The organism is Pelagihabitans pacificus (assembly GCF_009371985.2).
In the GTDB taxonomy this organism is placed as follows: Bacteria; Bacteroidota; Bacteroidia; order Flavobacteriales; family Flavobacteriaceae; genus Pelagihabitans; species Pelagihabitans pacificus.
Window position 1 is genome coordinate 576715 of sequence record NZ_VIKU02000002.1, and the last position, 55743, is coordinate 632457.

A 55743-nucleotide genomic window follows, 5' to 3' on the forward strand; every position below is an offset into this window, starting at 1 on the left:
CGTCTTACCATAGGTATCACTGATCATTTTCAAGGCCTTATAGGCTACCGAAGTGGTCCCATCCCGAAAATGGGTTTCATTACGAATTCTCTTATGGGTTTTAAAGACTGTCTGCATGGCACGTTCCAACAAAGAACCTTGAAGATCTAAGGAGATTGCCCTGTTGTACGCTTTTTTAATCTGGTATATGATTTCAGCATCGCCCTTCACTTTGGAGACCAACCCGGAAGATACATCCAATAGATGGCCAGCGGATATTTCCGTCGTATCACTTGTCTCAAAAAATCGATGGTAACCAGATGTGTTCTTCCCCAAAAGCAAGGGTATTAGAAAATTGAGAAGCGACGTTGAAGAGGTAGTATCCGATTCAAAATAAAGCTCGGTCCTGTTGCAGGTAACAAGGAGAAGTAGCCCTGTTATATCGGGAAAAGTTGTAACCAATTGCTTGATTACCTCTACCTTGTAATTATCGGCAATATAGAATTTCTCCCGATTCCTTATAGAGGCGGTTTTATGGGAAATACTTAAATATCGCAATTCATTGGCCATGTTGAATACTTTTAAGTCAGGGTTCAATTTCTTCGACAAGAGTGGGCACATCCAGACGCAGGTGCAGGTCACTTATCCTAGGTCTCCTATTCTTCCATGGTTCTCATATAATTTACAATAAGCCATCTATCTTCATCGTCGGGCATCTTTTTGGTATATTCGGGCATGTCATTTCTTCCGAAAGAGGTCTTGTAAAACAATTCCCCGTCTGTTTGGGCTTGGAATTCGGAAGATGAAAAATCGCCCAAATCCCCTTTTTGATCTGCCGCTTTAGGACCATCCCCATAACCTTCTTTGCCGTGACAAGATTTGCAATGCTTGCTATACAACGATTTTCCAATGTTCAGATCTACCGAAGGGTCCGTCGGATTTTTCATATTCACGTATTTTTCCGGTACCACCCATTCTTCCTGCACATTTCGGGTAAATGAAAAGTAGCTAAGGGCTAGTAAGCCTATAATCGCGGTTGTTGATATTGCTTTCATTTAAATTAGGATTTAGTTATTCTATATAAATTTCGAATTAGATACAGAATGGGGCCCCAGGTCACTAGTACCAAAAAGAGGGTAAAAAGTAAAATAAACAGAGGCGTTTTGCCTCTTGGACCCCAGAGAGTATTTTCGTTAAACGTCGATTCTTCGATAATGGGAACGCCAAAAGGGGCAACACGGATGTCCTTCACAGTGCCATAATCATCACTGTCGCTTAGTACCACTTCCAAAGTAAGATTGCCATCCCTTCCTGGGATTCCTTCCTCAACTGGAACTATGACAGTGCCATTTTCATCGGTATAATTAAATTCTTCACCAATTGGCAAAGGGTGTATCAAACGTTTTACCTGAACTTTTAGCGGAATTTCCGCAATTGGCAAGTCGGTAATGGCCTCTGTCAAGGTGGCCTCGATATAGTTGACGCTGTCTTTCGTAGCCAGTTTGGTGGTAATGTTCGCATCCTTGAAGTTTATGGTCTTCGATGCCCGTTTAAACCTGTCATTACCCTCAAAGGCGATTCCGATGGTGTAGGTATTTGTTGAATCTGCCCGTATACGATCTAAGGACGGCAATATATAGCTACTTTTTCCACCTGCATCGGTAGCAGTATTGCCTAAGAAAAATTCTTCATCCTCGAATTCATAGTAAACTTTCAAATCGATATGGGGAACATTGGTCATTTGTTTGTCAATTCTGGAGATAGCCTTTATATCAAGATATCCTTGTCCGTTCATGACCTTCACGTAGTCCAGTGTGAGGCGAACGCTATTTTTTTTGGCACTTTGCCCATGCAAAACAGCAAAATTTAATGGAAGAACAAACACAGCCAAAAAGATGAACAACACGGTATGTATGCTTTTTGTATGCTTCATGGTTTCGCTTCTTGAAAGGTTCCCACAATGGATTGTTCCTCTGCCGTACGTTGTATAGGGATGGCAGGTAAATATCGGATAAGTACCGTAATTATTAATAGGGCCATGGCCAAGGTTGCCAAGGTAATCGCCCATTCGTGCACACTAGGAAAATAGGAATGCCAAGATTCAGGAACCCCTTGAATCGGTAAAATGGGTTCCAACAAGGTAGGGGTTATGATTATATAGCGTTTCCACCACGATGCGATCACTACGATGGAGCCCACTAAGAACATTGGCAATGGTTTTCTTCCTTCCTTGAACAGTAATACCACCGTAGGCAAGACAAGCCCTACCACGGTTACCAACCAAAACAGAGGGGCATACTGCCCCGTGAACAAGGTGGTCAAATGGGCATCTTCCGCTTTTTTGGCCGTGATAGCTGGAATCAAGTATTCATTGACATTGAAATAAATATAAATCAAACAGGCCAAAACCAATAATTTTCCCATCTTGTCAAAATGGTAGTCGGTGATGTAATCCTCCAATTTTCTTGCCCATCGTACCACATAGATAACCGTGATCAAGGCTCCCACCCCGGCAACAAAGGCCCCTGAAATAAAATAAGGGGCAAAATTAGTACTATCCCAACCTGTTCGATAGGTAGTGGAAAACAGCCAGGCATCGACAGTTTGCAAAAGGATACCAGCAAGAAAAATCAATGCGGCCACCACCCTTATCGATTTCGCCTGGAGCGCTCTCTGAGCATCACTGCCGGTCCACTTGAGGGACAATCGGCCATACCATTTGCTAAGTTTGGGCTTTGTCACTTCAAAATATTTTTGAAGTATGGCGAAATCGGGAAGCAACGGAAAATAAAGCAATAATAAACTGATTACCAAAAAGGTAGGTATAATAATTACGTCCCAGGTAATGGGAGACTGCAATCGGGCGTGTATGATCAAATTCAACAACCTATCGGGTCTGGCCATATCGATCATAATGGTAATACCCGCCATGGTTATGCAGGCTACCGTAATAATTTCCGCAATCCTGACCAACGGTGTTCGCCATGCTTTTCTGGTCAATCGTAAAAATGCGACCGTGGCGGAACCCACAAAACTTGTGGCCACAAAAAATACAAAATTGGAAATATATATACCCCAAAGGGCGTAATCGCGCATATTGGTTACTACCTGTCCTTTTATAAGCTGATCAATGTAGGCGATAACTCCCAGGATAATGATCAGGATCAAAAAGATAATCCACGCAGCCCCAATTTTTCCATATTTCCTTGGAGCCAAATCGTCTACCATGTCATCATAGTTTTTCATGTCTATTCCGGTTTTTCAACAGATTGAAATTCCATGAAGTTTTCCATACCATCCTCGAACTCTACCAACCTGTCTACTGGCGGTAAATAGTACACGCTAGGTTCAGTACCCAATCCTTCCAGTAAACGATAGCCAGACTTCTCTTTCAAAAGTCCGCTTAAACGTACGGTTTCCTCCCCGTTGGTTACGGTGTCTTCGTATTTATCCCCAAAATAAAATACACCGTTGGGGCATGCTGTGACACAATGCGGAAGTTCCCCGTTTTTGACCATGTGCGGACAAAAATCACATTTATCCACGGTTCCCTTGAGACTTGGCATGCCCGCGTGTTCCGGAGTTGGTTCGTGGCCTAGCACATCCATATTCAACGTAATTTCCTGACCGGGTTCGCCCCAGTTAAAAACCCTCGTTGAATAAGGACAGGCGGCCATACAGAACCGGCAACCGATGCAGCGCTCGTTATCGATAAGAACAAGCCCATCTTTTCTCTTGAAAGTAGCATCAACCGGGCAAACGGTCACGCATGCTGGCCTATCGCAGTGCTGACAGGTAGTCGGCATCCAATACGGAGCGGTATCTTCGGATTCCTGCATTTGATAGACCTTGAGCCAAGCATTCTCCCCCGTGATATAATGTGCTTTGTTACAGGCTCTTTGGCAACTCAATGCGTTCTTACATTTGGCCAAATCGACCACCATCACAAACTTTCTATTCGGAATACCCTCCCGAACATCATAATCCATTTGATGGTCATGGGAAGAAACTACCTCGACCACTTCGGACGAATCGACCTGAATCAAGCTACCATCAGTTGTCATCAACTCCATTGTGTCACCCGAGGGCGATTCCGACTTGGCATTTAGCTTGCTGGATAATTTGGACAATCCAATGCCACCAACGAGCCCTGCCAGACCAATTTTTAGCCCCTTGTCCAAAAAACCTCGTCTCGACTTCTTACTATTAGCTGCCATATTCAGAGCGATTTATAGTGAATCATTTTCCTTTCCCAGCCAACGCAGGAAGGTAGTATTGGAAATGTTCTTCTTAACGATCTTGGATTTCCTCACAGTGCTTGTCTTTACCTTCACCGTGGTGCCATCCGGTCTCAAAAGGGTCTCATAAATATCTTCCTCAGGCCCTACCCCACTGTGTTGGCCAGAACGGCCAAACCCTAAAAAGGGGATAAGCAACGTGCTTCCAATAAATGGCAGTATACCCCTCCGTGAAATAGTTTTCTTTCTGTTCGGTTTTTTGTTCATGCTAACCACGTTATTGGTATTAAAAATTATAAAGTCTGGTAATATTAAAACCGATGGCGAAATCACCGTCAAAAAAATCGTTCCGGTTGAATATGATATTCCTTTGTGGGACAATACTCTGATAACTTGAAATGAATAACTGGAAGGCATGGGACGAGGTCCTAAACTCCACCCCCAGGCTTACTCCTGGCTTTGGATCGGTGAAGCCGGTCAAGGGATCGTAATCTGTATTGGATCCTTCCAGATAATGTACGAATGGCTGGGTGTAATCGACCAAAATGGCCGTCTGCGGACTCACTTTATAACGCCCTCCCAACGATAACGATACCACATCGTTCGGCATACGTTGTGGAACGAGATTATAGTGCGAAACGCTCCCAGCTGCCTGTATCGAAAGATTCGGATTCATTCGACGCGAAACAATCAATTGATGAAAGAAAGAGTAACGATGCTGGTCAACTAGAAAATTTTCCTTTCCCCTGGCATCAATGGTGAAATTTCCAAAATAGGTAACATTTACGGGTATCCTGTTCGAACGGGTTTGTTTAAGAATACCCAGTTTCCAGTTAAAATCTTGTAAGCGATCGAACTTTGTAGTACCAAAACCTACGGTAAGTCTTTCATGCAAGCCATAGGAAAACCCTATTCGAATATTGGACGGGGCCCAAATACCGATCAGATCGTTATTCCCCCCGTTGACAAGTCCGAATCTATGCCCCATCTGTACCTCGAGGGTCTTCTTGGGATTAAGGATATCTGTGGGCATTTCAATGATGTACGAACTTTCAAAAGCAGGACGCTGCGGTTTGTCTACTATTGAATCTTTTACCGATTCCGGTTCGGCTTCCTGTGGTAGAAGTATCAAAGGGAACAACAGGAAAAAAACATATCCGAAATTTAATTTTTTCATAATATAGTGTCTCACAGGTTAGTTATTTTCCGCGCCCCGGTCGATCCAGCCCCTTATCAAGGCGATTTCATCGTTAGTCAATACAAAGCCAGCGTCGATTGGATGGTTGTTCCCAGGTAATTTTTGAAAAAGCTCACTTCCCTCCGCATCCCCTGGTATCACGTAGTCGGGTACCAGTTGGTTGAAAGCGTTACCGATCCTTAGATCGGGATTGGCAATGGAACCGTTATGACACAGGGTACAGTCTTTGCCGCTTTGTGAAAATAGGGGCTCTATATCTGTCCGAAACGAAATTTCTTGATCATCCGGAATTTCTACCTCTTCCTCCGGAAATTCAATATCCTGATCATAGTAGCATGATAAATTGAATGAAATTAGGCTACCGATTAGAAGCAACTGGATTGACTTCTTCATTTTATTGGTATTATAAGATGCATCTCCGAGGTTCATTTTTAATTGACTTTAGTACCCGAAATTATACCCATCAATAGTTATGGCATGTGAAAGACCCAAGATGATGACGCTTTTACTTAAAAAGGACATCATGAGGAATCGTTATCTAATCTTGTAAGGCTTCAATAGAGTTTTTAAGCAATGCCTTTGCGTATTCGGGGTTGTGAGTTCCACCACTGTTATCTTCCCATAGGGTTTTATAATTCCAAATTGCCTGGGCATCTTTTACCGGAACTACAAGAGGATTTGAGTTACTGGCGTTATTAATTCCATCTCCTCCTAAAACAGCAACACTACCTGATGCAGAAATTGAAATATAATTTTTTGCTAGTAATAAATTTTCCAATGTAGAAAAGTCAGAGGCAAATCCATCGACCTCAGGTGGGGCTCCATTGGGGTGACAGGCAACACAAGCCTCGGCGGTCGGTAGCCAGGAATGAGCCCCATCTTCCATAGTAGTAGATGGTCCCATATGGCAGGCAACGCAGGAAGAACCGGTTCTATGGGTGGCTGAACCTACGCCTGGATAGGCAGCCGAACCTGCTACATTGGCACCCATGATACCCTCTAGCATCGTGGATTGCGGTCCGTGGTGCGGCCCAAATCGGAAACTGGTAATCGTATACTCTCCAGTACCTCCTGGAATTTCATAACTATTTCTAGGCTGATGGCAAGTAATACAATTATTGCTTGAACCGCCAAAATCGATTACAGTGGTCTCGTCGATTACCAGGGTAACAGGATCAATGTTTCTCAGTGCGTAATCAAATCCATCGTTTTCGAAGTCAAAAGTATTGTGGGTATCATGACAGGTGGCACAGGTTATGGGAGAAATGTTCGGATAAGGATTTATGGTATCATACACAATGGAATCGCCTAAAGCATAGGCCAATTCGAGTGTATATGGCTTCACCGCACCAGTGGTGACGTAATCTACATAGCCTTCCGTTCCGTGACATTGTGCGCAATTGGCACTGGCGCCCCTTGCAAAGGTCCCTCCTGTTGCATGCGCCGATAATGAAAAGGATGCAGCGATGGCATCCCTAGTAACATCGTTATGGCACGTGATACATGAAGCCGTACCATCAATCCCATCCACACCGTCGATTCCGTCGATACCATCTTGCCCGGCCGGACCGGGAATAGGTTCAGGAATTTCGAGGTCACTGGTACAATGAATGAGGAAAAAACCTGAGGCGAGCAGCATCAAGATGCCGGGAAACTTGGAATTTTTCATAGGTGTAATGGTTTAAAGTCCGTTGATCGTGACTAAAACTACCAATACAACAAGATTCAAAATATGATATTTATCATACCTTTAATTTTTTTTTATATTATATAAGAGACTGGGAATTACCTAACCAGCACTTCATATGCCACCTGTTTCGGAGATATAGAAAATTCCATAAATGCATTTTTGACCTTTCAAGGATTTGAAATTATCCCATTTTCAGCAAGATGTTTTACCAGCTGGTTACAGAAAAATTAAGGAGCGATATCCTGCTTCGGATATCGCTCCTTGACTTGATTTTCACTTCTTAAAGGGTGGCAATTCGCAGTCGACTAATTTGTGCCGAAAGTATAACTCACACCGACCATCATCATCGAAGTGGTCATATCGTATGATACCTCACTTCCAGGGATGGCTCCGTAAGGAGGAAAGTTTTGAATAAACTGTGGGTTCAATATGGGACCGGAAGTAGCGTCCCCACTGGAACCATAGTGGTAAACGGCATCCAAGGATAGTTGATCGGTAGCTTCGTAGCTTAAGCCAAACTGAAACGCATTCTTGATAATAGCGGTAGCGGGAATATTGAAGAAGGCTACATCGCTGTTGATGGGGTTGGAGCTATAAGTATAGCCAACCCGTAAGGGCAGTTTGGTTACCCCCTTGTATTGAACACCTGCAGAAATGATATTGATATTCTCCCAACCAAATCCTTGTACCGAAGCGGTAGATGTCCAACCCGTAGTGGAGAACCCATCGGTATTTTCATAATCTACCAAACGGTAATCCAAAGCCAAATCCACATCACCGAGGGAATAGCCGAGGCCTAGGGAATAAATAGCAGGATAATCCATATTGAAGCTATTGGAACCGGTCGAATTGTCTAAATAGGTATTGTCGAACTCAAAATCCCCAAAGGCTTGCGTAGATTTATATGACGCCCCGGCCTTGAACCCGGTTCCTGAATCGAAGAAAACCCCCAATTGCGCCCCAAATCCAATGGCGGAAGCCTTATCGGCGGAAGGATATCCGGCAGCCGTAGGGTTCGCGGTCGGATTGGGCATTAGCTCCAAAGTGGCATAATTAAAAGTGGGCTCCACACCGATTGAGAATTTATCGGAAAGCTCATACGCCCAGGTAAAACCGACTTGCAGTAAGATATAATCCGATTCGATACGGCCAAAACCGCCCATGGTCTGAGGCATATTGATCGGGTTGGTGTTACTTTCGGGGAAAGTAACCCCGAAACCACTAATCCCGAAGGCCGAGGCCCCAAAAGTGTGTTTGCTGTCTTCCCTACCCCAGACCATTGCCAAATTGGGTAATGGGGAAACTCCCCTATCGTCTTCGGTAACTCCACTGAAGACATTACCCGTAGGCTGGCCAGTGGTATCGAATTCCGGTACGGTGGAACTTAGTTCAGGTGAGGAAAAGAAAAGTCCGATATCAAACTTTACGATTTTATCATCGAAAGCAGAAATAGCAGCCGGGTTCCAATGCAAGGCTCCAGAAATATCCAGCGGCTGGCCTGTGGCCGCACCCCCCATTGACATATTTACGGAACCCACCCCCTGCATGATATGACCCGCCTGCGAAAATGCCACAGTCGAGAAGATCAAGGCGCATAATCTTAAAAGATTTTTTTTCATAATAGTAGTTATTTTAGTTAATTTTTATTCTCTTTTCAAACATCCTTAATACCTGATACCTTTTGAACGGTGACTTAAGAAATGGTACATTACAAGAACACTAAATTAACTGAATATCAATTTATTAGCTATGATTATTATCATAGACAAAAAATTTGTTTGTGTAATTTTTTTGCTCGTCCGATACCGATGATCATGTTGGTTTCATCCAACAAAAAAGGAGGGACAAACGTCCCTCCTTACAACCAGAATCATCAATCAAAAAACCTATACATTCTTACCCTTCATCATCTTATTCCAATATAGATAAGGGAGTCCGTATTTTTTTAACATCCACAATCGCCAATGCTCCTTGGCGCTATTGAACACCAACAGGCGTTTTAGTTTTGGATCGGGAATAAAGTTGTTCTTGTAGTCGAATTCAGCAAGGACCATTTTCCCGTAACCGGTGACCAACGGACAGGATGAATACCCATTGTATGATTTATTGCTTGCCTCTTGGTGCTTCAATAAACGCATTAGATTGTCTACAACGATCGGTACCTGTTTCCGGATTGCCGCTCCGGTTTTTGCCGTAGGCAAGGCGGCAACATCCCCTAGCCCAAATATATTGGGATATTTGTTGTGTTGCATTGAGTGGTGGTCAACATCGAGCCACCCGGCATCGTTTACCAGAACAGACTCTTTAACAAATTTGGGAGCTGTCTGCGGAGGTGCCAAATGCAACATGTCGAACGGAATCTGGATGACCGCATCCCCCGTCATCGTTTCCCCCAATTCATTATCTGCATTGATAACGCACTGGTTCTCATCGGGAGCGGTATGATTGAAGAATACAATTTTTTTGTCGACATCAATCTTGTAGGGGGCATAGAACGGTTTAAAATGAATGCCATAACGGTCTATTACCCGTGTTAAGGTTTCCTTGACTTGTTTTACTCCGAATATGACCGAGCCCGGGGTGGCAAAAATCACGTTGGTCTTATCCTTCAGTCCGTGTTTCCCGAAATAATCTGCGGCGAGGTAGGCAGTCTTTTGGGGGGCACCACCACATTTAATTGGAGTTGTCGGCTGCGTAAAAAGGGCATTGCCCCCTTTAAAATTTTTAATGGTTTCCCACGTATGTCGGGGATCGGTGTAGTTACTACAGGCAATCCCTTTTTCCATGGCCTCTGGCAAGCCTTCGATTAGGGTGGGGTCCATGATTAACCCTGGGGCTACCACCAAATAATCATACGAGAAGGTTCCGCTCCGCTTGGTGGAAACAGCATTATTCCCTGGGTCAAAACCTTCCGCATAATCCTTTATCCAAGTAACACCTTTGGGTATTAAACCTGACATAGGTTTGGCAGTCTTGTCATAGTCGTAGGTACCCGCCCCTACCAAAGTCCAGGCAGGTTGGTAATAATGGGTGTCCGCAGGTTCTATGAGTCCGATATCAAGTTTGCCGTTCTTTTTCAATAATTGGGTGGCGGTCATGATACCAGCCGTTCCCCCTCCGATAATCAGAATTTGATGATGTGATTTCATTTTTGCCAAATTTTAGGAATTTCCTAAAAATAAATACCTTTTATCAGCTATACTGTAACATTGGTTACATACATTGAGGTGTATAATGTATTATTTTAGAAGACTAAATACTTTGAACAGTTACCAATGAAAAGACGAAACTTTGTTAAAAGTACCCTATTGGGGTCGATGACCACCGCATTGGGAATCGATATTGCATTTGGCGCGGTAATGCCGGAAGGTTACACTCCCCTTGCGCTGCAAGATCCCGATCCGTTCAAGATGTTCGATAAGGATCCCCAAATGGTGGTCTTGAACGATAAGCCATGGAATATGGAAGCCCAAGCGCACCTGCTGGACGATAAGATTACGCCCAACAAATATATGTTCATCCGAAACAATGGTAAAATTCCGGAGACCATTGACGTAGACAATTGGACGCTCGGCTTTGATGGGGAATCCGTAAAACAACAAAAGACCTATACGCTGAATGAACTAAAAACAAACTTCAAGCAGTATACGTATCAGCTTACTTTGGAATGTGGGGGAAATGGGAGGAGTGAGTTCGACCCGCCCGCCAAAGGAAACCAATGGACCATCGGCGCCGTATCCTGTGCCACGTGGACGGGAGTACGGCTAAAGGATGTGTTGGAAGACGTCGGGATCAAGGATAATGCCGTTTACATCGGCTACCACGCCGCCGATACCCATTTGAGTGGCGACCCCTCGAAAGAGCCCATTTCAAGGGGAGTACCAATCGCCAAAGCCTTACAGGACGAAACCCTGATCGCGTTCAAAATGAATGGAAAAGACATTCCATTGGCCCATGGGTATCCGTTGCGCTTGATAGTAGGAGGATGGCCGGCCTCGGCCTCCGGAAAATGGTTAAATCGGATTAGCATTCGAAACAAAGTGCATGACGGACCTAAAATGACGGGTACTGCCTATCGCGTGCCCTGTAAGCCAGTAGCACCTGGGGAAAAGGTGAAGGATGAAGACATGTGCATCATTGAATCGATGCCCGTAAAGTCTTTGATTACCTATCCCAAATCCGGTGCAACCATCAAAAAAGGAAGTTCCTTCAACATTCGAGGTCATGCTTGGGCCGGGGAATTGGAAGTTTCCAAGGTAGAATACTCCATCGACTTTGGCAGCACTTGGAAAACATGCCAATTGGAAGCACCGGCCAATAGATTGGCGTGGCAACATTTCAAGGCTAGCATAGAATTCCCTCAACAGGGATACTACGAGGTTTGGGCCAGGGCAACCGATAGCAATAATATTGCCCAGCCGATGCTGCTACCGGGATGGAATCCCAAAGGATATCTGAACAATGCCTGTCACCGAATCGCTGTAAAAGTTAGCTAATGGAAAATCAGGATAAGCTTAAGGAAAGTATTCGGCAGATACGTCTTTTGATGTCGACCATCTTTATCATATTTATAGCCATCACCGGGATTTTGGTATATCTGTTGATCGATCCCAGTCTTTCTGCCTTTCAATCAAGCACACCTGAAGAAACCTATGCCGCAGTTCCTGGGACGACTATTGAAGAGGAAGATGATTTTGACAAAATTGAAAACGGGATACACCTCCGTACAGGATTTGTAGAAGGCGACGGTTTAATGCTGGTAGTCAATAATTGTACCAACTGCCATTCTGCCAAACTGGTCACACAAAATAGGATGTCAAAAGAACGCTGGGTCGCCACCATCCGTTGGATGCAGGAAACCCAAAATCTATGGGACCTAGGAAAAAATGAGGAGGCCATTGTGAACTACCTCGCCACCTACTATGCCCCTACGGCCAAAGGGAGACGGCAAAACTTGTCCAATATCGAATGGTATGACCTGGAAAATTAGTCTTATGATCGTGCTTCTGCTGTTTCTTGGTTCCTGCAAAAATGACCGGAACAGGCATACCGATACCGAATCGGCAGTAGTGCAAGATTATCTAACTAGTGAATGTTTGCTGGAGGCCGATGTCCTTTTGTCGAACCCCAAAGGCCTTGACGTAAAGTTCATTGATTTTAGGAAACGCGAAGATTACCAAAAAAGTCATCTGCCCGGTGCTATCAATATATGGCGCAACGATATTGAGGACAGCATGTACCCCTATAGAGGAATGATGGCTTCGAAGAATACCATCGAAGCCTTGTTTTCAGAACTGGGCATTCAAAACACCGATACCTTGATTGTTTATGACAATCACAGTGGTTCCGATGCCGCCCGTCTTTGGTGGGTTCTACAAAACTACGATTTCGGAGCGGTAAAGCTCTTGAACGGAGGCATTACCGCTTGGATTTCTGCAGGAGGGGAAGTAACGGATGAAATCAGCGAGTTTCCTTCATCGAAGTTTACGTTGCCAGCGCATAGTAGTATGAAGTATCTGATTGGATTGGAGGGACTAAAACAAGAACTCGTTAAAAAGAATCCTCCGCTTTTATTGGATGTCCGTACTCATGATGAATACACCGGAAAACGACAGAAATCGGGGGCCTCGCGCGCGGGCCGTATCCCGAACAGCCAATGGATCGATTGGGCCCATGCCATTGACTACCATGGGTCCGGTAAGTTTCGTTCCACCAAAGAGTTGGAAGCCCTGTATGGACAATTGGGAATCTCTAAAGAGGATCCCATAATTACCTATTGCCATACCGGGGTGCGATCGGCCCATACCACCTTTGTGCTCACCGAATTACTGGGATATACAAAGGTCAAAAATTACGATGGTTCATGGACCGAATGGAGTTATTTTGAAGATCTACCCATTGGAAAAGATAGTATAACCTTAACTTTGCAATAGCTATGGAAAATTATATAGATGCCTTTGTTAATGCCTTTTTAGGAAGTGTGCAATGGACCTGGAAGTCCATCATTTTTGAAGTGCCCTGGTATACCAATTACTTTTGGGGTCTCATCGCCATTTCGTTGGTCGTGTGGTTATTGGAAATTCTGTTTCCTTGGCGCAAGGATCAATCTATCTTCCGAAGGGACTTTTGGTTGGATGCCTTCTACATGTTCTTTAATTTCTTTATGTTCGCCATTGTTATCAGTGGGGTCTACAAACTACTGGAAGTTTTCTTCGGCGATATCGGGATTACGGCCAAGTCGTTGGCAGTTGTAGACCTTTCGACCATGCCCATGTGGCTACAATTGGTGCTCTTTTTCATCGTCTTGGATTTCGTACAATGGTTCACCCACGTACTACTACATAAATATCCTGTTCTATGGAATTTTCATAAGGTGCACCATTCGGTAAAAGAGATGGGGTTTGCGGCACATTTGAGATACCACTGGATGGAAAACGTGCTCTACAAGCCCTTAAAAGTGTTCGGGGTAATGATCTTAGGTGGATTTGAACCGGAACAGGCCTATATTGTTCATTTTGCCGCAATCGCTATTGGCCATTTGAACCACGCCAATATCAAGATTACCTGGGGACCCTTGAAGTATGTGTTCAACAATCCCGTGATGCACTTGTACCATCACTCCTATGTATTACCGGAAGGAAAGTACGGGGTCAACTTTGGGATTAGCCTAAGCCTTTGGGACTATATTTTTAAGACCAACTATGTACCGGAAGATAGTGGCACCATTCCACTAGGATTTCCCGGGGATGACAAGTTTCCCAAAGACTTTTTTCATCAGAATATTTACGGTTTTGGGAAATCGAAAAATGACTAAAATTAGGACTTGGAGTCAGGAAGGTGCACTCCCAGACGCACTATTGAAACGCCCATCACCGCGAGCCAAATAGCCTTCATGTGAAAGAGTGGTTTGTAGATCTCGAAGTTGTCCGGGATACCCATGACGATTGCCATGGCTGCCAGTCCCAGAAGTGCGGTGAACCATCCCAACCATACGCTGACGATTTTCCATTTAACAAGTCCAAGCCCTAACAAAACCAGGCCAACTCCTGAAAAGACACGGCCAAAACGAACAAAGCAAGTGACGTATTGGTTCGTATACAGGATATTGTTCATAAATTCCTGAACCTCAGCTGCCGACTTACCAATGGTGTTCCCCACACCCCAAGCACCGAAGTTATAATAAAACGCAGAGGCGATGGCCAAGGTAATGCTCCCTACTACCACCATCCCGGCACCTGGTGTGATTAAAACACGATAGGGCTTCTTAAAGGTAATCGATGCGAGGGCAAACATCGCTATGGCCATAATGACCCACCCGAAAATATGAATACGGTACATCCATATCCATGTCCATAGCTGTTCGTTAATAGCGACAAAGTCCGAAGCTACCAAATACTCACCAACATGGTGCGGGGATAACAACCAGCCACCCCAGAGCATAAGGGCTGCAGCGATAAAGGCCCAACCCGTAAATTTGGTTTCAAAATCTTTCTTCATAGGTTTTATATTTGAATGAATTTGTATTTCCGAAGTTCACTCGGATCAAAATAGTACGTATAGACTTGATAGGAAGGCTTTGTGTCTTGAAAGGTATTGTATTACCCTTTTGAACCAATTTCCCTAGCCTACAAAATAAGCATGCTAGAATTTTTTTTTGGTAACCTAGGTTACACAAGGGCAATTAATCTACTAGGCTAGCAACTGACTTCGGCAGATATTCTGACTGAAATCATATTCAGGGGAACTCCCGAAATCTACTCCTCCCCCAAAACAAAGTCAACTGCCATGATGGCGTGGAGCTGCGTAGTAGCCAACAGGGGAAGGTCAAAATCGTTTGGGTCGATGAGCATTGGCAATTCGGTACAACCTAATACAATGCCCTCGGCCCCGGCATCCCTTAGGAAATGCATTTGCTTTAAAAAGAACTTTTTGGCTTCATGGGTAAAGGTGCCCTGCGTCAATTCATTGGAGATATAGTGATGGCATGTATCAAGGTATCTATTTTCCGGAACGATGGTTTCGATTCCAAACCGGGTCTTGAGCCTGGATTGAATAAAACCTTTGGTCATCGTAGGCCGATTTCCTAGGAGTCCTACTTTTTTCAATCCTTTTTTTAAAGCTTCTTTTCCGGTCGCATCGGCAATGTGCAAAATGGGAATGTTGATTTTGGGTTGCACGAAATCGTAAATCATATGGGGCGTATTGGCGCAGATAACAATTGCTTCGGCTCCTGCCTGCTGCAACTTGGTGGCTACATCGAGATAGGTGTTGTTGATTTTAGGTACATTTTGTTCCCGCATCAGTTCTATGTTGAGGCTATAAATAATCAATGGTGGATTGGCCTGTTTCCCTATTTTATCCCCTACCACCTCGTTAATCAGTTTATAGTAAACGATGGTCGAATGCCAAGAGGTTCCTCCAATAAGTCCGAGTGTTCGCATTCCAATAAAATGATCAATTAGCGCTTCTCAAAATCAATGACACCTAGTCCTGGTCATACATTGTTAAAGCCAACATGAATGCTTATTGCTATTACTATGCCCATGATATGAAGATTCAGTCGTGACCGTTTTCATCAAAAACAATGCTCCACATGCCTCGAACCTGGTTCACATCGTACCCTACCGCTTGGTCATTCGGATACAATTTTTTGAGCATCGTGAGGGTTTCGTCCCCTACTTGTTCATTCGGTTTTCCGTGGCACTGCAGACACATGACGTTCGTGGTAATGGGATAGTAAAATTGGACCTCCCCGTTTTCGATTTGGACAAAGGGAGATGGTTCTTCCCCAGATTCTATGGTTTTTTTGAAGGAAGCAATATGGGCCAATTCTTCCCCATTAGCCTTATTATTAGGATTCCTAGGTTTGTCGGAAACCCTTTTGATGACCGCATTGCTCATAACGGACATGCTGTCGGTGAGCTTCAAGGCTTTCTCGTTACAAAAGGCAATCGCACCGACAGGTCCGCCTTCTTGAATGGCTTTCTTTAGATTTTTGCCCAACTGGGCCTGCGTGGCCAAGGCATACCCTAATCCAACATTGGCATAAATTTTTTCGGGCTCTTGGTAGGCTATTCCCTTTTGTTGCCCCATTTCCTTTCCTTTCCCCATTTGACGCCCTTTGCCATGTTGTCCGGCATAATGTGCATCGAACCAATCGGGTTTTTCGACTTCATGTTCGTAGAGGTAATCGGCAATCTGTTTCAAGGCTCCATCGGGATGTGGCATATATGGCATACAGCCAAATCGTTTTAAGGCTCCGGGCATTTTCGATGCTGTTTCGGGATCATTGACCCAACGTATCAAGGCCTTGGTAAAAGCTTCCTTGGTGGTACTCGAATCGATGTAACGCATTTTAATCGCCACCATGGGCGGTGCGATCATCTTGGCTTGGGAGACGCTTGGGTTATGGCATACATAACACTCCGTTTCCATGTATTTCTTTCCCGGATGGGTATCGGAATCCTTGACTGCAACCTCGACTGCCTCATCGGTAGTAGGGACCACCGCCTCTTTTTTGCCATCTTTACAACCAAATAAAAAGGCAAGCAATAAAATAAACAGTACAGGTTTCATTTTTACCGATTTAAATTCTATATAAGCTCCCAATGAGTTCTTATTTCCATCCCATGTAACCACGTTTTAAATCAAAGATTTTCGAAAAACCCATATCCAGTAATTTTTTGGCCGCTTTTTGGCTACGGGCTCCTGAGCGACAATAGATATAAACCGGTTTCCCCTTGTCTAATTTCCCAAAGGATCGTTCAAAATTCGTCGAGTCATAAAAATCGATGTTTATCGCATTTTTGATATGGCCCTGATTAAATTCCCGGGGGGTTCGCACATCGACCAACTGAACCTTGTTGCCCATAATGGCGTCTGCGTACGTGTGGACGTCCAATAGGCTGATTTTATCCGAATCTGTAGTTTTTGTTCCAAACAGGCTACTAAAAAATGACATAATACTTGCTATACGTTAATTTTTCCAATTCCTTAAAAAAGGGAAACGACCAAAAAATGACGGCCGTTTCCCTCAACAACCAACCAAACATGCCTGCCTTTCGACAAGCAACTATTTTTACAGCATGGTAGTCGGACAGACATAGTCAGACTTGGCTACACTGGTCTTCGAAATGGCATCAAAACCTTCAACGACATCGACGAAGTCGTTCCAACCCCGTTGTTTCAGCATGGAAGCGGCTATCATACTGCGATACCCCCCTGCACAGTGTAGTACAAAAGGCTTGTCTTTTGGAAATTGTGATAGATGCTGATTGAGCTCGTTCAAGGGAACGTTTATGGCCCCGATCACGTGCTCGGAATCATATTCGCTCTTCCGCCTCACGTCAAACACTAAAGGTTTCTCCGATTCGTAGGCAGCTTCGAATTCATCAACTGAGATACGGTCTACGGTTTCAAAATCCTTTCCGGCTTTTTTCCAGCTTTCAAAACCACCCTCCAAATAACCAATCGTGTTATCGTAGCCTACCCTGGAAAGACGGGTAATGGCCTCTTCCTGTTTACCCGGATAGGTAATCAATAATATTTCTTGCTTTACATCGGGAATCAGTTCCCCGACCCATTGGGCAAAATTGCCGACAAGGCCGATATTGATACTATTGGGAACAAAGCCTTTGGCAAAATCCTTGGCATCCCGGGTATCGAGCATCAAGGCACCTGTCTCATTAGCGGCGGCCTCAAAGCCGTCTACCGATAACGGGATCTTTGCCCGATCCATCACCGTATCCAGGCTGTCGTACCCCTTGATGTTCATCAATACATTCTGAGGGAAGTATCCGGGAGGCGTGGTTAAACCGGTGAGCAATTCCTTGATAAATTCCTCTTTGGTCATGTCGGCCCTTAAGGCATAATTGACCTTTTTTTGATGTCCCAAAGTATCGGTAGTCTCCTTGCTCATCATCTTTCCACAGGCAGATCCCGCCCCGTGGTTAGGATATACGATTAAGTCATCGCTTAAGGGCATAATCTTGTTCCGAAGCGAATCGTACAGGTACCCTGCCAATTTTTCTTCTGTCAATTCCGATATAACGTGTTGGGCCAGGTCGGGTCTTCCCACATCGCCAATAAACAAGGTGTCGCCTGTAACGATACCATGTTCCTTTCCCGTTTCATCGATTAATAGGTAGGTGGTACTTTCCATGGTATGGCCGGGGGTATGAATCACCTTCACTTTATAATCCCCTACCTCAAAGACTTGTCCATCGGTCGCCACCAAGGCGTCATAACCGGGTTTGGCCGTTGGACCGAACACAATTTGGGCCCCTGTTTTCTTCTGAAGATCCAAATGACCACTTACAAAGTCGGCATGAAAGTGGGTCTCGAAAACATATTTGATCTTGGCATTGTCTTTTTTAGCCCGATCGATATAGGGCTGTACTTCGCGAAGGGGATCAAAAATCGCCGCTTCCCCGTTGCTTTCCAAATAGTAGGCCGCATGTGCCAGACATCCGGTATAAATTTGTTCTATCTTCATACTACTGATATTATTGGTGAGTACTTCAAATGTAACATCTATTGAAAACTATTACTGTGACTTAGGTTACAAAGCTCCTATTTTGGGTATAAAAAAAGGCTGATATAAATCAGCCTTCCATCTAAATTCCTAGAAAAGTTCCTTAAAAATAATATAGACGCCCATAATCAATACAAACCAGCCAAAATACTTCTTGAGTTTACTTCCTTCTATGAACCTACTGAGCCAAATACCGATAAAAATCCCTACCCCTGAAAGTGCAGTAAATGCCAGTAGGAAGTACCAATCGATTTCCAGATTTTCTACGTCTCCGATGAATCCTATGAGTGATTTGATGGCAATAATCAACAAAGAAGTGGCCACGGCCTTTTTCATCGGTAACTTCGCCAACATCACTAGGGCAGGAATAATCAAGAATCCACCGCCAGCGCCAACAATACCTGTCAATACACCTACCACCAAACCTTCCAAAACAATCATGGGATAATTGTACGCCACCTCGGCATCGTCATCGTTACAGTTTTTGCAGCGACCCCGTATCATTGATACCGAAGCGAGCAACATGATGATAGCAAAGAATACCATAATACCGATTTCCTTGGTGACCATCAGGTTCCCAACCGTAAACAATTCATCGGGTATGGCGGGTACCAGGTATTTCCTTGTAGCGTACACCGCAATAAAAGCGGGTATCGAAAAAACGATGGCGGTCTTGAAATCGACCAACCCTTTTTGAATGTTCTTGATTGCTCCCACTAGGGAGGAGACACCAACCACAAATAGGGAATAAGCGGTAGCCGTAACCGGATTAATATACAGAAGATATACTAGCACAGGAACCGTCAGAATGGAGCCCCCGCCCCCGATAAGACCTAGAACCACCCCAATAAGAAGAGCGCCCAGGTATCCCAAAATGTCGGTTATCCCCATAGTAGTGCATCCGTGATTACGGAAGCAAAAATAGGGTGTATACACGCCCTAGGAAGTAACAATGGTTACATTGCCATTAGTGGGTAACCATGGTGATATGGCTTCTGTGAAGTTCTAATTTTCCCATGTTTTCCAACTTTTTCAGCAACCTTGAAACCACCACACGGGAAGTATGCAGGTCATAGGCTATTTCTTGGTGGGTATTGTGGATAATACGGTCGTTCGTTACCCTGGTCTTATCATGTAGATATTTCAACAAACGCTCATCCATTTTAAGAAAGGCAATGCTGTCGACGGTCTCCAATAGTTCGTTTAATCGGGAATGATAGGTTTCCAAGACATAGTTTCGCCAGCTCTTGTATTGCGCCAACCATTCTTCCATTTTTTGTACAGGGATCATCACCAGTTTGCTATCGGTCTCCGCAATGGCCCTCACTTCACTTTTAGTCTGTCCCATACAGCAGCTCAATGTCATGGCACAGGTATCCCCGTTTTCCAAAAAATAGAGCAATAATTCGTCTCCATGACTATCCTCCCGAAGCACTTTTATTACTCCCGTTACCAAGAGCGGCATTGATTTGATGTATTGGCCAATTTCAATCAATGTAGAACCTTCGGAAACCTCCTTAAAAGTTCCCACTTGGTTGATTTCGTGCAACAGCGCATCCTCAAAAATATGTCCGAAGTATGTGGTTAGTTCCTGGATCATGACTTACATGTTATTGGCCTTCAACAATATGAACTCGCTTATATTGGTCATATCGATGGCGCCGATCATTTTACCTTCACTTGTTACAGGAAAAAAGCGCCTTTTTTCCCTTCCGACCAATTCCAAAACTTTAGTAATTTCCGTGGCGGCATCCACCGTCTTAAAGGAAGTCTGCATGACATCGCGTATCTTGGTCGATGGCCGGGCGGCGTGTTTGATGATATCCTTTTGATGAACAATTCCTACGGGCATATCATTTTCAACCACCAAAAAGTCTTTTTCGGAGCCTGCCAACAAAATATCGATGGCATCCTGTACATTATTATCGGGATTAAGAAGGGTAATATTGGTCAACATCGCTTCTTTGACCGTATGTCCCGCCAGTAAGGAAGCTTGCTTCACCATTTCATTCTCGCCATAAGCGCCAAAGAATATGAAAAGCGCTATCAATATCAAAAACGGGTTGAACAAGAGGCCCAGGATTAAAAAGAAAACAGCCAAAGCCTGCCCCAAGCTTGCAGCAACGGCAGTTGCCCGGACACGTCCTAGTTTAAACGATAAAAGGGCTCGTAGTACACGACCGCCATCCATGGGAAATGCTGGGATCAGATTAAAGACGACCAGCAGTACATTGGCGATCAAAAGATAAAATAAAAAGTTTTGGAAATTTACTTGGTACAGCATTTCCTCCAGTACCACCGCATCAAAACTAAAATAGCTTCTCACTGGGACAATCAGGGCCAGTAATATGGCGATGATCACATTCACGGCCGGGCCGGCCAAGGCGACCAGTAATTCCTGTTCGGGTTTCTCCGGTATTTTTTCCAGCGAAGCGACACCCCCTATCGGTAATAGCGTAATTTTTCTGGTGACAATGTTAAACCTTCTTGCCGTCAAGGCATGACCTAGTTCGTGCAATACGACACAAAGGAACAGTACGAGAATCAATGCCTCATTGAGCAATACCCGCTCCATGTTACCCCCGCGTTGTATCTCGACAATAGCGACCCAAACCAACAATAGCGTAAAAGTCCAGTGGACCTCTATCTTGATTCCAGCGACACTTCCCAACTTCAATACACCCTTCATCGAACGTCGAATTTAGAGTGAAAGTAGTACGGATACCCTTTTCGGACAATGACCATTATCATATGAAGAACAAGTAGGTAGGGTTACATTTGGGAATATAGTCGATACCAATGGAGAAAGTAATCACTCTTACCGTGAATCCGGCAGTAGACAAAAGCACGTCCGTAGCCGGAATAAAGCCAAATAGCAAACTACGCTGTGACCCACCGGTATTCGAAGCTGGCGGGGGTGGAATCAACATATCGCGCGTCATCAAGGAACTTGGGGGCACTTCCCTTTGTATGTATCTTGCCGGTGGCGCCACCGGGTCGCGATTGAAGGAAATGCTTACCGAAGCGGATATCCTACAGCAAATTATTCCCACTTCCGGTTGGACCAGGGAAAATCTGGCGGTAACAGATACCACCACCCAACAACAATATCGATTTGGAATGCCAGGGCCCGTTATTCAGGAAGAGGAGTGGCGGCAAACCTTGGATCACCTTGACGAAATCTTGGTGGAAGGAGATTACCTGGTAGCAAGTGGAAGCCTTGCTCCCGGGATTCCGACTGATTTTTATGCAAAAGTCGCGACCCTGGCAAAACGTAAAAAGGTGCGGTTCGTGCTCGATACTTCGGGAGAGGCGCTTATTATGGGCGCACAGGCGGGTGCATTTTTATTAAAGCCCAATTTAGGGGAACTCAGTGCCTTATGTGGCGTAACGTCTATTTCCTCGATAGACTTGGAGCCCCTCGCCAAACAGTTTTTAGCGGAAAACCCTTGCGAGCTGATGGTCGTTTCCCTTGGCCCAAGAGGTGCCCTGTTGGTCACCAAGGAGTATACGGAATACATATCGGCCCCTACCATACACCCCCAAAGTACCATAGGTGCCGGGGATAGTATGCTAGCGGGTATGGTATTGGGCCTGGCAAAGGGAAAATCGTTCAGGGAAATGGCAAAATACGGAGTGGCCTGTGGCACCGCTGCCGCCATGAGCCCCGGCACCCAGCTTTGTAAAAAGGACAATGTGGAAGAGCTTTACCAATGGATCTTATCCCGTACGGCATAAGTACCTCTGGTAGTCCCACCCTTTACCCCTCCTGATCTAAATCATCGTATCAGCGTTTTTGGTTCAGTATTTTTAGATGTTTAAGAAACGGATTTGAAATATGTGAAAGGAATGAATATGGAAAAGGATTTTAGCACCGATTTCGTACCCTTGGCAATCGAAAAGCCCATTTGGAATCGGTTTTTTACCATTGCCCCCTTGATTGTAGTTGGCACCAAAGAGGGTGACGGGTACGATTTGGCCCCCAAACATATGGCCACTCCCATCGGGCACTCCAACTATTACGGATTTGTTTGCACTCCAAAACATGCTACCTATCATAACGTTAGGGAAAACGGTGAATTTACCGTAAGTTTTCCCATGTCGGACCAGACGGTTTTGGCCGCTTTGAGCGCCTCGCCGCGCTGTGGGGACACTACCGGAGCCAAAGAAATTATCTCGGCACTACCTACTTTTAAGGCCAATACCGTTGATGCCCTATTCATTAAAAATTCCTATTTGTATCTGGAGTGTGCGTTGTTTCGAATTGTAGACGGTTTTGATGATTACAGTCTTATCACCGGCGAGGTAAAAGCGGCGTATGTCGATAAGAATTATTTAAAAGCATCGGAAAAAGACGAACAACAACAGCTGTACGAACATCCCTTACTAGCCTATTTGGCACACGGGCGATTTGCCAAGGTCTCCAAAACCTTCAACTTTCCATTTCCAAAAGACTTTAATTTTTGACAAGCTAATGGACAACGCATCAAAAATACAGCAGTATTTGGATTCCCGTCGAAGCGATATGGTCATCTTTTTGAGAAAACTCGTGGCCATGGAGACCCCTTCCCGCGAAATAGCTGCACAGCATACCATACTCTCCTTTCTTCAGGAAAGTCTGGAAAAGCTTGAATACTACAGTTTGATGGTCCGAGGCGAGCAAACGGGAGGCTATCTCTACGCACGTCCTAAAAACAGGATAAAAAAACAACCCCTGCAACTTTTAATAGGCCACTGCGATACCGTTTGGCCAATTGATACCCTCGCGGAAATGCCGGTAGTGGAAACCATGGATAAAATCAAGGGGCCTGGGGTCTACGATATGAAATCGGGTCTGACACAGCTACTATTTGCCTTACAGACCATCAAGGAACTCGACCTTCCGTTAACCGTAACCCCCATGGTTTTAATCAATTCCGATGAGGAAATCGGGAGCCGGGAATCTACCAAAATAATCAAAACGTTGGCACAATTGGCCGATCGTGCTTTTGTATTGGAACCCCCTTTGGGATTGGATGGGAAACTAAAGACCGCCAGAAAAGGGCTGGGAAGATTTACGATTACAGCCAGGGGAAAGGCGGCACACGCCGGATTGGATCCCGGCAAGGGCATCAACGCCATCGTTGAACTATCATACCAAATACAAAAACTGTATGATATGAACGATGCCGAAAAAGGGATTACCGTGAACGTAGGGATGATCGAAGGTGGCATTTCCCCAAACGTGGTGGCCCCCGAAAGCAAGGCGGTCATCGATGTACGGGTGCTGACGGAATCGGACGGCGCGGAAATCACTGACAAAATAAAGGGTTTAAAACCCCATCTACCGGATATCGAACTCAGAATCGAAGGGGGAATCGGAAGACCCCCCATGGAAAGAACCGCACGTAACCAAAAACTATGGGAAACGACCGTTGCCCAAGGCGACCGTTTGGGCATTGCGCTTCAGCAAGCCACGGCAGGAGGTGGTTCCGATGCCAATACCACTAGCTTGTTCACCGCCACGATCGACGGTTTGGGCACCCCGGGAGACGGTGCCCATGCTCCTCATGAATATGTTCTGCGAAACAAATTGGTTGAACGCACCGCCCTATTGACGCTCCTACTACTCACCGAACGCTTAAACGAAAAGTCATGAACCATCGCTACATACATACCTCCCTGACCCGTATTTCGGATTTGGCCGAGAAGGAATTCGAGTTGAAAAAACTCCCGCGAGACCTATGGAAAACCGGGGACTATGTTATTTGTGAAATCATAAACGCAGGAAGTGAAAGCTTAAGATTGGAACTGCCCAATGGCCGGATGCGCGGTATCATCGGAGGCGAATTCATCATCGGCGCCTTAGGGGAACGCTTTGCCACATTGGAAGCGACCGGTAGCTGGAGGAACGTTGGGGAGAACTTAAAAATGAGCGTTTTGACCGGTGCCGGACTGTTGGGAAAATTGACTTCCAAATCGGTCTTCATACCGCAAATGATGAAAGTTCTTTATACCGGTCATGCGTTTCGGGACGGTAGAAAGCTCACTATGGACAGCTTCGTGAAGTCCACCCCCGATACCCCGTTTAATACCCCGGTCGTCTTGTTCGTAGGAACTTCGATGTCGGCAGGAAAAACAACCTCGGCCCGTATCGTTACGAATTTATTTAAACAGGCGGGACACAAGGTGGTAGGCGCCAAACTCACCGGCGCGGGAAGGTTGAAGGACATCTTGGCAATTAAGGATGTCGGAGCGGACGCAGTGTTGGATTTTGTCGATGTGGGCCTCCCCTCCTCTATTTGTCCCAAGGACATCTTTGGCAAAAAACTACGGCAGCTCCTTAGTAAAATCGCCCAGGTAAAGGCAGATATCGCCATCATCGAAATTGGGGCCTCCCCTTTGGAGCCCTATAACGGTGAATTGGCAATAAATGCGATAAGGGAGCATGTAAAATGCACGATTCTGAGCGCCTCCGATCCCTACGCCGTACACGGCCTGATGAAGGCTTTTGACATTGTTCCGGATATCGTAACCGGGATTACCTCCAATACACTGGCAGGTATTCGAATGGTGGAACAGCTTTGCGGGGTGCAGGCCATGAATTTAATAGATGCAACCACTACTAAAAGACTAAAACAGATTTTGTCTGCGACGACGGGATTTGCCCTCTAAGTTTAATTTGAAGTATAATGTAATCGGTAAGAAAATGAAAACCCATATCCAATTTATCAATACAGATGTGAATCCAAGTATTCAAGAACTCATTCAAGCGAAGACAAAACAGCTCTCTGAAAAATATCCCTGGCTCATCCGGGCCGATGTGATCATCAAGGAAGAGAACGACCCGACACCCAAGGGGAAAATCAGTGAAATCCGCCTAAGTGCCCCCGGACCTCGAATATTTGCCTCTTCCGACGAAGAATCCTTTGAAGCTTCCATTGCGGAGACCATCCGGGATTTGGAGAAACAGCTCAAAAAACGCAAAGGTAAAATGAACCCCCATTTGTAAAAAATGATTCCGAATCCCACAACCAACGCCGAACAGATTCTCAGGGAACGCTATTACCTGAGAGACCCAAAGGGTGTAATTTGTGAGACCGCACATCAACTTTTTAGAAGGGTAGCGGAACATGTTGCCAGCGTAGAGGGAGCCGACAAAGCAGTCTGGACCGATATCTTTTATAAGACGATGACCCGTCTTGAGTTTCTGCCCAACTCCCCTACCCTAATGAACGCCGGCCTGCTGAACGGACAACTAAGCGCTTGTTTTGTATTGCCAATAGACGACCGTTTGGAAGCTATTTTTACTACCCTTAAGAATGCTGCATTGATTCACCAAAGTGGTGGAGGAACCGGGTATAATTTTTCCAAACTAAGGCCGAAAGACGACTTCATTGGTTCATCCGGCGGCCGATCTTCCGGCCCGATCGCTTTCATGAAAGTATACGATGCCGCGACCGAACATGTGAAACAAGGTGGAAAGCGCAGAGGGGCGAATATGGGTATACTGAATGTAAATCACCCCGATATTGAAGCCTTCGTCGTTTCAAAATCAGATGGGGCACAACTGCAAAACTTTAATATTTCTGTCGGTATTACAGACGATTTCATGAAGGCCGTCGAAAAAAGCGATGATTGGGAATTGGTCAATCCCCGTACCCAAAAAGTCGTAAAGGCTATAAAAGCTTCCCATTTATGGGATACTATTTGTCAGGAGGCCTGGAAAACCGGAGATCCGGGGCTCATTTTTCTGGACACCATCAACAGAAACAACCCAACCCCACATCAAGGCCTTATCGAGAGCACCAATCCCTGTGGGGAAGTACCTTTGCTAGCTTACGAAAGCTGTAATCTTGGCTCTTTGAACCTTATGAAAATGCTCAAAAGGGAAAATGGGAAAGTATCCATTGATTGGTCCAAACTGAAAAATACCGTTCAAATTGCCATCCGTTTTCTGGACAATGTGATTTCGGTGAACCATTATCTACTCCCCCAGACCGAGGAAAAAAGTACTGGCAACCGAAAAGTGGGATTAGGAGTCATGGGATGGGCAGAATTACTGATTTCCTTGGGAATCCCCTATGCATCCGAAGATGCGGTTCGCCTAGGGGAACATCTGATGGAATACATCAAGGTCTGGAGTTATGAAACTTCCAAGGCCTTGGCCACGCAAAGAGGTGCTTTCCCATCTTGGAAGCAGAGCAAACATGCATCCCATTCGCCATTGAGAAACGCTACTTGCAATAGCATTGCCCCGACCGGAAGTATTTCGGTAATTGCGGATACCTCCTACTCCATCGAACCATTATTTGCCCTTGCTTACAAACGGGTCGGTATTTTGGGCGATACCACACAGACCGAACTGAATTCAGTCTTTGTACAGCAAATGCGGCAAATGGGGTATTGGGACGAACATTTAAAATCAGAGGTATTGAAAACAGGTAGCATACAACATCTGTCATCGATTCCGGCCGACCTAAAAAAATTATTTGAAACCAGTTTGGAAATCCCATGGAAGTATCATTTGCTACATCAACAAGCATTTCAAAAGCATACCGACAATGCGGTTTCCAAGACCATTAACCTACCGAAATCGGCGACCGTGAACGATGTATCGGATAGCTATCTCACTGCATGGAAGTATGACCTAAAGGGTATCACGGTATTCCGAGATGGAAGTAGACAACGTCAGGTCTTGCAGCATTGCAGTCTAAATGGTGTGGAGCATTGTTGATTCGTCTAGGTAATCGAAGAAATTCATCATCCCTTCCAATTTACATACGTAAGGTTCCAAAATTGATTGTATCGCACCGTTTTCATCATACACAGAGGTTATGTAATCATGAACAAAAACCATAATGGCACCGCGCTAATGTTAGACCCTTATAAATTTTAGAAATACGGAAGCTGCTTCAAATACGCCATCATTATCAAAATCATATTCTCCTGCAGTGTCCCCTCCATTTAATTCCAGCGTAGTGGCCGTAAGGCGAACGAACCAATAATCATAATCCCCTGGATATTTGTCAAACTCCATAGCAAAAGATTCCCCATCTTCAAAAAACATTCTTCCGGTATAGGAATACGAATCACGATCTACAGGATTGATGTTGATGGTAAATCGACCATTCGATTGAATGACCATGGATACCGAACCGCCCTCCAGTATGAGTCCTACCTGATCCTCGGGCTCATGGTCGGCAGCAGGTATGAATCCCGCTTCGGTTGCCTCCCAACTACCGGCCATTTCGCTTATGGAAAAAGCAGGTCCAGTTTGTGAAAAGACCTCTCCGTCATCACTGCCACACGAAATAATAAGAAAGGAGCCCAATACACCCAAAAGAATTTTAGTATACGTTTTCATAGCTTTTTTTTTAATTCCTACATCTGATACTGCTCAAAATTAATTGGAGATCGCTACTTGGGAAATGATTTGGGTCATTCATTACAATTAATCAAGAATTGCCTCCAACGAAATGAGCTGTGCGATCCTGACAACCCTATTGTTTTGATGTAAGCTATCCGTTCGTTCCATGGTACCCCTGATATGGACCTTAAGTGCTAACCAAAATCATTTTTTACTGCTCTAAAGAGCGCTATCTTTTATTCGGATTACGCAAACCCGTTTCTTCTTCGATATCGGATAGCCCTTGGTACGATGAAAAAAACCGATAAAACTAGCTTTACAATGCACCTGCGAAGTCCTTCGCTATTGTTATTACCTTTATTTGGCATGGGACTCTTTGTATTGCTCTATGTCATAGCTGCCCTGAAATATCCGGGAGGGTCATGGGTGAAGCCTAATCAGGAAGGATTCAGTTTTTGGTATAATTATCTATGTGATCTTTTGGATTACAATGCTATTAATGGCGAGATGAACGTGGCACGCATTTATGCCAGGGCGGCCTTGGGCGTACTTTGCATAAGCCTTCTATTCCTATGGTATCATTTACCACGTTTGTTTTCAAAAAAGAGCCTAAATCTCCAGATTATGTTGGTGGCGGGCATCGCCTCTTTGATTACCACCATGCTATTGGCTTCGGACACGCATGATGTTACGGTTCGTATCGCAGGACTTTTCGGAGTGGTGGCCTTTATCAGTTGCTTCGTGGAACTGTTCAAGGCCGGATATTTCAGATTGTTCGCCTTGGGCATTATATGTTTGATCGTGTTTCTGGTAAATTATTATATCTATGAAACAGGATTGTTGCTTAACGCCCTCCCCGTGATTCAGAAAATTACCTTTGTTTTATTTATATGCTGGTTTGTACTCTTGAATCTCTTACTCTTTAAAAAACTGAAATTTGACGTTAAAAAAGACTGGAAACTGTCCTAAACAAGGGAATTGAGAGCCCATGTAAGACAAAAGAACCTGTTCGAAAATCAAGCACGTTATTTTTTGCGGTTGGCAGCTATTTTCGTAACTTTAATAGTAACGATATCCCCTCCAAACAAGCCGATTCAAAAGCTTCCGTCCCAAAGGGAAGCTTTTCTAAAATGAGGCCCTGGGCAACGTATTACATTCGATTGTAAAACTTAAATCCAAACATATGAATCCGTTATTCTTGTTCTCCATCATTTTCCTTTTATTTCTATTGGCAGGTTTGCGCATCGTCTTTGAATACAAAAGAGCCTTGAAATTCCGTTTTGGGAAATATGTCAAGACCTTGCAACCGGGGCTTCGCTGGATCATTCCCGTAGTGGAAACCATTCAAGTAGTCGATATCCGGGTGATTACCATCAATATCGTATCCCAAGAGGTGATGACCGAGGACAACGTACCCTGTAGCATTGATGGGGTGGTGTTTTTTAAAATCAATGACCCCGAAAAAGCGGTCTTGGAAGTGGAAGAGTACGATTTTGCCATCACCCAACTCTCACAGGCCGCACTACGGGATGTCTGCGGAAAAGTAGAACTGGATACCATATTGTCGAAAAGGGAAGAAATGGGAAAGAACATCAAGAGCATCGTAGAGACCGAGACCCATCATTGGGGTATTGAGATTATCGACGTTAAAATCAAGGATATCCAATTACCCGAAAATATGAGAAGAATGATGGCCAACCAAGCGGAGGCAGAACGTTCGCGTAGGGCCCGTATCATCTTGGCGGAAGCGGAGAACCAAGCCGCGGCCAAACTATTGGAAGCCGGTCTGCAAATAGACAAGTCGCCCTCTGCGATCAAATTAAGGCTTTATCAGACCTTGTCGAACATTGCCGCGGAGAAAAATTCCACCATCCTTTTCCCGTTCCCTGAAGAAGTTTTACCACGTGGCAAAAAGAAAAACGAGGAATAACCAAAATACGTCAAATCCTATTTCATGGAGACTGGGGCTAAGGGTCATTACTATTTTCATCACTATTCCGAACTCACCAAGCAAGCTGGGGCTCACCGACCTCTAAATGTTCTTTTTCAATAGTATCATCTATCCAATCAAGAATAGGTTCTACACCTGTTTTGTCCATATAATCGAATCCTTCCGACATCCTCTTTTTGACATCCGGATCTTTCTCGACCCGGGCTGCAAACTTCATCATTGAACGTAGCCACCAGGGCAATTCCTCCAATCGAAGTCTACCGCGTAGCGGTACGTAATGGACACGATCCAAAATCTCCGCAGACAGACTGTTGAGCACCCATTTTTGCAGGTCTGGATGACCCGGTTCCGTACCCGAGACAGTGAACAATAAAACAGGTTTGTTTTTAATGGCCGGCCAATGGGCCTTCAACCACTTTTTGATAGTGGGTCTCATCGAGATGATCGAACTTCCTAAAATTAGAAGGTCATAATCGCTAGGATCTGGACGTTCCTTTTTTAAATCAAAAACGGGAAAATTGGTACGTTCATTGATCCAATAGGCATATTTCTTGGTGCTACCGAACTTACCGGTATAAAAAATCGCTGCTTTCATTTTTTTGATCTTTTAATTCAACGAAACAATGTATCCATATTCCATGGCAATTAAAATGACCTTCATCATCCGCATGCGCTTTTGAGGGTTAGCCCCAGATAGTGATTAATACAGTAATTTATACAAGACATACTGACCGATATCATTTCGTGCCAAAAGCAATAGGGCTATCTTCTCCCCTACAAAAACGATTTAATAAGACAACTATACTTAAAAAAGAACACTATGAAACCTTTAGACCCGGAAAGCAATATTTGCGAAAGTTGCGGCATGCCGATGCACCATTTGTCCGATTTTGGCACCAATAAAGACGGAACCGTAAACACCGAATTCTGCCGCCACTGTTATCATGAGGGAGAATTCACCGACCACGGCATCACATTGGAGCAAAAAATAGAAAAGAACATCGACCTAGCGGAGAAACTGGGAATACCAAGGGAAGAGGCCACTATTTTGGCACGTACTACCCTTCCCAAGCTCAAGCGTTGGAAAGGACTGAAACCGGTTGAATAATGCCGGGCCAAACACTTTGAAAATACGATAAATCAACCCTTAAATCGATACTAATGACACCAAAAAATGAAGATAAAAGTTCGTGGGCCATTGGTGGCACTACGATGATCGGTCTGGGCGTTGGCCTTATTTTTGTGAAGACTCCCTTGGTCATGGTGGCATCCATTATTATAGGTATCGGCGTAGGCCTTGTCATTACGGCAGTGCTTGGGAGTCTGAAAAAAATAAATTAACCTTCCCAGAAGAGTCTTGTCACTGCTACTGCAGTGGGCGTACTCCTGAACCTTCCTTCCTGCCACAGTTCTTTGTGGCTTATGAAAAACCGTGCTGATGATAAAGTTCTTCAGAGAAATAAGAAAAACGCTGGTCGGTGCAAACACTATCGCCTTCCCTTTAGGCAAATTTGGACGATACCTCATTTACGCTTTCGGGGAAATCGTTCTTTTGGTCATCGGAATTCTGATCGCCTTGTACATTAATAATCAAAACAACGAAAAAATTGCCAGGGAGGATGAGAAAAAATCATATCTCAATATCAAGCAGCAGATTACCGATGATAAAAACGAATTGGTCAAGGTAAAAAAATTCAACAACTATCATTCTGTCCTATATAAAAATGCAAGCAAAATAATAACGGCACAAGATAGGACCAAAACCGATTCGTTGGCCCTTTTCGCCATGGCCCTATCACAGTATTCAGATTTTCATCGTAGTGGCACTATCTACGAGACCTTGGTCAATAGTGGGGAACTTACATTACTGAAAAACTCGGATATCGTTAGTGCCGTGCAGCGGCTGGAAATGACTTACACATTTGCCAATAAACTGGAAGATATACATTGGGAGCTGATTATCAACGAATTGTCACCGGAACTAAGAGGAGTAATCGACTATGCCAAACTTAAAACGGTACAACCCGATAAACTCTTTAGTGTGGAATTACACAATATCTTTTACGAGATAATCAATCTCTCCAAACTTAAGGATACGATTTATGGCACCGCCTTAAACGACATCGATGTTTTGGTTGATTTAATAGATGACGAACTAGGTCTACGTATGGAACACTAAAGACTGTTTTAACCAGTACCCAAAAAATCAAATTATGAAAGCCGCCGTGTATACAAAATATGGTCCGCCTGAAGTACTCCGGCTAAAGGAAGTACCCAAACCAGTACCCAAGGAAAATGAAGTCCTTATAAATGTTCATGCGGTATCCCTGAATTCGTCGGATTTGGAATTTCTAACGGCCAAGCCAGCGTATATTCGGATGTTTGGGCCGTTCAAACCGAAATATAAGATTCTAGGTTCGGACATCGCGGGTGTTGTTGAGGCTATCGGCAGCAAGGTAACCAGGTTTAGTACGGGCGAGGCGGTATTCGGTGACAGCTTCGCGAACGGTTTAGGAGGTCTGGCCGAGTACGTTACTATCCCTGAAAGCGCATTGATACCAGTACCCAACGGGATGACCTTCGAAGAAGCCTCGGCCATACCACAAGCATCTACCGTGGCCTTACAGGGGCTTCGTGATAAAGGGCAAATAAAGTCTGGCGATCAGGTATTGATCAATGGTGCCGGAGGGGGATCTGGCTCCTTCGCCATACAAATCGCCAAAATGTACGGTGCCCAGGTAACTGGCGTCGACAATGCGGGAAAATTGGATTTTATGCGCTCTATTGGTGCCGACCATGCAATTGATTATCGAGAGGAGGATTTTACCAAAAATAAAGGGCGGTATGACCTGATCCTGGATTTTGTAGCACACCACTCCATTTTTGATTGCAGACGGGCCCTATCCAAATATGGAAATTACATCCTGGTCGGAGGCTCCGTACCCAGCATTCTACAAACCCTCGCGTTGGGATCATTGCTATCTCAGCTAGGCAATAAAAAAATGGGAATGCTTTTGCACAGACAGAATAACAAGGATTTGCGTTTTGTGGTCGAACTCATTGAGGCGGGAAAAATAAATGTCATCATCGATAAAACGTATCCGTTCGAGCAGACCACCGAAGCACTCCAATACCTGATGGAGGGCAAGGTGAAGGGCAAAGTGGTAGTCAGCTTAAAGAATGAAGCCCCCATCCCGAAAAACGAGTAAATTAAAACAATGCGCACACTTAAGATTTTCCGCGAATTGGCAATCAAAATATGTACTAGAGATAGCGCTTAAAGCAGAAATCCATTCGGAACAAAAGAAAGTCATAAAATTCATGTAATGAAACCTTTTGATAACACCTTTGATAATGAACCCGTAGCGCTCCGAAGGGCAGCCTTAATAGCGGGTTGGGGATTGTTTTTCATGACCCTTTTCGCCCTTTATGCTATCTACTTTATTTTTCAGACCCTTATCCTACCCGAGGAAATAGAAATGACCATCGAAAATATTAGGGCGAACGAACTGCAATTCCGGATCGGTATTGGTTGTTATCTGGTGGTCATCGTTCTCGATGTTTTGGTAGCCTGGGCTCTTTATGTTTTTCTCAAACCCATAAATCGAGATATATCGTTACTTGCGGCATGGTTTCGATTGGTGTATTCCGGTATTTATGCGGTAGCCCTGACCCATTATTTCAATGTGCTACAGCTTTTGGACAGTACCGATTATATACCATTATTGGAAATGGATGGAGTGAAAGCGAAAACCATGCTTTCCCTCCAAGCATTTAATGATACGTGGGCCATCGGATTTGTGTTTTTTGGTCTCCACATCGCCTTTTTGGGGTATTTGGCCTTCAAATCGGCCTATGTACCAAAAATTCTTGGCATTCTCTTGATACTAGCCGGGCTGAGCTATCTCATTGATTATTTTGCCCGATTCCTATTTCCGGAAAATCCCTTGCCTGTGAGTACCTACTTTGGATGGGGGGAGCTGATCTTCATGTTTTGGTTATTGTTCAAAGGCAGTAAAATCGTACATTATGAAACAACATAGCAATCGTTTTTCTTTTCGACAAGCACTGGAAGGCCTTGAAGGTATCGGTATTATATGTGCCTGCTACCTTACGCTGTTCCTGAAACCATTGCGTGATCGATGGGGACTCAACAAAGCGGAAGTAGCACGCCCCTTTCCCGGGGATGAACTGGTTTCTGCCCCAAAGACAAAATTTACGCACGCTGTCAAAATAAACGCGCCCGCAAATTATGTATGGCCCTGGATAGCCCAAATCGGCCAAGGAAAAGGCGGGTTTTATTCGTACGAAGCTTTGGAGAATTTAATCGGGTTACAAATTTATAATTCGGATGTCGTGCTGCCCGAATTTCAAAACCCCTCCATCGATGATAGCGTTGCCTTCGCTCCCGGAGATCGTACGCCTATCGTCATTTGCGAACCTGGGCGTGCCATGGCAATAGAGAATTCACTTGACATGGATAGTAACCAAAAGTATGACCCCAAGGGGCCTGCCCCAAAAAACTATTTGCACCTTACCTGGCTTTGGTTTGTTGAAGCGATAGACGAGAACCATTCGCGATTTACTTCCAGAAACAGGGTAGATTATGCCCCAAACTTCAAAAACAAGTTAATGTTTGGACCATTAACGGAGCCGATAGTTTTTGCGATGGACCGCAAAATGTGCCTGGGCATTAAAAAGCGGGCAGAACGGTTGTATCGGCAGAACGGATAAATTTTGAAGCTATCCCTACAAAATCGAACGGATACCGATCCGACACACAACGGCTGACGTCTTATTGATTATATACGGGACATACGGTCATAAGCCTGCTAGTTTTTAGACAGAATCATATTATATTGATATGACCACGGTCATTGCCCTTGGCTTGATTAGAAGATACATTTGATCTGAATAATTGTATTGAAAAATACCGTGAAACCTTTTGGAAAAGGTCATACGTCCAATAGCGATGCCATCGATAATTAAATCTAAAAACCACATGAAGAATATCTTGATCATCAATGGTCATCCCGACAAGGAAAGTTTTTGTTTTGCGCTTGCAAACCATTATAAAACCGGGGCCTTGGCATCAGGTGCGAACTGTAAAATGGTCCATTTAGTCGATCTGGAATTCTCACCCATCCTCAAATACGGGTATCGTAGGCGAACAGAATTGGAACCTGACCTGCTCCATGTTTGGGAGGCCATCAAAGCCGCCGACCATCTGGTCTTCGTTTATCCGACCTGGTGGGGCACGCAGCCAGCCCTGTTGAAAGGCTTCATCGATCGGTTGTTCTTGCCGAATTTCGCATTTCGATATAAGGAAAATTCCTTGTTCTGGGACAAACTCCTAACCGGAAAGTCGGCACGGTTGATCGTTACCATGGATACCCCAAAATGGTATTACGCCTTGATGTACAGCAAACCGGGCCACAATGCCATGAAAAAAACCGTTCTGGGATTTTGTGGCGTTCGACCTGTTCGAATAACTGCTTTTAGTCCCATCAAAACATCGGATGCGGCCAAGCGGGCCAAATGGCTTCAAAAGACCAAAGATTTAGGGGTGGGAATGAAATAGTTTAGGATCGACCGAAGTTTTTAAATTCCGTTGCCCCTTAGCACTCACAGAAAATGGGTAAAAACAAGCCTCGATACCGACACGATTTTACAGGTAGCCATCGGGTTGTTGGGAAAACAGCGGCCTGGACCGTAAGTGCCCTCCTTTTAGTGTACGTATTCACCACCACCATTGGATTGGTATCCCTACCTTCTCCTGAAACCCCCATCGGAGATCCTTTTTTTACCCTCATGGAGCTGTTGACCCTGCTTATAGCCCCTTTGATGCTGCTATGCATGATTGCGGTACATGCCTATGCGTCCCCCGGCAATAAGGCGTTCAGTAGTATGGCGCTCATATGTATGCTCCTCATGACAGGAATTACCTCATCCGTTCATTTTGTTGTCTTGACGGTCGGCCATCCAATGGAAATGAATGCACCCGAACTGCACCGCAACTTATTCTCTTTTAAGTGGCCCTCCTTGGTATATGCCCTGGATATTCTTGCGTGGGACTGGTTCTATGCCCTCTCGATGCTCCTTGCCGCTCCTGTGTTCGGAACAGGAAAATTGCAAAAAAAGGTACGAATGCTCATGATTGCCAGTGGTGTCCTCAGCCTAGCGGGACTCCTTGGCGTGCCTTTGGACGATATGCGCATACGAAATATTGGCATCATCGGGTATGCTGTCATAGCCCCGGTCGTTTTTCTTTTGTTGGGCAGGGTTTTCGAACGGGCTGGCACAAGCCCCTAGTAGAAGGCCATGACCACGGTCATAGATTATTCGCTTTTAGACGTTTAACTTGTGGTCTACAATAGAAATTCACTGTACTTAGGCATTTCAGAATAAAACAAGTACTCCCATTTCTATCTAAAGGCACAAAGTTCCCCGGCTAACTTAAGAAGGTCAGTGGTGAACTATTGCATCCGCCCATATTTAAAAAGAAAAGAATACCTCCGTACAGCTATCTCAGCGATTAGCCTGTATTGGTATTCCTTTTTCATATCCCACCAAAATCGAACATTAAAAAATACTCCAATGAAAAAATCTATTATAGCAGGCATCGTTGCCATCGCAATCATGTTCAGTGCCGCCGCACAAAACGAACCGGAAGCCGATACACCCCAATTTGAGGTGAAGGTCATCACTAGTATCGAATCGATCGTACCACTTGGTCTGGGACGCTCACGGCTTATTTCAACGGATTCAACACGGGACTACACCGAATTCTCCTCGGAACAGACCGAGGTAGATAATACTCGAAATAGAACTAAAAGAAAAGATATCCGGGTGAAGGATTTTGAAGAAACAAAACTCTTGAACTTCTTTAATGCAGGAGGTATCCGATTTCAGAATATTGCCGCCAATGACGCTGTCATATCCTCCAAATTGACGGCGATGTTGGCAGAGGGCTGGGAGTTGATTTTTGTGACAAGTGCAGTAGAAAGTGACGCAGGGGAAAGTGATAATCAGGGCATATTCATCACCCGGTACATTTTTAAACGAGGGATGGTCAACAATCATGCCCCATGAGCGGCGTATAGTTATCGGAAAAATGGCGTTATGAGTACAGCACATCCAAAAATCACCCTACTACAGCAACTAGACTTAACGAATCTTGCCACGGCCAAGGATATCATTGCAGAGTATCGGGTATGGCATTATTTCAATCCGCGATTACCTCAGATTCAGGGAGACTACGTGGGCATAGAAGGTTTCCGGGATTTTTTTGGGAAAATGGCACAGACCACTAGCGGTTCCTTTAAGGTTAATCCCATATCCATAACCCCTATCGGGGACGAACTGGTCATTACCCATGTCAGGAACACTATGTTGCTGGAAGGTAAACCAATAGAGATTGACGCGGTCGTCGTATGGCGCATCGTCAACGGTAAGATTACAGAGGCTTGGGATATTCCGGCCGTTTATAGTTAATAATCAGAAGCAACGATGGAACGGGCACCTATACTACCGTTCGATTCTTGTCAAATAGAAAACCAATGAAATACAACACTATTGTAATCGGAGGCGGCTTGGCGGGGCTTACTGCCGGAGCCACCCTTTCAAAATTCGGAAAGAAAGTGCTGTTATTGGAACAGCATCATAAACCAGGCGGTTGCGCGACCACCTTTAAACGAGGCGATTTTATCATAGAAGTCGGCCTGCATGAAATGAGCGGCATTGTAGAGCATGGTACGATTCCACAAATTTTCGAAATGCTCGAAGTCGATCAGAAAATCGATTTACTGAAAGTACCCGAATTCTATGCTGTCTTTTCTGATCGGGGAAAATTCGTGTTCCCTCATGGCTATGACGCAGCGACCAAGGCATTGGTCGACAAATACCCGGACGATGCAAAAGGCATCAAGCGATTCTTGAAAGTGCTCGCAGGAATCCGAAAGGAAGGAACCAATCAACCGCGTTCGCGATGGGTAAAAAAGCTCATCTATCCGTTGATGCCCCTGCTGTACCCGAATCTTGTGGAAGCCGATCGACATACGGTCGGATCCTGGTTGGATAAGTACATCACCAATGAAAATGCAAAGATCGATCTGGTAGCACACCTTGCATATTGGGGCGATGATCCCTATACCCTATCGATGTTCTACTATGGGTTGCCTTTCTCTGGCTTTATCCAGAATGGTGGTCACTTTATAAAAGGGGGGTCCCAACAGCTGTCCAATCATCTCGCAACATACATTGAAAAGCAGGGTGGCACTGTGCTACTTGGTAAAAAGGCAGAGAAGATTGTTACTGAGAACGGCCGAGTGACGGGAGTCACCTTCCGTGATCGATTTAACGACCACTTGGAACCCGTTACTATTTCTTGTGATAATGCGATCGCCAATTGCGCTATTCCCTTAGTACCAGCTATGCTGGATGAGCCCTTTGCCAGTTCTTTGAAGGAACGCATCGGTGACAAAATCAATTCTTGCTCGCTACTGTGCATGTACCTCGGTTTCAGTAAGGATGTGGAGGAATTCGGAGTAAAACATTACTCGAATGTCATCGAGGGTGAGGATGTCAAATCCTTGAAAGACGTCAAGCCCAACCACCAGGGCGATTGGTCGAAGCGTAGATTCATTTTTGTCGACTATGGCAAGGTAGATTCCCAACTGGCACCACCCGGTAAATCAGAAGGTGTGATCTGTACGGTCGATTATCTGCAAGACTGGGACGGTTTAAACGAGGAAGACTACAAGGCGAAGAAGGAAGAAGTGGCCCAGATACTGTTACAACGATTGGAGAAACAGTTTCCTGGAATTCGGGATAGTATTGAATACTACGAGGTTTCTACCTCAAAAACGATTCAACGATATACCTCGAATCCCAGTGGGTCGGTGTACGGTTATGCCCAAACCAAAAAACAAACAGGAGATAAGCGATTCAGAAACAATTTCCTGATACCCAATTTGTATTTCGCATCGGCATGGGCCTTTCCAGGTGGAGGATTCGAAGGAAGCATCACGGGAGGATTCTTGGCTGCACTGCAGATGAATCGAGACAAGATATGGTCAGCATGTGATGATGCAACCTATGTTGACGAGAGAATGGTTTCTCTCTTGGAACGTAAACAAATCGATGACAAAACGTTGGAATTGCGTTTTGAAAGACCAAACGGATTTCAGCACCAAAAAGGGCAATATGCTGTTCTTAATTTAAAGCAGCCCAAAGAAACAGAATTGGATTTGCCCTATCGATGGCTTCCTATTGTTTCCAATGGGGAAGACAATCACTTAAGGTTTCAAATTGAACTGGATGACAGCAGCTTCTCCAAAAGTTGTGAGCTTATGGATAGTGGCGATATGGTAACGATATACGGACCGAAGGTCTAGCACAAAACAGAATCAATATGAGCAAAGTAAAGATTCCAGCTACTATGACAGTGGCTGTTTTGAATGCCTATTCCGGTGCCGATGCCTTAAGCATTGAACAACGACCGGTACCAACACCGGGAAGGAACCAAGTTTTGGTCAAAGTAGCCTATGCACCAATAAATCCCTCAGATTTGGCCACTTTGACGGGCTATTATGGCTTTAAAAACCCAACTCCTATGGTGCCAGGAGGAGAAGGTTCTGGAGAAGTTGTTGCTGCCGGACCGGGGGTTATGGCAAACTATTTCCTTGGTAAACGAGTGGTCTGCACCGGTTGGGGCACAGGCGGAGGCATTTGGTCGGAGTACGTTGTCAAAAGCGTTAAAGGAGGCGTACTGTCTTTAAGCAAATCATTGAGTTTGGAGCAAGGAGCAATGTCCTTTATAAACCCCCTTACGGCCAGTGCATTTATAGACATTACGAAAAGAGGAGGTCATAAATCCATTGCATTGACGGCTGCGGCAAGTTCAGTCGGCCAAATGGTGAACCGACTGGGGCGAAAAGAAGGAATCCAGATCGTAAACGTCGTTCGAAGGGATGCCCAAGTAGATCTTCTCAAGGCCCAAGGTGCCAACACGGTCCTGAATAGCAATGAAACAGGATTTGAACAGGAACTACATGATGCCTGTCATCAAATGAATACGCGTATTGCGTTTGATGCGGTGGCAGGTCAAATGACCGGTCAGCTATTGAAAGCGATGCCGCAGAATAGCAGGGTCACTGTATTCAGCGCACTTTCCCGTGAAGCTGTTCAAGTGAGTCCTGGCATCTTGATTTTTGAAAATAAGGGGATTGACAGTTTCTGGCTCGGTCCTTGGATCGGCGAACAAGGTATCCTGAAAACAATGTCATTGTGGAAACGTGCACAGAAGCAGATTCCAAGCGATCTCAAAAGTGAGATCAGAAAAATCTATCCATTAAACGAAGTGAAAGAAGCCATCCGCGATTATACCAAACAAATGACCGGAGGAAAAATGCTGTTAAGAATGTCTTGAAAAAAATAGAATAGGCTTACTCAAAAGGGTTTCGAAATTTTGGTTTGAGCATTTAAAAAAATAAACCATTCCAATTGATAAACACCAAACGGACCTAAAGCAAACGATATGAAAAATTTCATTAGTAATGTATCGACCAGTAAAGCTGCTATGGTTGTCGGGGTGGCCTTTATCACCTCGGTTTTAATCGTAACCTTGGTTGATGATTTTCTATTGGCTAATTTTGTAGTACCCGGTGATACGGAAGCTTTAGAAAGGGATATCAGGGCTAATTCGGGACTGTTTGGTTATGCCGTGGTTGGGTATCTACTCGTACTTGCCCTCGATGCAATTATTGGCCTCGCACTTTATGTTGTTCTTAAACCCGCGGACAAAAAGCTTGCATCGTTAGCGGCAGTGCTCAGGGTGCTATACGCTTTTACTTTGATAATTGCTTTGGTTGCCTTGGTCTTGAAAATTATTGATGTTTACGGCTATGCATCCATAAAACTGGTAGGATACCTATTTTTTGCCCTGCACATCTTTGTACTCGGCTATTCGGTCTTCAAGGCAGCATACATCCCAAAAAGCCTTGGTATTTTGTTGGTAATCGCATCCTTTACCTATATCGTATTCTTTGTAGATTTTCATCTGCCCGAAATACTCGGGGCAATTATAATGTCGACCATGGCTGTTGCAGAACTCTCACTAAGTATCTGGCTTATCGTAAAAAGAAATAGGCTACCTGTTGAGAGTCGGTAACATGGCCTTTATTTTGGACCTAGGGGCCAGCGCAATTTTGAAAAATAAATAACAAAAACCAAGTAGTATGAAAGGAGCAATTTTTTACTCAGGTAACTATGGGAGCACGGAACAATATGCCAACTGGATTGGCGAAGCCACCGGATTACCCGTATTCGACATCAAGGACACCCGTGCCGATCCGTCCGATTACGAATTTCTGGTTTTGGGCAGTTCCATTCTCTATTTTAAGCTGACCATCCGAAAATGGGCAAGGGCGAATTTGTCCAAGCTCAAAGGCAGGTCGAAGCTATTGTTTTCGGTCTCCGGTGCCGGGCCCAGTCCCAAACTTGAACGATGGGTCGCTGCCTCCCTTCCATCCGAACTGTTGTCAGAAATGGAGCATGTGGCTCTTGGCGGCAGGTTGGACCATTCAAAAATCAGTTGGTGGCTTCGGCAGATCCTGTGGGTCGGATCGCTTTTCAATCCCGACCCCCGAGCCCGTAAGGATGAACGTGGAGGATTCGATTATGTTGACAAATCAAGCATTGAACCGATTACAAAATGGGTCAGACAAGAACATCTAGGAACAGCTAAATATCCCAATAATCAGTAATCAAATCACCCTCTATTCAAAATATTTTGGAAATTGAAGCACTCCTACATCAATGAAACTATTATAAGAATTTTTAACAATAACCTATACAAGTGGTAGCTGAAAAACATTATCTAATGAGAAGTGGCTGGTTACGGGCCGCAGTACTGGGGGCCAACGACGGAATTTTGTCCATGGCCAGTTTGTTGATCGGGGTGGCCGTGGCCTCCGAGGTCAGGGAACCAATTGTTTTAGCCGGGATTGCCGGCCTTGTCGCTGGGGCGCTTTCGATGGCGGCCGGGGAATTTGTTTCGGTCAGTTCCCAAAGCGATATCGAAAAATCCGATCTTCAAAGAGAAATTAAGGAACTGACGGAAACCCCTGAGGCGGAGTTGGAGGAATTGGCAAAAATCTACGAACAAAGGGGGCTTGATAGGGAGCTGTCCTTACAAGTAGCAAAACAACTGACCGCACACGACGCCCTTGAAGCCCATGCCCGCGATGAATTGGGAATCAATGAGATGACCCAGGCCCAACCGCTTAAAGCCGCTTTGGCCTCTGGGGCCGCTTTTGTCTTTGGGGGGGCACTACCTTTGGTGACGGCCTTATTCGCTCCTTTGGAGCAAATGATCTACCTACAATACCTATTTGCCTTGGTATTCCTGATTTTACTCGGTGCGGTTGCGGCCCGTGCCGGTGGCTCCAGCATTCCCAAGGCGGTATGGCGGATAGCCTTTTGGGGTACGATCGCCATGGGAACGACTGCCTTGATCGGCTATCTATTCGGGGTCAACGTCGCTTAAAAAAAGTGCTTTTTGTCACCGCTTCGCAGTCGGTTTCGAATAAAAGGGACCGATGACTTCCGTTTCAAGACCTCCCAGATAATAGGAACGACTAATACCATTTCCCCATTGAATTTCAGCTGATAAATAGTTTCTTTAGCTGATTTCCAAATGAGAATTGGTATAAAGGGTCGAGCCTTGCAAAGTCGATGACCTAAGTCATTGCCAGTGAAGCGCGATTTCCCAAACTTTGGTATTCGAATCCCAAACAGTTGGTTGTACTATTAAAGTAGAAAAGGATGGAAAATCAAGAAGTTTATGAACGTGCTAGAAAAAAAGTAGAGGCAAAATTACGGTTCAAAATTCACCTCTACGTCTTTATCGGGGTAATGACATTGTTGTTCCTCATCAATATTGTCAATACTCCTGAATATCTTTGGTTCAAGTGGCCTCTTTTTGGATGGGGAATCGCAGTAGTCATACACGCTTTACGCGTCTTTGTCTTCCCAGAAAAATTGACCGTAACAGAGGGGATGATCACGAAACAAATGGAAAAAGATGCCGCTAAAAATTTATGACAACAGCAAGTATCTGCCTGCAAAACGGACAAGAAGGCCGTATGGCGTTGGGAATAGGCGGTGGGTATTTCCTAATAACTGTTCCTGAATGGTGAATTTCATTTAAAATCGATACAGGTAATCTCGGGACGCATGCCCAGCCTGCCCGGAAATCCAAGCCACCCCAAGCCGCGATTTACGTAGAGGTATTGATTGCCTTGGGAATAGAGACCCGCCCAATGTTCGTATTTATATTTAATGGGGCTCCATTGGCTATTCTTTAAATGGATACCGGCTTGCATTCCATGGGTGTGGCCCGACAAGGTAAGGGCGATATCGGTTTCCTTCACTACTTCCCCGCTCCAATGCGAAGGGTCGTGGGAAAGCAGTATTTTAAAGGGGATATCATTGACCGTTTCCAGTGCTTTTTGCAAATCGCCATACTGTTTAAAGGGCGGATGGCCCCAATTTTCCACTCCTACAACAGCGATACTTTCACCGTTAAGCGCTACGACCTTGGCTTCGTTGAGCAGCAGTTTAAACCCGATATCAGCATGGAATTTCTTAATTCCTTCAAAATTGTCCTGTTTTGCCTTTGGGGTTTCCCACTCGCTGTAATCCCCATAGTCGTGATTTCCCAAAACGGAATACTTCCCTTTTTTGGCCGATAGTTTATCGAAGGTCGATTTCCAGCCTCGTACTTCCCATTGAAAATTATTGACCAAGTCCCCCGTAAAAAAAATAAAATCGGGTTCCAGGTGATTGATCAGTTTAACGGCGCGGTCGAATACATGGTATTTATGGTTGAAGCTTCCCAAATGGGTATCCGAAATCTGAACGATCCGGAGTCCGTCAAAACTATTGGGGAGATTGGAAAATTTGAGTTTCAGATGACGTACCTTAAAGCGGTACCGAGCCATAAAAATGGCATACACGATCACAAAAAAAGGAAGGAATCCGGAAAGAAGCCCTACAATGGGTACGACAATCAACGATTCTTGTTCCGAAAAAGCATAGTTTGAAAAACGCAGAATGGGAATAATCAAAATAAAGATCAATTTCGGTACAAAGGAAGAAACGGTGAGTCCGTATAAAGAGGATACAAGCAGTTGTTGACGTCTAGGGGGAATGCTGTCAAACCGTATCTTCAATAACAAAATAGCACCGACAAGTCCGACGGTAAAAAACCAAAAGGCAACGTTAATCGCCAACTTAAGGGAATCGGAGGTAAGAAGTTTGGTAATAGATTGCAACCAATAAAACGCGATAATGTCGACTAGTAGCACTGCCAAGGCCAAGAGAAGAATGGAAAAAAAAGAATATCGTCTCATTCGCTATTTCAATTTCAAGCGTAGCTTCCCGACCGATTGGTAGAAACCTGCACGGGACAACTACCTCCCAGCAGTTCGAAAAGAACTTCTTCGACCTAATCGGAAAGACTAATCTTCGGTCAGTTCTGCAAACAAAACCATATAATTGTGTCCGGTTTCTTTCGCGCACTTTGGGCAATAGGCATAGTGAACATAATAGTTTTTGGCCTTTTTTTCCTGATTTTCCAAATCGGTATCCATCTGTTTCATAAATTTCGGGGCGGCATTGAAGGGCCCGTCAAAAACCCTCGCCCTAAAGGTTCCAGAGAGTTCGGTGTTAATGGCTCCCGGCACTATGTCGATTACTGATAGATATATCTCGGATTTGAAGGCATTCGGGTCAATAAAAAGTAATAAAATATCTTCCGGATTCTCCGAAAGTGCCTTGGCATCCTCGGCCAGTTTCATCATTTTGGTTACCCTGTTCGAGATCATAGCAGGCAGAGGCATGTGAAAAAAAATAGGTATCGTTGCCTTGATGAATTTTTTCCGGTTCCATTCTACCGTTTTCCCATCCCAACTTTCGGGATGAAAGACCGGACAACAGGTGTCTTTAGTTTGTTTCGCTTGTTTTACTTCCTCCTTTATTAATTCCATCTTTTTTGTTTTAAAAAAGTACTATCTAGTTGTTAATCTAGGATTTCACGACTTATCCCTGATGTTTATTTTTTCTGGAGCTGCATTTCCTTTTTCAGGATATTTCGAAACCGGGTCGCGCTGATGTAATGGTCTTCCAACAATTTTCCTTCGTGCAGAAGACTGAATACCCCATAGCCCGAAGGAGCCCGTTTTGCCGCTTCCGGGGTTTTGAATTTGGTTACTTTTAGTTCAATCCCTTGTTCCATGGCAACATTCAATATGTCAAAGACCGATTTTTCGTGCCACGGACATTGGTCGGCATACAGCAAGTGCCAGCCCTGGTACTTTTTTTGTTCCGCAGTCCAGTCCAATAGTATTGGTTCTTGGGCTTGCTTATCCCATTTCTTGGAGAGCAGTTCAAACCGTCCTCTTTGATCTACTTGGGTAAAACCATTCTTTTCAAAAATCCCTTTGTTGGCAATCCAAGCACCTTTGCTCGACATTACGCATATCCCTGACATATTCATTGCTTTAGCCTCTTTTTCGGCATCCGTCACCAGAAGGGAGCCTAATCCTTGGTTTCTATCCTTTTTTGAATACACGTACATGCAATGGATGAACATAAAATTAGCTGCCTCGACCGGGCGCCAAGCGTACGAGGCCGGAACATATTCTATAAATCCGATCATTTTATCGTCACTATCTTTCAGAATTTTAATTCGAAGTCCTTCTTTATGGCGCTTCTCGAACCATTTTCGTTTGTTCTCAAAACCGGGATTGGTAATATCTTTGATACAGAACAGTGTTTCCAACTTTACATTTTCTGGGGTTACCTCCACTATTTTTAGTTCCATGGCATCGATTTTTACATTGATTTGTTTTACTCCGTATATTCCTTAAGCCTAAGGAGTCCTTCATTCAGTAATTCAACAACCTTATTACCCGTAACCGTGGCACCGGAGATTCCATCAATCGGTTGATTCCCCTTTATGACTTCCCGGCCGCCTTGCTGTAACCCGAAAGTGTTCGCTTCAAGACCAATCTTTGCTCCCAAAAATTGCTTTTCAAAACTGCTATTGGTAATTGCTGCGCCATACCCTTCCGATTCGAATTGATGGCCAAATTCGATTTTTAGGATTTCCCGCGTATTCTTATCGATTAACACCTTTGCCCAAATAGGTCCTTCATATCCTTTCCCGCCCAAGACCAATATGGTCTTATCGGTATTTTTGATTTCAAATAGCGGAAATGTATCCGGTGTTTTTGGGCTCATCATCCTTTTGTACAGATTCACGGCCGTCTTGCTATCTACTGTTTGAACGGTTCCCTTCGCATCAATTTCCTTGAATAGTACTAGTTGCTCGACCCCCGTACCCTCCGAAAGGGTTGTATCGGCAAATTTTATGAGCTCCAGAATTTCAGCAGGTACTTGACTCATAACGACTTCCTGAACGGGTTCGTCTGTAACCGGTTTTGCCACTTCCTTATTTTGTTTGCACCCTATACAAAAGAAAGTGAATGCAACTGACAACCTTAAAATTTTTGATTTCATGATTCAACTTTAATCAGTTCTCTACGATATATAATCTTTTGATTGGGAAGGTCCCAAATTTCGAGGCCCGGGGAGTCGACCCTATAGCCATTTTGCTCCAAATAGCTATGGAGAGCTGGATATACCTTCATAATTCCTATCAGTATAGAGGGCATTCCCCTATACGGAAATTCCGCTGTAAGATAGGACCCTTCGGGATACTGTCTTATCTCGAAATCGTTTTTCAAAACAGCAATCTTCTCAAAATCCGATTCCAAAATACATCCCACATCTGCCCGTAATATCTCTTTCTCCGTTGTTTGTGGATTGTCGTAATAGACCCCAAAACCTTTAGTGGTCTCGATTTGATAATCATCCAACAACTTTTGATAGACCCGATCTGAAACCTCCGCGCTTTGGCCATAATCACCGGTCATTTGTTCATAGACCAAGGTTTCGCCACCAACCTCCTTAATTTCAGGGCTGATAGCCGTAAGGCCGCCATAATAGGCATACAGGCCGATGAGCACTATTAGAAGCACACCTATGACAACTGTTACTATTTTTAGCACCTTCATTGCTTAAAGGAATTTTTAGGTTAATGATAATTCATCAGGCAACGAGCATACCGCCATCTACCACGTGCATACATCCGGTGATATACTTGCTTTCGTCAGAGGCAAGGAATAAGGCCATATTGGCGATTTCCCTAGAAGACGCGTATCGGCCAAAAGGTACCAGGGCTTCAAATCGCTTCAAGGCCTTATCAGGGTCGTCCGGGGAAATGTCCGCTTCGATCCTTCGCATCATGTCATTATCGACCGGACCCGGGTGTATCGTATTTACGCGTATCTTATTTCCCGCAAATTCTTGGGCAGCGGTACGCATAATACCAATCACTGCATGTTTGCTGGCCACGTAGGGCCCAAGTCCTGAAAAGCCCATCAGGCCGGCTACTGAAGAGGTAATTATAACACTTCCACCTTCGGACATTTGTGGAATGACGTGTTTGCAGCCCAACCATACTCCTTTTAGGTTTACCGCGATGACTTTATCGAATACCGCATCCGGGTATTCGGCAATAGGTCTTGAAACACCCTCGATACCGGCGTTATTGAAAAAAACGTCGATTTTATTGTGTACCTGTAACGTCTGTTTCACGTACTTCTCGGTGTCCTCGGGCTTCGAAACATCTGCCACACAATAGGATAGATCTGGGTGGTTTATCTCGGCAACCCCTTTTTCCAATGCTTCTTTGTTGTAGTCGACGATGACCACTTTGGCACCCTCTTCCAAGAACAACTTGGCGGTTGCCAAACCGATACCTCCGGCACCTCCGGTAATGATGGCCACTTTATTTTTTAAGCGTTCCATAGTTAGAGGGTTAACTTTCTAACTTCCCAACCTTTATCCCTTACATGCACCGCAATCAACCCTTCGGTCAACAGTTTAGCCCCAATGTCAGGTAGTCTGTACCGTTTTGAGGTCATCTGGATGTTTTGCCTAGGCTCAAAATACTCTTCGATCTTTCCGGAAGTGTGAACGAGGACATCATGGAATTTGAATTCGTAAATTTTTAATTTAAACTCGTTCTCGCCCTTTAAGGTTTTATGAAAAAGTACCCCGGTGGCATACCCGTTTTCAAAGGGATATATATTTAAGAACTGGGGCTCTATAACGACCTTTCCTTCGGTATTTATGAACCCATAAACCGGAACACCCTCCTCGACGATTTTCCTGATCATACAAAGCCCCTCCTTGAACATCGGGTAGCGCACCCCGGTAATATCTTCCTGGGAGGTGTCTGCATTCTTGTTCCAATGAAGGTCGTTCCTAAAATCGATCACCAGTTGGCCCTCTTCATCGATGAACCCCCATTGATCGCCTTGTCGAACTGCCGCCAAACCCTCGCTGAATGGAGCAATTTCGTCTATTCCGTTCAGTGTTTGTGCTCCTAAAATGATAGGCAGTATTCCTAAAACTAACAGTGCTAATCGTTTCATAGTAATTGCTTTTGAATTTGATACTAAGGTATTCCCCATTAGGCAACAAAAAAATGACCAAGGTCATGCGGTCGTCAGTTAAATGACTGACTCAAATCATAGGGATCTCAAGTGTACCGGGCTAGCTTTATACTACAAAAAAGGTGCACCTAAATTTTGGAAATAATGAAAAAAATAACGCTGATCCTAGGAATTATATTCATGACGTCCTGTTCCTCTACACGATTCGTGGATAGTTGGAAAAACGAAGAAATCGTTGCCTTTAGGCCCAAAAAATTATTGGTTATCGGAATGACCGATAATCTTACCGCCCGTAAAATATTCGAGGAGGAGCTCAAAAAGGAATTTACAAAACGCGGTATCAATGCCCACGAAAGTACAACGGTATTGGAGGAGTCGTTTACCGATGCCCAAAGAAGCGAGCGGGAGATAGAAATGATGAAAGAAAAACTCGTCGATGAAGGTTTTGACGCAGTCGCTATTACAGCGGTCGTCGGCGTGGATGATAAAAGGAATTACCGTTCAGACTATTACACTTTTGGTTATGACTGGTACCGTTTCGGGCGCTATTATTATCGATTTCAGCGCGTGTATTACACGCCCGGGTATTATAACGATTACAAAGTGTACCATGTTGAGACCTCCATTTACAATATCGAGGAAGATACAGAGAAATCATTGGTCTGGGTAGGTACCCTGAACATAGTGGACCCATACAGTATTACCGCTACCGTAAACGACTATGTAGCTCGCATAACAAAACAGCTGGAACGCGAAGGGATTATTGACCCACTATAATTTTCGCGCATAACAAAGAGGCCTCTAAAAAGTCTTGTGGAGGCCTCTTTGTTATGCAAAAAGATTCAAAACATTAAATTGGAGTAAATCATGTTCTTTAAATCTTTGGGAAGTGAATCGCGGATGTCTTCCAATTCCCCCAGCGATACATATTTCCTCAAAAAGATAAAGGTAGAATCGACGTAGCGCTCGGCCACCTCGTCGCTGTATTCAAAATCGTTCACGGCCGAAGGTCCGTCGTGCGCTCGCACAAGATCGAGGAATTCGGCCATTTTCTTTACCCTGGGTTTTTTCTTTTTGATGTTCCATCCATTTACATATACCGCTTTCAGGAACATGGGTAATTGGGCGATGAACTGCAATGACTCCTCTGGCGGAATAATATCCCGGAGGGCATGTAAGATACTCGTCAGAATTCTTCCGGCCTTGTCACGATCGTTACCAAGGTTCATTTCCTTGGTATAGTCTTTCAGAAAGGTATTCCCTTCCGTAGCATATTGATTAAAATTTAGTGCCATAATTTCCAGGTTTTAGGGTGAGTGCTAAAGGTTACATTTTAGAATGGAAAAGGAAATGATATATGTCATTTTATCCCTACCTGTACCCCCCTACTTTTGAATAGAATCTTAAACCCATAAAAAATGACCATCAACATTCAATATGTTCAAATGCCGACCAGTGAATCGCTTAACGGAATCGTAACCCGCAATTTGAAGAAGTTGGGCCATAAATATCAGTTCGTTATCCGTGCGGATGTCTTTTTTAAATTGGAAAACGACCCCCGTGGAAAAGGCAATATTTGTGAAATACAGCTTAGTGCCCCAGGCCCACGGCTATTCGCAAAATCGGACGAAAATAACTTTGAAAAAGCGGCCGCGGCCACTATTGCGGATTTGGAACGACAATTGAAAAAGCGCAAGGGAAAATTCAATGAACACCGTAAAAGCCTCTAGGATGAAAAAGATTTTGATACCGGTAGATTTTTCGGAGTATTCGGAGTATGCCCTCGAGGTAGCGGCCACAATCGCCAAAACCACAGGCGCGGAAATAATCGTGTTACATATGATGGGCCTCTCGGAATCGATATTTACCAAAGATGAATCGCAGGAATTCATGGAAGCCCAGTATTACATGCGATTGGCAAAAAAGCGATTCGCTTCTTTTCTAAATCACGAATATCTACAGGGTATCAAGGTTTCCGAAATGGTCCAAAACTATAAAAGATTTGATGAAATCAATACCATCGCCAAGGAGCTCCATATCGACCTTGTCATCATGGGCTCCCACGGCGTTGGCGGTATGGTCGATATTTTTGTAGGTTCCAATACCGAAAAAGTAGTAAGGACCTCAGAGGTGCCCGTCTTGGTGATTAAAAAACGAATGCCCGATTTTAAAATAAAACGCATTGTTCTGGCCTGGCACTTTAAAGATGAGAATGTGTTGGTATACCGTAAATTAAGGGACTTCGCAGCAGCGTTTGATGCCATATTGCATTTGGTCTACATCAACCTACCCGCTGCCCATTTTATGAGTTCGAAACAAATCGAAGATCGGATCGCCCAATTCATGGAGAATACGGGCATTAAAAAGGAAGTAGCTATTTACAACGATTACAGTGTAGAAGAAGGCCTGCTACAATACGCCCGAAAAATAGAGGCGGACTTGGTGGCGGTACCGACCCATGGAAGAAAAGGGCTTTCGCATTTCTTGGTCGGCAGCATTGGCGAGGATGTGGCCAACCATGCCCAGTTGCCTGTTCTGACCCTAAAAATGTAATCTGCCGAGGTACTTCGATACGGACAATTGATCAAAAAATGTTCAGGGCGATCCGTACCATTTCCCCAAAAGTGCGTTCCCGTACATCGGAAGTAGACCGTTCCCCGGTCACCAGCGAATCCGAAACAGTCAAAATTGTAAGGGCTTTTATGTTATACTTGGCAGCGATGGTATAGAGCCCCGCAGCCTCCATCTCGACACAAAGCACCCCAAACCTTGCCCACAGTTTATACTCGTTGGGATCGTCTTCATAAAACTCATCGGAACTAAGCACGTTCCCCGCTTTCACGGGTATGTTATTTTCCTTGGCATATAACGCCGCTTTCATCAATAACTCAAAATTCGCGGTGGGTGAATAGTCGGCATTGATAAATCTCGAATTATTGATTCCCGAGGTGGTCGAGGCGGCCATTGCCAATACGATGTCCTTCAGTTTAACGTCTTTTTGATAGGAACCTGCCGTACCCACCCTGATAATTTGTTGTACCCCATAGTCATTGATCAGTTCATGGTAGTAGATCATGGCCGAGGGAATACCCATACCACTCCCTTGTACGGATACCCGTTTGCCTTTGTAGGTTCCTGTGTACCCTAACATACCGCGCACGTCATTATAACAGAAAGCATCTTCCAAAAAGGTTTCGGCAATCCATTTGGCACGCATGGGGTCACCCGGCATCAAAACGGTTTCGGCAATTTCTCCCTTTTTTGCCTCAATATGTGTACTCATACAAATTCGATTAAGGCGCGACCATCGCAACCCCGGAAGAGGTGCCTATTCGGGAAACACCCATTTTAATATATTCTCTGGCGGTTTTGGCATCTTTAATGCCACCGGAAGCCTTGATCTTAATTCGGTTCCCGACAATTTCGTGCATGTATGCGACATCCTCCAAAGTAGCTCCCCCTGTACCAAAACCCGTAGAGGTCTTCACAAAATCAGCCCCTGCGGCAATGGCCGCTTCACAGGCCCATTTGATTTCTTCCTTTGTTAGGTAACAGGTTTCCAGAATGACTTTCAGGATTTTCTGTCCGATGGTCTTTTTGATTTCCGCAATCTCATCTTGGACGGTGGTCATCTGTCTTGCCCTCAACCAACCGATATTGAGTACCATATCAATTTCGTCGGCGCCATTTTGTACATATTCCGAAGCCTCGAATACTTTAACAGGGGTCGAGGTGGCACCCAACGGAAAACCGATAACAGCTGCCACTTTTACCTTACTACCTTCCAAAAGTCTTTTTGCCAACGAAACATGGCAACCATTGACACAGACGGCATAAAATCGATGCTGCTTAGCTGTCAGGCATAATTCCTTTATTTCCGAGTCCGTGGCATCGGCTTTTAAAAGGGTATGATCGATGTAGTTTTCCAATCTCATTGGTCCAATAAAAGGCCGAGTTTGCCCAAAAGTACCAATTCGGACTTGTTTTTACCAGAAAAGGAGGCCGCGATCGAATGGGCCGTATCCAAAATCAATACTTTGATATACGGTGTGAATCGTCGCTGGTGATCCTTGTAAAACTCCTGAAATTCCTCGAAACACTCATACGCGTTCTTTTCATATTCCAGAAGCCAATCGAAAACAGCTTCTATCTGAAACGCGGCGTCCTCACCATATTCGTCCTCTACCTCATCAACATCCAACCAGTACTTTCGAATGAAGGTTCGTAACTTATCGATTTCCTTGGTATGGATACTCTTATCCGCCATCGCCACGGCATAAAAAAGTTTACCGAGGTTTTCGTAGAATTCTTTTCCGATGATTTCCGTATTTGCCATTATTCGGTGGTTCTGATTCGATTTCAAAGTTAGGGGCAAAATCGTATTATGGATATGACAAATGTCAGTTAGAAAGGCTAAATTTGAGACATGCAGGCCTTCCAAAAGAATAGCAACATTTTCAATCTACTTTCCGAGGGAGTATCCGAGGGTATTCTGGTGGTCAACGAAAAACAACAGATCGTCGCCACCAACTCTTCAGCAGAGCGAATGTTCGGTTATCAAAAGGAAGAGATAGAGGGCCAATTCCTGGATCTACTGATTCCCTCTAGATACCAGCCTGTCCACAAAAAGTATGTAGACGGCTTTATTGCCAAAAGCGAGAAACGCCCCATGGGCCACGACCGGCCTCTCTGGGGGGTGCGAAAAAACGGAGAGGAGTTCCCATTGGAGGCGGGTCTGAACCCGTTTAATTTGTATGGGACCACCTACGTTATGGCATTGGTCATCGACATATCGGAACGTAAATCGATCGAGAAGGAGCTTACCATCAAAAGTGAGGCCCTCAAATCCTCCATCAACGGCATTACGATTACCGATGCGTTGCAGGAAGAAAGACCCGTCATTTATGCCAATGCCGCCTTTGAGCGGCTCACGGGCTATTCCAACGAGGAGATTGTCGGGCACAATCTGCGTTTTTTACAAGGTGATGATAGAAACCAGCCGGGAGTTTTGGAAATGCAAAAAGCGATCAATGAGGGAAGAAGTTGCCAGGTAGAAATAAGGAATTATCGAAAGGATGGCACCCTGTTCTGGAACGAGATTTCCATTACTCCCATTAAAGATGAGCAAGGAACCACCACACACTTTATCGGCATTCAGGATGATATAACGAGACGAAAGAAAATTGAAGAGGAACGTATTTACTGGGCCAAAATCTTCAACGAAGCCCAGAACGAAATCTTCGTATTCGACGCGAATACCCTTCGATTCATTAACGTCAACCAAGGTGCCTTGGGAAATATGGGGTATACCTTGGAGGAATTTAAGAATCTGACCCCGGTCGATATAAAACCCGAATTTAACGAAGCGCAGTTCAGGGCGGTACTGGAACCCCTGGTACAAAAAAACGAGGAGAAAATCGAGTTTGAAACCGTGCATCTGCGGAAAGATGGCAGTACTTACCCGGTGGAAGTGCATTTGCAAATGTCGGCCCTCGAGGAAAATGAAGTGTTTCTGGCCATCATCCTTGATATTACCGAACGTAAGAACTACACCGAAAAGTTGGAAAGAACGGTCGAAGAACGCACCAAACAACTTACGGAGGCCTTGGCTGCGGAAAGAGAGCTCAACGAGTTGAAGACCCGATTTCTATCGCTGGTCTCACATGAATTCAAGACCCCCCTAAGTAGCATATTGACGTCTACTACCCTTTTGGGAAAATACACAGAGGCCGAACAACAAAACAAACGGGAAAAACATATCGATACCATTCAAAACAAAGTACGCTATTTGGATACTATCCTTAATGATTTTTTATCTTTAGAACGGCTAGAGACGGGCAAGGTCAACTATAACATAGATACATTTCCTTTGAGCAAAGTGGTCAACGAAGTGGTATACGACGCCAACATGTTGCTGAAGGCGGGACAAAAAATACAGTATCCGAAAGATATCGACGATCTCCAAATCGTGTTCGAGGAAAAAATCCTGGAGTTGGCATTATCCAATCTCGTGCATAATGCCATAAAATACTCACCAGAGCATACGACCATTGAAATAAAAGTCGTACAAATAGAAGATACCCTAGTATTAAAAATCATTGATGAAGGAGTCGGTATTCCCGAAGAAGACCAAAAATACATTTTCAATCGTTATTTCCGGGCCAAAAACGCCCTCTTAAACCAGGGAACCGGCATCGGTTTGAATATTGCCAAACAACATCTTGAAAATTTAGGGGCTTCCCTAAACTTCAAGAGCACCGAAAACAAAGGCTCTACCTTTACCATTCGGATACCGATGGAAACTGAAAAAACCATGGACAGATGAAACGCGTATTACTAATTGAGGATGACAAGGCGCTGCGGGAAAACACCCAAGAGCTACTGGAGCTTTCGGATTATTCGGTGATTACGGCACCGAATGGCAAAATAGGTATCGAACAGGCCAAAAAACACTTACCGGATGTTATCGTATGCGACATCATGATGCCCGAAATCGATGGTTACGGCGTGTTACAATCGCTCTCGTCGGACGACACTACCAAACACATTCCCTTTATCTTCCTGTCGGCCAAAACGGAACATAAGGAAGTACGTAAGGGAATGGACATGGGTGCCGACGATTATCTGACCAAACCTTTTGAAGAAGACGATTTGATCAGTGCTATCGAAAGCAGGATGGCAAAGGCCCATATTCTTTCACAAATGAATACGGCACAAGGTGCCAAGCCACTGATTTCCGATAAGGAAATGCGCTCCCTCAACGAGCTCAAAAATTTCTTTGATGACAATGGGGACGAGGAAAGCTACAAAGAAGGGGAACTGATTTTTAGGGAAGGGACGCATTCCCATAAAATTTACCTTATTTTAAAAGGACTGGTCAAATCCCATAAAATCGACGAGGATGGAAAAGAACTGATCACCGCTTTGTATCGGGCCGATGACTTTTTAGGTCTTACCTCATTTGTCAACAATGTTCCCTATTACGAATCGGCAACTGCCATGGAGCCCGTAACACTAGCAGGTATCTCCAAAGAGCAACTAAAGAATATTCTGGAAAACAACCATTCCATTTCCTTGGAACTAATGGAACTGCTTACCGAGAACATCACGGAGATGAAAGGACAATTGCTACAAATGGCCTATAGTTCGGTGCGGAAAAAAACGGCCCAAACACTGCTTCAGTTTGCCGAGGTCTTGAATCAGAGAACAGAGGACCCC

General features: G+C 44.6%; 65 protein-coding genes (2 of these 65 cut by a window edge). 33 read left to right on the forward strand and 32 right to left on the reverse strand.

From position 1 onward, the window contains the following. From FK220_RS09885 to FK220_RS09935, 11 genes are all read right to left on the reverse strand, one after another. Positions 1-549, reverse strand: the beginning of a protein-coding gene (locus FK220_RS09885) for a glutamyl-tRNA reductase (RefSeq protein ID WP_166204853.1). 666 nt of this gene lie to the left of the window's left edge; only the first 549 of its 1215 coding nucleotides appear in the window; its start codon is at positions 547-549; its stop codon lies beyond the left edge, outside the window. An 86-nt stretch (positions 550-635) separates the two neighbouring features. Next, entirely contained in the window at positions 636-1034 is a 399-nt protein-coding gene (locus FK220_RS09890) for a c-type cytochrome (RefSeq protein WP_152574143.1), read from the reverse strand. A 5-nt stretch (positions 1035-1039) separates the two neighbouring features. Next, positions 1040-1912 (reverse strand): hypothetical protein, encoded by an 873-nt coding sequence (locus FK220_RS09895; protein WP_152574144.1) that lies wholly within the window; start codon positions 1910-1912, stop codon positions 1040-1042. Then, a complete protein-coding gene (gene nrfD, locus FK220_RS09900) occupies positions 1909-3225 on the reverse strand; it encodes an NrfD/PsrC family molybdoenzyme membrane anchor subunit (RefSeq protein ID WP_152574145.1) in 1317 nt (438 codons plus the stop codon). Before nrfD ends, FK220_RS09895 begins: the two co-directional genes overlap by 4 nt. 2 nt (positions 3226-3227) lie before the next feature. Further along, positions 3228-4196 (reverse strand): 4Fe-4S dicluster domain-containing protein, encoded by a 969-nt coding sequence (locus FK220_RS09905; RefSeq protein ID WP_152574146.1) that lies wholly within the window; start codon positions 4194-4196, stop codon positions 3228-3230. A gap of 12 nt (positions 4197-4208) precedes the next feature. Then, positions 4209-4484 (reverse strand): hypothetical protein, encoded by a 276-nt coding sequence (locus FK220_RS09910; protein ID WP_152574147.1) that lies wholly within the window; start codon positions 4482-4484, stop codon positions 4209-4211. Between the two features lie 19 nt (positions 4485-4503). Further along, a complete protein-coding gene (locus FK220_RS09915) occupies positions 4504-5394 on the reverse strand; it encodes a DUF5777 family beta-barrel protein (RefSeq protein WP_238718971.1) in 891 nt (296 codons plus the stop codon). 18 nt (positions 5395-5412) lie between these two features. Next, positions 5413-5808 carry a hypothetical protein gene (locus tag FK220_RS09920; RefSeq protein WP_152574148.1) on the reverse strand — a complete coding sequence of 132 codons (396 nt, stop codon included), beginning with the start codon at positions 5806-5808 and terminating at the stop codon, positions 5413-5415. Positions 5809-5953: 145 nt separating this feature from the next. Continuing rightward, positions 5954-7084: a hypothetical protein gene (locus tag FK220_RS09925; protein ID WP_152574149.1), complete on the reverse strand. Its 1131-nt coding sequence runs from the start codon at positions 7082-7084 to the stop codon at positions 5954-5956. Positions 7085-7410: 326 nt separating this feature from the next. After that, a complete protein-coding gene (locus FK220_RS09930; RefSeq protein ID WP_152574150.1) occupies positions 7411-8724 on the reverse strand; it encodes an OmpP1/FadL family transporter in 1314 nt (437 codons plus the stop codon). 267 nt (positions 8725-8991) lie between these two features. Next, the gene (locus tag FK220_RS09935; protein WP_152574151.1) at positions 8992-10254 is read right to left on the reverse strand and encodes an NAD(P)/FAD-dependent oxidoreductase; all 1263 of its coding nucleotides are present in this window, start codon (positions 10252-10254) and stop codon (positions 8992-8994) included. A 126-nt stretch (positions 10255-10380) separates the two neighbouring features. Here FK220_RS09935 and FK220_RS09940 point away from each other — a divergent pair, with 126 nt between their 5' ends. The 4 genes from FK220_RS09940 to FK220_RS09955 are packed head-to-tail and all read left to right on the forward strand — an operon-like array spanning position 10381 to position 13919. Continuing rightward, a complete protein-coding gene (locus FK220_RS09940; protein ID WP_152574152.1) occupies positions 10381-11601 on the forward strand; it encodes a sulfite oxidase in 1221 nt (406 codons plus the stop codon). Continuing rightward, on the forward strand, positions 11601-12095 hold the full coding sequence (locus FK220_RS09945) for a monoheme cytochrome C (RefSeq protein ID WP_152574153.1): 495 nt from the start codon (positions 11601-11603) through the stop codon (positions 12093-12095). The genes FK220_RS09940 and FK220_RS09945 overlap by 1 nt, the downstream gene beginning before the upstream one ends. Next, the gene (locus FK220_RS09950) at positions 12079-13038 is read left to right on the forward strand and encodes a sulfurtransferase (protein WP_166204855.1); all 960 of its coding nucleotides are present in this window, start codon (positions 12079-12081) and stop codon (positions 13036-13038) included. Before FK220_RS09945 ends, FK220_RS09950 begins: the two co-directional genes overlap by 17 nt. Positions 13039-13040: 2 nt before the next feature. Beyond that, on the forward strand, positions 13041-13919 hold the full coding sequence (locus FK220_RS09955) for a sterol desaturase family protein (RefSeq protein WP_152574155.1): 879 nt from the start codon (positions 13041-13043) through the stop codon (positions 13917-13919). Between the two features lie 2 nt (positions 13920-13921). Here the strand turns inward: FK220_RS09955 and FK220_RS09960 are convergent, their stop codons facing one another. The 8 genes from FK220_RS09960 to FK220_RS09995 form a co-directional block, all read right to left on the reverse strand. Continuing rightward, positions 13922-14602, reverse strand: a complete 681-nt coding sequence (locus FK220_RS09960) for a hypothetical protein (protein ID WP_152574156.1) — start codon at positions 14600-14602, stop codon at positions 13922-13924. A gap of 257 nt (positions 14603-14859) precedes the next feature. After that, positions 14860-15546 carry an aspartate/glutamate racemase family protein gene (locus tag FK220_RS09965; protein WP_152574157.1) on the reverse strand — a complete coding sequence of 229 codons (687 nt, stop codon included), beginning with the start codon at positions 15544-15546 and terminating at the stop codon, positions 14860-14862. A gap of 115 nt (positions 15547-15661) precedes the next feature. Then, positions 15662-16681, reverse strand: a complete 1020-nt coding sequence (locus FK220_RS09970) for a Tll0287-like domain-containing protein (RefSeq protein ID WP_152574158.1) — start codon at positions 16679-16681, stop codon at positions 15662-15664. 40 nt (positions 16682-16721) lie between these two features. Next, positions 16722-17006: a rhodanese-like domain-containing protein gene (locus FK220_RS09975; RefSeq protein ID WP_317168323.1), complete on the reverse strand. Its 285-nt coding sequence runs from the start codon at positions 17004-17006 to the stop codon at positions 16722-16724. A gap of 177 nt (positions 17007-17183) precedes the next feature. Beyond that, on the reverse strand, positions 17184-18599 hold the full coding sequence (locus FK220_RS09980; protein WP_152574160.1) for an MBL fold metallo-hydrolase: 1416 nt from the start codon (positions 18597-18599) through the stop codon (positions 17184-17186). Positions 18600-18728: 129 nt separating this feature from the next. After that, positions 18729-19529, reverse strand: coding sequence for a sulfite exporter TauE/SafE family protein (locus FK220_RS09985; RefSeq protein WP_152574161.1), 801 nt, complete (start codon positions 19527-19529; stop codon positions 18729-18731). A gap of 76 nt (positions 19530-19605) precedes the next feature. After that, positions 19606-20238 carry a Crp/Fnr family transcriptional regulator gene (locus tag FK220_RS09990; RefSeq protein WP_152574162.1) on the reverse strand — a complete coding sequence of 211 codons (633 nt, stop codon included), beginning with the start codon at positions 20236-20238 and terminating at the stop codon, positions 19606-19608. Positions 20239-20241: 3 nt separating this feature from the next. Beyond that, positions 20242-21327 (reverse strand): site-2 protease family protein, encoded by a 1086-nt coding sequence (locus FK220_RS09995; RefSeq protein WP_152574163.1) that lies wholly within the window; start codon positions 21325-21327, stop codon positions 20242-20244. 110 nt (positions 21328-21437) lie between these two features. Between FK220_RS09995 and FK220_RS10000 the strand changes: the two genes are divergently transcribed. The 6 genes from FK220_RS10000 to FK220_RS10025 all read left to right on the forward strand — a co-directional run bounded on the left by FK220_RS10000 (position 21438) and on the right by FK220_RS10025 (position 27354). Next, positions 21438-22376 carry a 1-phosphofructokinase family hexose kinase gene (locus FK220_RS10000; RefSeq protein WP_152574164.1) on the forward strand — a complete coding sequence of 313 codons (939 nt, stop codon included), beginning with the start codon at positions 21438-21440 and terminating at the stop codon, positions 22374-22376. Positions 22377-22493: 117 nt separating this feature from the next. Further along, positions 22494-23105, forward strand: coding sequence for a flavin reductase (locus tag FK220_RS10005; protein WP_152574165.1), 612 nt, complete (start codon positions 22494-22496; stop codon positions 23103-23105). 7 nt (positions 23106-23112) lie between these two features. Next, positions 23113-24276, forward strand: a complete 1164-nt coding sequence (locus FK220_RS10010; RefSeq protein ID WP_152574166.1) for a M20 family metallopeptidase — start codon at positions 23113-23115, stop codon at positions 24274-24276. Continuing rightward, positions 24273-25292, forward strand: coding sequence for a hypothetical protein (locus FK220_RS10015; protein ID WP_152574167.1), 1020 nt, complete (start codon positions 24273-24275; stop codon positions 25290-25292). Before FK220_RS10010 ends, FK220_RS10015 begins: the two co-directional genes overlap by 4 nt. A gap of 34 nt (positions 25293-25326) precedes the next feature. Beyond that, positions 25327-25629 (forward strand): HPF/RaiA family ribosome-associated protein, encoded by a 303-nt coding sequence (locus tag FK220_RS10020; RefSeq protein WP_152574168.1) that lies wholly within the window; start codon positions 25327-25329, stop codon positions 25627-25629. Between the two features lie 3 nt (positions 25630-25632). Further along, positions 25633-27354, forward strand: coding sequence for an adenosylcobalamin-dependent ribonucleoside-diphosphate reductase (locus FK220_RS10025; protein ID WP_152574169.1), 1722 nt, complete (start codon positions 25633-25635; stop codon positions 27352-27354). A gap of 141 nt (positions 27355-27495) precedes the next feature. On the opposite strand, the gene FK220_RS10030 is transcribed toward FK220_RS10025, so the two are convergent. Further along, positions 27496-27984: a hypothetical protein gene (locus tag FK220_RS10030; RefSeq protein ID WP_152574170.1), complete on the reverse strand. Its 489-nt coding sequence runs from the start codon at positions 27982-27984 to the stop codon at positions 27496-27498. Positions 27985-28308: 324 nt separating this feature from the next. Here FK220_RS10030 and FK220_RS10035 point away from each other — a divergent pair, with 324 nt between their 5' ends. Then, a complete protein-coding gene (locus FK220_RS10035; protein ID WP_152574171.1) occupies positions 28309-28956 on the forward strand; it encodes a hypothetical protein in 648 nt (215 codons plus the stop codon). Positions 28957-29170: 214 nt separating this feature from the next. Further along, entirely contained in the window at positions 29171-29917 is a 747-nt protein-coding gene (locus FK220_RS10040; RefSeq protein WP_152574172.1) for a slipin family protein, read from the forward strand. A gap of 73 nt (positions 29918-29990) precedes the next feature. On the opposite strand, the gene FK220_RS10045 is transcribed toward FK220_RS10040, so the two are convergent. Beyond that, the gene (locus FK220_RS10045; protein WP_152574173.1) at positions 29991-30533 is read right to left on the reverse strand and encodes a flavodoxin domain-containing protein; all 543 of its coding nucleotides are present in this window, start codon (positions 30531-30533) and stop codon (positions 29991-29993) included. A gap of 225 nt (positions 30534-30758) precedes the next feature. Between FK220_RS10045 and FK220_RS10050 the strand changes: the two genes are divergently transcribed. The 16 genes from FK220_RS10050 to FK220_RS10125 all read left to right on the forward strand — a co-directional run bounded on the left by FK220_RS10050 (position 30759) and on the right by FK220_RS10125 (position 43042). Then, positions 30759-31046 carry a zinc ribbon domain-containing protein gene (locus FK220_RS10050; RefSeq protein WP_152574174.1) on the forward strand — a complete coding sequence of 96 codons (288 nt, stop codon included), beginning with the start codon at positions 30759-30761 and terminating at the stop codon, positions 31044-31046. Between the two features lie 53 nt (positions 31047-31099). After that, on the forward strand, positions 31100-31279 hold the full coding sequence (locus FK220_RS10055; protein ID WP_152574175.1) for a hypothetical protein: 180 nt from the start codon (positions 31100-31102) through the stop codon (positions 31277-31279). 97 nt (positions 31280-31376) lie between these two features. Beyond that, positions 31377-32117, forward strand: a complete 741-nt coding sequence (locus tag FK220_RS10060; RefSeq protein ID WP_152574176.1) for a DUF6090 family protein — start codon at positions 31377-31379, stop codon at positions 32115-32117. 34 nt (positions 32118-32151) lie between these two features. Then, entirely contained in the window at positions 32152-33147 is a 996-nt protein-coding gene (locus FK220_RS10065; RefSeq protein ID WP_152574177.1) for an NAD(P)-dependent alcohol dehydrogenase, read from the forward strand. A 117-nt stretch (positions 33148-33264) separates the two neighbouring features. Then, positions 33265-33981, forward strand: a complete 717-nt coding sequence (locus tag FK220_RS10070; RefSeq protein WP_152574178.1) for a DUF4386 domain-containing protein — start codon at positions 33265-33267, stop codon at positions 33979-33981. Beyond that, positions 33968-34672 carry a hypothetical protein gene (locus FK220_RS10075; RefSeq protein ID WP_152574179.1) on the forward strand — a complete coding sequence of 235 codons (705 nt, stop codon included), beginning with the start codon at positions 33968-33970 and terminating at the stop codon, positions 34670-34672. The genes FK220_RS10070 and FK220_RS10075 overlap by 14 nt, the downstream gene beginning before the upstream one ends. A gap of 268 nt (positions 34673-34940) precedes the next feature. Beyond that, positions 34941-35519 carry an NAD(P)H-dependent oxidoreductase gene (locus FK220_RS10080; RefSeq protein WP_152574180.1) on the forward strand — a complete coding sequence of 193 codons (579 nt, stop codon included), beginning with the start codon at positions 34941-34943 and terminating at the stop codon, positions 35517-35519. A gap of 53 nt (positions 35520-35572) precedes the next feature. Further along, positions 35573-36250, forward strand: coding sequence for a hypothetical protein (locus tag FK220_RS10085; RefSeq protein WP_152574181.1), 678 nt, complete (start codon positions 35573-35575; stop codon positions 36248-36250). Between the two features lie 285 nt (positions 36251-36535). Further along, the gene (locus tag FK220_RS10090) at positions 36536-37030 is read left to right on the forward strand and encodes a hypothetical protein (RefSeq protein WP_152574182.1); all 495 of its coding nucleotides are present in this window, start codon (positions 36536-36538) and stop codon (positions 37028-37030) included. Positions 37031-37060: 30 nt separating this feature from the next. After that, complete coding sequence (locus FK220_RS10095; RefSeq protein WP_152574183.1) at positions 37061-37432, forward strand: nuclear transport factor 2 family protein; 372 nt, start codon at positions 37061-37063, stop codon at positions 37430-37432. 65 nt (positions 37433-37497) lie between these two features. After that, a complete protein-coding gene (locus FK220_RS10100; protein ID WP_152574184.1) occupies positions 37498-39333 on the forward strand; it encodes a phytoene desaturase family protein in 1836 nt (611 codons plus the stop codon). Positions 39334-39350: 17 nt separating this feature from the next. Beyond that, entirely contained in the window at positions 39351-40367 is a 1017-nt protein-coding gene (locus FK220_RS10105) for an alcohol dehydrogenase catalytic domain-containing protein (protein WP_152574185.1), read from the forward strand. Between the two features lie 108 nt (positions 40368-40475). Beyond that, entirely contained in the window at positions 40476-41108 is a 633-nt protein-coding gene (locus FK220_RS10110) for a DUF4386 domain-containing protein (protein WP_152574186.1), read from the forward strand. A gap of 67 nt (positions 41109-41175) precedes the next feature. Continuing rightward, a complete protein-coding gene (locus tag FK220_RS10115) occupies positions 41176-41703 on the forward strand; it encodes a flavodoxin domain-containing protein (protein ID WP_152574187.1) in 528 nt (175 codons plus the stop codon). A 116-nt stretch (positions 41704-41819) separates the two neighbouring features. After that, positions 41820-42485, forward strand: a complete 666-nt coding sequence (locus FK220_RS10120) for a VIT1/CCC1 transporter family protein (protein ID WP_152574188.1) — start codon at positions 41820-41822, stop codon at positions 42483-42485. Positions 42486-42763: 278 nt separating this feature from the next. Continuing rightward, positions 42764-43042, forward strand: a complete 279-nt coding sequence (locus tag FK220_RS10125) for a 2TM domain-containing protein (protein ID WP_152574189.1) — start codon at positions 42764-42766, stop codon at positions 43040-43042. 98 nt (positions 43043-43140) lie between these two features. Here the strand turns inward: FK220_RS10125 and FK220_RS10130 are convergent, their stop codons facing one another. The 7 genes from FK220_RS10130 to FK220_RS10160 form a co-directional block, all read right to left on the reverse strand. Then, entirely contained in the window at positions 43141-44352 is a 1212-nt protein-coding gene (locus tag FK220_RS10130; RefSeq protein ID WP_152574190.1) for a metallophosphoesterase, read from the reverse strand. Positions 44353-44460: 108 nt separating this feature from the next. Continuing rightward, complete coding sequence (locus FK220_RS10135; protein WP_152574191.1) at positions 44461-44988, reverse strand: hydrolase; 528 nt, start codon at positions 44986-44988, stop codon at positions 44461-44463. Between the two features lie 65 nt (positions 44989-45053). Further along, on the reverse strand, positions 45054-45824 hold the full coding sequence (locus FK220_RS10140; protein WP_152574192.1) for a GNAT family N-acetyltransferase: 771 nt from the start codon (positions 45822-45824) through the stop codon (positions 45054-45056). A 26-nt stretch (positions 45825-45850) separates the two neighbouring features. Continuing rightward, a complete protein-coding gene (locus tag FK220_RS10145) occupies positions 45851-46450 on the reverse strand; it encodes an FMN-binding protein (protein ID WP_166204857.1) in 600 nt (199 codons plus the stop codon). 68 nt (positions 46451-46518) lie between these two features. Then, positions 46519-47079: a GyrI-like domain-containing protein gene (locus FK220_RS10150; protein ID WP_152574194.1), complete on the reverse strand. Its 561-nt coding sequence runs from the start codon at positions 47077-47079 to the stop codon at positions 46519-46521. A 34-nt stretch (positions 47080-47113) separates the two neighbouring features. After that, positions 47114-47875: an SDR family NAD(P)-dependent oxidoreductase gene (locus FK220_RS10155; RefSeq protein ID WP_152574195.1), complete on the reverse strand. Its 762-nt coding sequence runs from the start codon at positions 47873-47875 to the stop codon at positions 47114-47116. A 2-nt stretch (positions 47876-47877) separates the two neighbouring features. Then, positions 47878-48504 carry a WG repeat-containing protein gene (locus FK220_RS10160; protein WP_152574196.1) on the reverse strand — a complete coding sequence of 209 codons (627 nt, stop codon included), beginning with the start codon at positions 48502-48504 and terminating at the stop codon, positions 47878-47880. Positions 48505-48669: 165 nt separating this feature from the next. Here FK220_RS10160 and FK220_RS10165 point away from each other — a divergent pair, with 165 nt between their 5' ends. Continuing rightward, positions 48670-49302 carry a hypothetical protein gene (locus FK220_RS10165; protein ID WP_152574197.1) on the forward strand — a complete coding sequence of 211 codons (633 nt, stop codon included), beginning with the start codon at positions 48670-48672 and terminating at the stop codon, positions 49300-49302. Between the two features lie 65 nt (positions 49303-49367). Here the strand turns inward: FK220_RS10165 and FK220_RS10170 are convergent, their stop codons facing one another. Then, positions 49368-49820 (reverse strand): DUF2267 domain-containing protein, encoded by a 453-nt coding sequence (locus FK220_RS10170; RefSeq protein ID WP_152574198.1) that lies wholly within the window; start codon positions 49818-49820, stop codon positions 49368-49370. 123 nt (positions 49821-49943) lie between these two features. Between FK220_RS10170 and FK220_RS10175 the strand changes: the two genes are divergently transcribed. Both FK220_RS10175 and FK220_RS10180 read left to right on the forward strand, forming a co-directional pair. Continuing rightward, a complete protein-coding gene (locus tag FK220_RS10175; RefSeq protein ID WP_152574199.1) occupies positions 49944-50255 on the forward strand; it encodes an HPF/RaiA family ribosome-associated protein in 312 nt (103 codons plus the stop codon). A gap of 1 nt (position 50256) precedes the next feature. After that, positions 50257-51078, forward strand: coding sequence for a universal stress protein (locus tag FK220_RS10180; RefSeq protein ID WP_152574200.1), 822 nt, complete (start codon positions 50257-50259; stop codon positions 51076-51078). Between the two features lie 31 nt (positions 51079-51109). On the opposite strand, the gene deoD is transcribed toward FK220_RS10180, so the two are convergent. Genes deoD through FK220_RS10195 form a run of 3 tightly spaced genes read right to left on the reverse strand, consistent with a single transcriptional unit; the run spans position 51110 to position 52861 of the window. Continuing rightward, the gene (gene deoD / locus FK220_RS10185) at positions 51110-51808 is read right to left on the reverse strand and encodes a purine-nucleoside phosphorylase (protein WP_152574201.1); all 699 of its coding nucleotides are present in this window, start codon (positions 51806-51808) and stop codon (positions 51110-51112) included. 10 nt (positions 51809-51818) lie between these two features. After that, positions 51819-52460, reverse strand: coding sequence for a deoxyribose-phosphate aldolase (gene deoC, locus FK220_RS10190; protein ID WP_152574202.1), 642 nt, complete (start codon positions 52458-52460; stop codon positions 51819-51821). Continuing rightward, entirely contained in the window at positions 52457-52861 is a 405-nt protein-coding gene (locus FK220_RS10195; protein ID WP_152574203.1) for a hypothetical protein, read from the reverse strand. The genes deoC and FK220_RS10195 overlap by 4 nt, the downstream gene beginning before the upstream one ends. Before the next feature lie 90 nt (positions 52862-52951). Between FK220_RS10195 and FK220_RS10200 the strand changes: the two genes are divergently transcribed. Both FK220_RS10200 and FK220_RS10205 read left to right on the forward strand, forming a co-directional pair. Further along, positions 52952-54850: a sensor histidine kinase gene (locus tag FK220_RS10200; RefSeq protein ID WP_152574204.1), complete on the forward strand. Its 1899-nt coding sequence runs from the start codon at positions 52952-52954 to the stop codon at positions 54848-54850. After that, positions 54847-55743, forward strand: partial view of a response regulator gene (locus tag FK220_RS10205; protein WP_152574205.1) — the 5' portion only. Its footprint extends 156 nt past the window's final position; 897 of the gene's 1053 nt are visible here — the first part of the coding sequence; the start codon lies at positions 54847-54849; its stop codon lies off the right edge, out of view. Before FK220_RS10200 ends, FK220_RS10205 begins: the two co-directional genes overlap by 4 nt.

What these genes read in the sequence shown, in the direction of transcription:
- FK220_RS09890 (WP_152574143.1), bottom strand. Translation starts at nt 1,034, where the DNA reads ATGAAAGCAATATCAACAACCGCGATTATAGGCTTACTAGCCCTTAGC.
- FK220_RS09895 (WP_152574144.1), bottom strand. Translation starts at nt 1,912, where the DNA reads ATGAAGCATACAAAAAGCATACATACCGTGTTGTTCATCTTTTTGGCT.
- nrfD (WP_152574145.1), bottom strand. Translation starts at nt 3,225, where the DNA reads ATGAAAAACTATGATGACATGGTAGACGATTTGGCTCCAAGGAAATAT.
- FK220_RS09905 (WP_152574146.1), bottom strand. Translation starts at nt 4,196, where the DNA reads ATGGCAGCTAATAGTAAGAAGTCGAGACGAGGTTTTTTGGACAAGGGG.
- FK220_RS09910 (WP_152574147.1), bottom strand. Translation starts at nt 4,484, where the DNA reads ATGAACAAAAAACCGAACAGAAAGAAAACTATTTCACGGAGGGGTATA.
- FK220_RS09915 (WP_238718971.1), bottom strand. Translation starts at nt 5,394, where the DNA reads ATGAAAAAATTAAATTTCGGATATGTTTTTTTCCTGTTGTTCCCTTTG.
- FK220_RS09920 (WP_152574148.1), bottom strand. Translation starts at nt 5,808, where the DNA reads ATGAAGAAGTCAATCCAGTTGCTTCTAATCGGTAGCCTAATTTCATTC.
- FK220_RS09925 (WP_152574149.1), bottom strand. Translation starts at nt 7,084, where the DNA reads ATGAAAAATTCCAAGTTTCCCGGCATCTTGATGCTGCTCGCCTCAGGT.
- FK220_RS09930 (WP_152574150.1), bottom strand. Translation starts at nt 8,724, where the DNA reads ATGAAAAAAAATCTTTTAAGATTATGCGCCTTGATCTTCTCGACTGTG.
- FK220_RS09935 (WP_152574151.1), bottom strand. Translation starts at nt 10,254, where the DNA reads ATGAAATCACATCATCAAATTCTGATTATCGGAGGGGGAACGGCTGGT.
- FK220_RS09940 (WP_152574152.1), top strand. Translation starts at nt 10,381, where the DNA reads ATGAAAAGACGAAACTTTGTTAAAAGTACCCTATTGGGGTCGATGACC.
- FK220_RS09945 (WP_152574153.1), top strand. Translation starts at nt 11,601, where the DNA reads ATGGAAAATCAGGATAAGCTTAAGGAAAGTATTCGGCAGATACGTCTT.
- FK220_RS09950 (WP_166204855.1), top strand. Translation starts at nt 12,079, where the DNA reads ATGACCTGGAAAATTAGTCTTATGATCGTGCTTCTGCTGTTTCTTGGT.
- FK220_RS09955 (WP_152574155.1), top strand. Translation starts at nt 13,041, where the DNA reads ATGGAAAATTATATAGATGCCTTTGTTAATGCCTTTTTAGGAAGTGTG.
- FK220_RS09960 (WP_152574156.1), bottom strand. Translation starts at nt 14,602, where the DNA reads ATGAAGAAAGATTTTGAAACCAAATTTACGGGTTGGGCCTTTATCGCT.
- FK220_RS09965 (WP_152574157.1), bottom strand. Translation starts at nt 15,546, where the DNA reads ATGCGAACACTCGGACTTATTGGAGGAACCTCTTGGCATTCGACCATC.
- FK220_RS09970 (WP_152574158.1), bottom strand. Translation starts at nt 16,681, where the DNA reads ATGAAACCTGTACTGTTTATTTTATTGCTTGCCTTTTTATTTGGTTGT.
- FK220_RS09980 (WP_152574160.1), bottom strand. Translation starts at nt 18,599, where the DNA reads ATGAAGATAGAACAAATTTATACCGGATGTCTGGCACATGCGGCCTAC.
- FK220_RS09985 (WP_152574161.1), bottom strand. Translation starts at nt 19,529, where the DNA reads ATGGGGATAACCGACATTTTGGGATACCTGGGCGCTCTTCTTATTGGG.
- FK220_RS09990 (WP_152574162.1), bottom strand. Translation starts at nt 20,238, where the DNA reads ATGATCCAGGAACTAACCACATACTTCGGACATATTTTTGAGGATGCG.
- FK220_RS09995 (WP_152574163.1), bottom strand. Translation starts at nt 21,327, where the DNA reads ATGAAGGGTGTATTGAAGTTGGGAAGTGTCGCTGGAATCAAGATAGAG.
- FK220_RS10000 (WP_152574164.1), top strand. Translation starts at nt 21,438, where the DNA reads ATGGAGAAAGTAATCACTCTTACCGTGAATCCGGCAGTAGACAAAAGC.
- FK220_RS10005 (WP_152574165.1), top strand. Translation starts at nt 22,494, where the DNA reads ATGGAAAAGGATTTTAGCACCGATTTCGTACCCTTGGCAATCGAAAAG.
- FK220_RS10010 (WP_152574166.1), top strand. Translation starts at nt 23,113, where the DNA reads ATGGACAACGCATCAAAAATACAGCAGTATTTGGATTCCCGTCGAAGC.
- FK220_RS10015 (WP_152574167.1), top strand. Translation starts at nt 24,273, where the DNA reads ATGAACCATCGCTACATACATACCTCCCTGACCCGTATTTCGGATTTG.
- FK220_RS10020 (WP_152574168.1), top strand. Translation starts at nt 25,327, where the DNA reads ATGAAAACCCATATCCAATTTATCAATACAGATGTGAATCCAAGTATT.
- FK220_RS10025 (WP_152574169.1), top strand. Translation starts at nt 25,633, where the DNA reads ATGATTCCGAATCCCACAACCAACGCCGAACAGATTCTCAGGGAACGC.
- FK220_RS10030 (WP_152574170.1), bottom strand. Translation starts at nt 27,984, where the DNA reads ATGAAAACGTATACTAAAATTCTTTTGGGTGTATTGGGCTCCTTTCTT.
- FK220_RS10035 (WP_152574171.1), top strand. Translation starts at nt 28,309, where the DNA reads ATGCACCTGCGAAGTCCTTCGCTATTGTTATTACCTTTATTTGGCATG.
- FK220_RS10040 (WP_152574172.1), top strand. Translation starts at nt 29,171, where the DNA reads ATGAATCCGTTATTCTTGTTCTCCATCATTTTCCTTTTATTTCTATTG.
- FK220_RS10045 (WP_152574173.1), bottom strand. Translation starts at nt 30,533, where the DNA reads ATGAAAGCAGCGATTTTTTATACCGGTAAGTTCGGTAGCACCAAGAAA.
- FK220_RS10050 (WP_152574174.1), top strand. Translation starts at nt 30,759, where the DNA reads ATGAAACCTTTAGACCCGGAAAGCAATATTTGCGAAAGTTGCGGCATG.
- FK220_RS10055 (WP_152574175.1), top strand. Translation starts at nt 31,100, where the DNA reads ATGACACCAAAAAATGAAGATAAAAGTTCGTGGGCCATTGGTGGCACT.
- FK220_RS10060 (WP_152574176.1), top strand. Translation starts at nt 31,377, where the DNA reads ATGATAAAGTTCTTCAGAGAAATAAGAAAAACGCTGGTCGGTGCAAAC.
- FK220_RS10065 (WP_152574177.1), top strand. Translation starts at nt 32,152, where the DNA reads ATGAAAGCCGCCGTGTATACAAAATATGGTCCGCCTGAAGTACTCCGG.
- FK220_RS10070 (WP_152574178.1), top strand. Translation starts at nt 33,265, where the DNA reads ATGAAACCTTTTGATAACACCTTTGATAATGAACCCGTAGCGCTCCGA.
- FK220_RS10075 (WP_152574179.1), top strand. Translation starts at nt 33,968, where the DNA reads ATGAAACAACATAGCAATCGTTTTTCTTTTCGACAAGCACTGGAAGGC.
- FK220_RS10080 (WP_152574180.1), top strand. Translation starts at nt 34,941, where the DNA reads ATGAAGAATATCTTGATCATCAATGGTCATCCCGACAAGGAAAGTTTT.
- FK220_RS10085 (WP_152574181.1), top strand. Translation starts at nt 35,573, where the DNA reads ATGGGTAAAAACAAGCCTCGATACCGACACGATTTTACAGGTAGCCAT.
- FK220_RS10090 (WP_152574182.1), top strand. Translation starts at nt 36,536, where the DNA reads ATGAAAAAATCTATTATAGCAGGCATCGTTGCCATCGCAATCATGTTC.
- FK220_RS10095 (WP_152574183.1), top strand. Translation starts at nt 37,061, where the DNA reads ATGAGTACAGCACATCCAAAAATCACCCTACTACAGCAACTAGACTTA.
- FK220_RS10100 (WP_152574184.1), top strand. Translation starts at nt 37,498, where the DNA reads ATGAAATACAACACTATTGTAATCGGAGGCGGCTTGGCGGGGCTTACT.
- FK220_RS10105 (WP_152574185.1), top strand. Translation starts at nt 39,351, where the DNA reads ATGAGCAAAGTAAAGATTCCAGCTACTATGACAGTGGCTGTTTTGAAT.
- FK220_RS10110 (WP_152574186.1), top strand. Translation starts at nt 40,476, where the DNA reads ATGAAAAATTTCATTAGTAATGTATCGACCAGTAAAGCTGCTATGGTT.
- FK220_RS10115 (WP_152574187.1), top strand. Translation starts at nt 41,176, where the DNA reads ATGAAAGGAGCAATTTTTTACTCAGGTAACTATGGGAGCACGGAACAA.
- FK220_RS10120 (WP_152574188.1), top strand. Translation starts at nt 41,820, where the DNA reads ATGAGAAGTGGCTGGTTACGGGCCGCAGTACTGGGGGCCAACGACGGA.
- FK220_RS10125 (WP_152574189.1), top strand. Translation starts at nt 42,764, where the DNA reads ATGGAAAATCAAGAAGTTTATGAACGTGCTAGAAAAAAAGTAGAGGCA.
- FK220_RS10130 (WP_152574190.1), bottom strand. Translation starts at nt 44,352, where the DNA reads ATGAGACGATATTCTTTTTTTTCCATTCTTCTCTTGGCCTTGGCAGTG.
- FK220_RS10135 (WP_152574191.1), bottom strand. Translation starts at nt 44,988, where the DNA reads ATGGAATTAATAAAGGAGGAAGTAAAACAAGCGAAACAAACTAAAGAC.
- FK220_RS10140 (WP_152574192.1), bottom strand. Translation starts at nt 45,824, where the DNA reads ATGGAACTAAAAATAGTGGAGGTAACCCCAGAAAATGTAAAGTTGGAA.
- FK220_RS10150 (WP_152574194.1), bottom strand. Translation starts at nt 47,079, where the DNA reads ATGAAGGTGCTAAAAATAGTAACAGTTGTCATAGGTGTGCTTCTAATA.
- FK220_RS10155 (WP_152574195.1), bottom strand. Translation starts at nt 47,875, where the DNA reads ATGGAACGCTTAAAAAATAAAGTGGCCATCATTACCGGAGGTGCCGGA.
- FK220_RS10160 (WP_152574196.1), bottom strand. Translation starts at nt 48,504, where the DNA reads ATGAAACGATTAGCACTGTTAGTTTTAGGAATACTGCCTATCATTTTA.
- FK220_RS10165 (WP_152574197.1), top strand. Translation starts at nt 48,670, where the DNA reads ATGAAAAAAATAACGCTGATCCTAGGAATTATATTCATGACGTCCTGT.
- FK220_RS10170 (WP_152574198.1), bottom strand. Translation starts at nt 49,820, where the DNA reads ATGGCACTAAATTTTAATCAATATGCTACGGAAGGGAATACCTTTCTG.
- FK220_RS10175 (WP_152574199.1), top strand. Translation starts at nt 49,944, where the DNA reads ATGACCATCAACATTCAATATGTTCAAATGCCGACCAGTGAATCGCTT.
- FK220_RS10180 (WP_152574200.1), top strand. Translation starts at nt 50,257, where the DNA reads ATGAAAAAGATTTTGATACCGGTAGATTTTTCGGAGTATTCGGAGTAT.
- deoD (WP_152574201.1), bottom strand. Translation starts at nt 51,808, where the DNA reads ATGAGTACACATATTGAGGCAAAAAAGGGAGAAATTGCCGAAACCGTT.
- deoC (WP_152574202.1), bottom strand. Translation starts at nt 52,460, where the DNA reads ATGAGATTGGAAAACTACATCGATCATACCCTTTTAAAAGCCGATGCC.
- FK220_RS10195 (WP_152574203.1), bottom strand. Translation starts at nt 52,861, where the DNA reads ATGGCAAATACGGAAATCATCGGAAAAGAATTCTACGAAAACCTCGGT.
- FK220_RS10200 (WP_152574204.1), top strand. Translation starts at nt 52,952, where the DNA reads ATGCAGGCCTTCCAAAAGAATAGCAACATTTTCAATCTACTTTCCGAG.